This window comes from Endothiovibrio diazotrophicus (assembly GCF_054657215.1).
The window spans coordinates 1-48,317 of the sequence record NZ_BAAHXB010000037.1 but is presented as its reverse complement, the minus strand read 5'-3'; the positions used below and the strand labels follow the sequence as shown (position 1 = coordinate 48,317).

Below are 48,317 nucleotides of genomic sequence, written 5' to 3'. Positions count from 1 at the left end.
TGGAGCTCACCCTCATTAGCGGCGAGGCGGTGGAGCAGGGCGTCATCTACCCCGCCCGCTACGGCTCGCCCAACCCGCTCGACGACGGCCTCTACTGGAGCGCCACGGTGAATCCGGCGATGCGCGGCGAGTTCCGCTATACCATGCACTTCACCCTCTTCCCGCCGGTCACTGGCGACGACCCGGCGGGTGAGTCGGTGGTCCTCACCCATGATGCGCGCATCGACCTTGTCGAGGAGCGGATCCGCGACGGTTTCGCCGCGCTCCGCCGGCAGTCGCCATGAAGACCATCGCCATCGTCTCCCTCCTCGACGTGGTCGGCGTGCTGAGTAACGGCCGGTTGGCGGGCAACCTCTACCTGATGGACGACAATCGGCTGCACGGCTCGCTGGACCAGGGCAGCGAGATCCTCAAGACCAGGGTGGAGCGGGGCGATCGCCTGGTCTGGGTGGTCCAGTTGCTGGAGTGCGAGGCCTACGCCGCCATCTCGGCGATCGAGATCGACCCGGCCATCGAGATCGACCCGGCGATCTGCGAGCCGCAGCCCCACCGCTCCCCCGATGGCGACGTTGCCTACTGGGTAGGGGTGGTGAAGCGGGATATCACCGGACCGGAGCCGGTGCCCTATCGCCTGAGCTACCGCGTGGCGGGACAATCGGCACCGTTCTCGATGGCCTCGGGAACCAATCCCCGCGACCGCCCCGCGCTGGTCGGCGCGGACTACTCGCCGGTGTAGCGCCATGCCCACCCGGCCCAACGCCCCCCAGGTGAACATCGTCTCCGTGGTCGACGTGAGGAAGGCCCTCGATCGGGGCACCCTGCAGGGTGCCATCTACATGACGGACAACAGCGTCGGCAGCGCCCACAAGGGCACCGACCGCTTGAGTACCGCCTGCCTCGGCGGGCAGGTGGTCAACTGGGTGATCTACCCGTTGGAGGCCCCGTTGGACTCCGTTCGGGTGACGCGCATCGCCTTCGCCGAGCGTGCGGTGTGCGGCAAGCTGAAGGCCTACGGTGAGGCGATCGCCCCCTTCGGTCCCTATCCCGAACGCACCCCCAGCTACGACTACTGGGCCGGTCTGGTCCTGCCCGAGGCGCCACCGGGCATCCATCGCTACCACTTCGAAATCGAGCTGAGGGGGGAGGGGGGCCCTCGTCGGTTCCTGTTGAACTCTCCCTCGTTACGGGTTGTCCCAACTTCCCGGTATCTTGTTGATTCGAATGGTGATTCCGTCCGCAGCTTGTTGGCCGGACGGGGTGATGGGTGAAACTACGGATGGCGACCCAGGCGGGCTCTACCACACTTTGTGCACGTGGTGCGCAGGGGCCTTCCCGAGCCGCACAGGGACGTTCCACAGGGGCTCGTCGCGGTGAAGTTGAACACATGGCTGGTCGGGGCCGTCACCCTGCTTTTCACCGTTGCCTTCGGGGTGATGGAGCGGGCGGCCTACCGGGATGCCGAGGCGGAGGCGCGTACCGAGCTGCTCCACGTCGGCGACCACCTCTACCACCTGCTGATGGCCACCCGGCAGGTCTACCAGCACAGCTTCATCGACAGCGGGCTGCCGGTCAACGACAAGACCCTCGGCCTGCTCCCCGCCCATGCCATGGCGCGGATCTCCGAGGTGTTCCGCGAGAAGGAGCGCTCCGGGGTGCGCTTCTCCAACGTCTCCGACCGTCCGCGCAACCTGCTGTTGCGGGCCGATGCCGTCGAAATGAAGGCGATCGACTGGTTCCGCGAACATCCGGAGGAGACCGTCCGCTTCACCCCCTTTCGCAGCCCGCAGGGCGCGGAGTACTTCCTCTACGCCCGCCCCATCCGTGTCGAGCCCTACTGTCTGCGTTGTCACGGCGAGAAGGCGTCGGCCCCGCCCTCCATCCGTGAGCGCTACGACGCCGGTTACGGCTACGGGGTGGGGGAGCTGCGGGGAATTCTCAGCATCAAGCTTCCCGCCGCCCATCTGGCAGAGCGGGTCGGTGCCCGCTATTGGCAGCGCTTCGCGTTCCACCTGACGGCCCTCGGGGCCACCCTGGCCGTGCTGCTGTTGCTGCTGCGCCATACTGTCCACGAGCCTCTGAGCCGTCTCGCCGCGGCGTTGAGCACCTTCGGCGAGCGCGGCGAGGTGCGCCTGCCGGGGCGACTGCCGGGGGCGGAGTTCCAGGCGGTCGGCGCGGCTTTCGAGGGGATGGCCCGTTCGATCCGCGAGCAGCAGCGGGCGCTCGCCCGCCGTGAGGCGGAGGTGCGGCTGCTCCTCGACTGCTCCGGCGAGGGGATCTACGCGGTGGACCGCGATGGGGTTTGCGTGCGCTGCAATCCGCGGGCGGCCGAGCTGCTTGGCTACTCCGATCCCGCGCTCCTGCTCGGTCGCCCCTCCCACACGCTGTTTCATCATCACCATGCCGACGGCACCGAGTTTTCACCGGATGACTGCCCCACCGCCGAGGTGATCCGCGACGGCCGGCCGTTGCGCGTGGACGACGAGGTGTTCTGGCGTGCCGACGGCACCCCGCTGCCGGTGGAGTACCTGATCCGGCCGATCGTGGAGGAGGGGGAGATCGTCGGTGCGGTGGTCAGTTTTCATGACACCACCGAACGCCTGCGTGTCGAGCAGCGGCTGCGCGAGGCGAAGGAGGCGGCGGAGGCGGGCAACCGGGCCAAGGGCGAGTTCCTGAACATGGTCAGCCACGAGATCCGCACCCCGCTGAACGCCGTCATCGGCATGGCCGATCTGCTGGTGGAGAGCCCGCTCGACGCCGAACAGCGGCGCTACGTGGAGCTCTCCCAGCGCGCCGGCGAGGTGCTGCTGGTCCTGATCGACGAGATCCTCGACTTCTCCCGGGTGGAGTCCGGGGAGCAGGCGCTGGAGCTGGCGCCGCTGGAGTTGGCCGCGCTGGTCGAGGGGGCCCTCGCGGTGGTCTCTCCGCAGGGGCGGGAGAAGGGGCTTCTGATGACGCTGGAGATCGCCCCCGGGTTGCCGCGGCGGGTGGTGGGAGACGCGCGGCGGCTGCGCCAGATCCTGGTCAACCTGCTCGACAACGCGGTCAAGTTCACCGAACGGGGCGCGGTATGGTTGAACGTGGAGCGGCCGAAGTCGGGGGGCGAGGGGGCGCTGCGCTTCGCCGTCGGTGACACCGGTATCGGCATCGCCGCGGAGCAACGGGTGCTGGTCTTTCAGCCGTTCACCCAGGCGGACGGCTACGTTACCCGCCGGCACGGTGGTTGTGGGTTGGGTCTGGCGCTGGTCGACCGTTTGGTAAGCCGCATGGGCGGTGAAATCGATCTGGAGAGCACCCCCGGCGAGGGGACCCGCGTCGCCTTCACCGTGCGTCTTCCGGAGGCCCCGGAAACATCCGCTTGACGGGGCCCGGAGGGGCTGGAATACTCCCGCGCAACCGATTGGATTTCCTGACCTTTTTGCATGGTTTGCGGTGTCTCGCCGCGGGCATCCATCGGGGGGGCGGGCGCTTCGAGGTGGGGTGCCGGGCCCGAGGGAACAACGCAACGATCATGAACAGGGACCGCCCCATGTCTGCCACCAATCCCCCCGCCCCCCCTTTCGTGGTCGTCGACGACACCACCCTGCGCGACGGCGAACAGTCCGCCGGCGTCGCCTTCAGCCTGGAGGAGAAGCTCTCCATCGCCCGCGGTCTCGACCGCCTGGGGGTCCCCGAGCTGGAGGTGGGGATTCCCGCCATGGGCGACGAGGAGCGGACCGACATCGCGGCCATCGCCGATCTCGGCCTGAATGCCCGGCTGTTGGTGTGGAGTCGCATGCGCGACGACGATCTGGCCTGCTGCCGTGGGCTCGGGGTGGGGATGGTGGACCTCTCCATTGCGGTCTCCGACCAGCAGATCCACCACAAGCTGGGCAAGGATCGGGCGTGGGTGCTGGCAGCGGTGGCGCGGCACGTGGCGGCGGCCCGCGATCACGGGCTGGAGGTGGGCGTCGGCGGCGAGGACGCCTCCCGCGCCGATCCCGACTTCCTGCTCCGGGTGGCCGAATGCGCCCAGCGCGCCGGGGCGCGGCGCATCCGCTTCGCCGACACCGTGGGGATCATGGAGCCGTTCGCGCTGCGCGAGCGGATCGCCCGGCTGCGCGCGGCGATCGACCTGGAGATCGAGATGCACGCCCACGACGACTTCGGGCTGGCCACCGCCAACACCCTGGCGGCGGTGCTGGGCGGGGCGAGCCACGTCAACACCACCGTCAACGGCCTCGGCGAGCGCGCCGGCAACGCCGCCCTGGAGGAGGTGGTGCTGGGGCTGAGGCGCCTCCACGGCATCGAGACCGGGGTGGAGCTGCGCGACTTCCCGCAGCTCTCCGACGAGGTGGCCGCCGCCGCCGGCCGGCCGGTGGGGTGGCACAAGAGCCTGGTGGGCGAGGGGGTGTTCACCCATGAGGCGGGGATCCACGTCGACGGCCTGCTCAAGGACCCGCGCAACTACCAGGGGGTGGACCCCGGCGAGGTGGGGCGCGTCCACCGCCTGGTGCTCGGCAAGCACTCCGGCGGCCGCGGGGTGATCCAGGCCTACGCCGAGCTGGGGATCACCCTCGACCGGGAGCGGGCGCTGCTGCTGCTCGGGCGGGTGCGGCGTTTCGTCACCGTTGCCAAGCGCCCGCCGCAGGCCGATGAGCTGCTCGCCTTCCTGGCGGAGATCGAACCGACACCGGCGGCCGCGGCGGCCGTGGCCGCGGCGGTTGCCGACGAGGTGCTGCTCGAAGGAGGTGCGGCATGAGCGGCTGGCGCCTCGACGGGCTTTTGGAAGGGGTGGTGGAGGCGGAGCGGCTGGCCGATCCGGGGATCGCTGCGGTCACCGTCGGCGGACTCGCCTGCGACAGCCGCCAGGTGGCGCCCGGCGACCTCTTCATCGCCCGTGGAGGCCGCCACCACCACGGCAGCCGCTTCATCGGCGATGCCCTGGCCCGCGGTGCCGCGGCGGTGCTGTATGAGCCGGAGGGGGCACTGCCGCTGCCGACGGTGGAGGCCGGCGGGGCGCCGCTGCTGGCGGTGCCGGGGCTGGCCCGCCAGATGGGCCGGGTGGCCGATCGTTTCCATGGGCAGCTCTCCCGCGCGCTGTTCACCGTCGCCATCACCGGCACCAACGGCAAGACCACCACCAGTTGGTTGACTGCCCACGCCCTGCACGCCGGCGGCCGCCGCTGCGGGCTGATCGGTACCCTCGGCAACGGCCTGGCCGACGCGGTGGTGCAGGGCGACCACACCACGCCGCACTCGTGCGAGATCCACCGCCTGATGGCCCGGTTCCGTGACCAGGGGGCGCGGGCGATGGTGATGGAGGCCTCCTCCCACGGCATCCACCAGGGGCGGCTCAACCACCTCGATCTCGACGTGGCGGTGTTCACCAACCTGACCCGCGACCACCTCGACTACCACGGCAGCATGGAGCACTACGGCGAGACCAAGCGTCGCCTGTTTCGCCACCCGGAGTTGCGCGCGGCGGTGGTCAACGCCGACGACCCGGAGGGCCGGGAGATCCTCGCCACTCTGCCCGCCGGGACCCTCGCCTGGGCCTACGCCCTCGATCCGGAAGTCGCCGTGGAGCGCCCCGGCGGTGCGCTCCACTGGGTGCGGGCGCGGCGGGTGGCGGCCACCGCCGGTGGGCTCACCGTGGAGGTGGCGACCCCTCACGGCGAGGGACGGATCGACAGCCCCATGCTCGGGCGCTTCAACGCCGCCAATCTGCTCGCCGCGCTGGCGGTGCTGGAGCTGGCCGGGCTGTCCACGGAAGAGGCGTGCCGCCGTCTCGGCGAGGTGCCGCCGGTGCCGGGAAGGATGGGGCGGATCGAGGTGGCGGGCGGTGCCGGGGGGCGGCCGACGGTGGTGGTGGACTACGCCCACACCCCCGATGCGTTGGAGAAGGCGCTGGCCGCCCTGCGCCCCCACTGCGAAGGCCGGCTGATCTGCGTCTTCGGTTGCGGCGGCGGGCGCGACGCCGGCAAGCGACCGCAGATGGGGGCGGTCGCCGCCGGTCTGGCCGACCAGGTGTGGCTCACCGACGACAACCCGCGCCACGAGGATGGGGCGGCGATCGTCGCCGCCATTCGTGACGGCATGCCGGCGGGCTTCGAACCGCAGGTGGAACGCGACCGCGCCGCGGCGATCGCTGCCGCGGTGGCCGAGGCGGGTCCCGGCGACGTGGTGCTGGTGGCCGGCAAGGGACACGAGGAGTACCAGCAGATCGGCGATGAGCGGCGCTACTTCAACGACACCGAGGAGGCGCGCGGGGCGCTGGCGCGGTGGGGCGTGGACGACGGCCGCGGCGCGGCGTAGGTCGGCGCTACTGCGCCGACGTGAACGGGGGCAATGTGCGTTGGATATCCTCTGCGCTTGCCGAATGGGGCCTTCCGTTCGGGAAGGTCTTCGTCGCCGAGCGTCCGCTGCTTCCGTTCGCGTCGGCGCGGTAGCGCCGACCTACGGGGGGAGCGGGTGCCCGCAGCGGGAGCGTCGCCGTTCGCCATGGTACGTCGATTTTCCGTGCCGCCGCCCCTCAAGCCGAGCGGGGTGACTCCCGCATCATCCGCTCCATCAACCGCGGAAAACCGGTCATCCCCTGGCCGGCGGCCACCGCCATCACCCCGCCCATCATCGCCCCGGCGATGCCGTGGGCGGCGGCGTCGGTACCGGCGAGGTAGCAGCCGCGCACCGGGGTGTGGGGGCCGATGATCGGTGAGCGGTAGCGGGCCGGCGTTCCCGGCAGGCCGTAGAAGCCGCCATGGTGGTGGCCGGTGAAGTCGGCGAGGGTGAGCGGGGTGGAGAGTTCACGATAGGCCACCAGCCGGCGGAAGCCCGGGAAGTGGCGCTCCACCAGGTCGAGCAGCCCCTCGGCGATGCGCTCCTTGAGCGCCTGGTACGCCTCGCCGCGGTGGCGCCACGGGTGCTCGGCCCAGCGGGCGAAGGGCTGCCACGGGCAGATCGCCACCACCTCGGCGGTGGGTGCGCCGGCCTCCGGGTCCTTCACGGAGGGGAAGGAGAGGAAGCCGTAGGCGGCCTCGCCGCGCAGCAGGGCGTCGCCGTCGGCGAAGGCGCGGTCGTGGTCGAGGCCGGAGTAGAGCCAGTGGTTCTCGCCGCTGAAGCCGTGGCGGGCGGGGTCATCGTTGAGACCGAGATAGAGGGTGACGGCGCTGCCGGCATCGGCGGCCAGCGCCTCCGCCTCGCGCCGCTCCCGTTCCAGGGGCTGGTCGGCGAGCAGCCGGTGATAGGTGGCGTGGGCGCCCGCCGCGCTGATCACCCGCGGCGCCTGCCACCGCTCTTCCAGCGCGCCACTGCGGCGGAAGCGCCATGCCTCGACCCCGCGCACCGTGCCCCCCTCGACCACGATCCGCTCCACCGCAGTGTGGGTCTGCAGCCGACCGCCGGCGGCCTCGATCAGCGGGACGATCGCCTGCGCCAGCCGACCGGCGCCGCCCACCGGGTACCAGGCGCCGTGGAGGAAGTGGCTGGCGATCTGCGCATGGGTGAGAAAGGCGCTGCGCGCCGGCGGCAGGCCGTAGTCGCCCCACTGGGAGACCAGCAGGGCGCGCAGCGCGGGGTCGTCGATGTGGCGCTCCAGCCACGCCCCGGTGGTGCCCAGCAGATCGCCGTAACGGCACCGTTTCCATCCGGCCATGGCGATGGCCAGCGGTCGCGGCATCAGCGCCGCGGCCCAGTGCAGGCGGGCCGCCCGGCCGGCGCGCTCCAGATCGGCGAAATAGCGGGCGATCCCCGCCCGCTCGCCGGGGAAGGCCGCCTCCAGTTCCGCCCGGTAGTGGTCGGCGCCCTCGCCGGTGCGCAGGGTCCGCCCCGGGTAGTGGAAGCGGTCGACGCCGCCGGGCTGGCGTTGCCACCGGACCTGACCGTCGGTGACGTAGTCCATCACCGCGCGCAGCTCGCTGCCGGGCGCCAGGTCGCCCACGTAGTGCAGCCCCACGTCCCAGCGGTAGCCGCCGCGGCGCCTGAAGACGTGGGTCTGTCCGCCGGCCAGCCAGTGCCGCTCCAGCACCAGCACCCGTTGGCCCTCGCCGCGGGCGAGCAGGGCGGCGGCGGTCAGCCCACCGATGCCGGAACCGATGACGATGGTGTCGTAGCGCGCTTCCGCGGACATCGGAATACTCCTTGAAGAGGGCTTCTCACGGGACTAATCTCGGCGAGGTCGAGGCCTTATGTTAACGTCGTCAACATAAGGCTAGGGTACAATGTAACGAGTGTCAACATTCCATGGGCGAGCGTGATTCGAAATCGGGCTATCACCACGGCAACCTGCGTCAGGCGCTGCTCGACGAGGCGCGGAAACTGATTCGTGAGGAGGGGGCGGGGGCCCTCACGCTGCGCGATCTGGGCCAGCGCCTGGGGGTGTCGCGAACCGCCCCCTACCGCCACTTCAAGGACCGCAAGGCACTGCTCTCGGCGGTGGCGGAGGAGCGCGCGCGGGTCTTCGGCGCGACGCTGCGGGAGGCGCGCGAGGGGGAGGGCAACGCCCTGGCGCGGTTGCGCGTGATGGGCCGGGCCTATCTCGGCTTCGCCCGTCAGGACCCTAGCGGTTACCGCCTGATGTTCCAGGAGCAGCAACTGCTGGACGATCCCGATCCGGCGTTGAAGGAGGCGATGAACGCCGCCTTCGATGAGTTGCGGGAACTGGTGCTGGAGTGTCAGGGGGCGGGGGTGCTGAAGGCGGGTGATCCGGAGCTGACCGCCACCTACATCTGGTCGATCAGCCACGGCATGGCCAGCCTGCTGATCGACCGGCGCCTGCCGCCGGAGGTGGACGTGGAGGCGCTGGGTGGCTTCGTCGAGCGCGGGTTGTTCGATGGGGTCGGCCGCCACTCCCTCGACACCCTCTGGCAGCGGCTGCGGGACCGTTGAACGCAGCGGGCGCGGCCCGCCCTATCGGGCGGCGGCGCGGATCGGCAAGCCGTCGTGGATCAGCCGTCGTCGCCCTCGGCCACCTCGCGCAGGTGGCGGAACAGCGCCCGCCCGGCACCCGCCGGCTTGCCGCCGGCGCGCTCCTTCACCGCGTTGCGCACCAATTGGCGCAGGTGTTGGCGGTCGCTCCCCGGGTAGGCGTCGAACCACTCCGCCAGCGCCCCGTCCCCCTCCTCGATCAGGCGGTCGCGCCACCGTTCCAGTTGATGGAAGCGGGCGGCGGCGGCGCGGTCGCGGTTGAGCAGGCGGTCGAGGGCCTCGCGGATCGGCTCGGCCTCCACCCCGCGCATCACCTTGCCGACGAACTGCATCTGGCGGCGCAGCGCGCCGTGGCTCTTGATCCGGCGCGCCTCCAGCACCGCTTCGCGCAGCCGTTCGGGCAGCGGGATGGCGTCGAGCTGGGCGGCCTTCAGCTGCACCAGCTCCGCGCCCAGGTCCTGCAACGCCTCCGCCTCCCGCTTGAGCTGGCTGCGGCTCGGGCCGAGGGGCTCCTCTTCATGGTCGAAATCGAGTGGATCGTTCATCGGCGAAACCCTACCGCCGCGGCCGCTTTCCGGCAAGCGCCGTGATTTATCCCATGCACCTCCCCTATACTCGGGAGAAACGATAAAACCACGGAGAATCCTATGGAAATCTTCGGCTACACGCTGCTCGCCGTGCTCCTGGTCGCGGTGCTCTACGTGATCCTAACCTACAACCGCCTGGTCTCCATCAAACACAACGTCGACAAGGCGTGGGCCAACATCGACGTGCTGCTGAAACAACGCCACGACGAGCTGCCCAAGCTGGTGGAGGCGTGCAGGCAGTACATGAAACACGAGCGCGAGACCCTGCAACGGGTCACCGAGGCGCGCGGCCGGGTGGCCGAGGCGCGGGCGGCGGGGGACGTGGCCGCCCTGGGCGCCGCCGAGGGGATGCTGCGGATGGGGCTCGGCCAGCTCTTCGCGGTGGTCGAGAACTATCCGGAGCTGAAGGCCGACCAGAGCTTCGGCCACCTGCAGGGGCGGATCACCGGCCTGGAGAACCAGATCGCCGACCGCCGCGAGTACTACAACGAGACGGTCAACATCAACAACGTCGCCATCGAGGTCTTCCCCGATCTGTTCGTCGCCAACTGGTTCCGTTTCGGGTCCCGCGAGCTGTTGGAGTTCAGTGAGGCGGAGAAGGCCGACGTCGACCTGAAATCCCTCTTTCAATGAAATTTTTCGGTGAAAAATTTCATCATGTTTTTGTGGATTGGCGCGGGGTATGCCCGGGGGCGAGGCGCACCGCTCCCTCGCCGGTGCCCCTTTGGGCGTCGGCACGCCCTGCGCGACTGCGGTGAGGTCGTGGGTCGGGGCGGACCCGCAGCGGGGGTGGCACGGGGTATTGGACGGTGACGTTTACCCGGCTATCGGTGATCTTCAACAGCTTCGCCGGGGCCGGCCATCTGGTGTTGTTGCTGTTCGCCTGGGTCTCCCACGACCTGCGGGTGTGGGCCGCGGTGCTGTGGGCGATGGCGCTCATCTCCATCGTCTCGTGGATCGCCACCTACCGCCGCGCCCGCCTGATCCGCGACACCCCCACCGCGCGCATCGCCTCCGCCGGCCAGGGGTTCACCGAGCTGGTGGGGATGGGCGAGGCCCACCCCGGGGGTGATCTGGCCGCCGGGCCGATGTGGATCCCCCCTTCGCTCTGGTACCGCTACCACGTCCGCTGCGAGGACTCCAACGGCCGCTCCCGCGGCCGCTCCAGCCGCACCAGCGACGACACCTTCCTGCTGCGCGACGACAGCGGCGTCTGCGTCATCGACCCCGACCACGCCGAGGTGGTCACCACCCACAAGCGCACCCGGCGCGAGGGGGATTGCGTCTACGAGATCGAGTACCTGCGTCCCGGCGACACCCTCTACGCGCTGGGCGAGTTCGTCACCGTCCGCGCAGGCGACACCCCGCTGGACCCCAACGCCGACACCGCCGCGCTGCTGCGTGAGTGGAAGGGGCAGTCGGAGACCATGAAGCGCTTCGATACCAACGGCGATGGGAAGATCGACGAGGCGGAGTGGGCGGCGGCCCGCCACCAAGCCCGCGCCGAGGTGGCCAAGCAGCACATGACGCACCGCCTCGCCCCCGGCGTCCACATGCTCCGCGTCCCCACCCACGGCCGTCTCTTCCTGCTCTCCAACATCGACCCCGACCACCTCGCACAACGTTTCCTCTACTGGTCCTGGTTCCACCTCGCCCTGTTCCTGGTCTCCGCCGTCGCCGCGCCGGTGCTCACCGGTAGGCTCCTGCTGGCGGGCTAGCAGTCTGTCGGGCGATGGGGGGCGAGGCTCGTTGGGTTGAGCGTAGAGAGAAGCCCAACAGGCGTGCACGAGGACTGCGGCGCAGTGAATCGGCGGCGGCGTGTTGGGCTTCGCTACCGCTCAACCCAACCTACGGGTTCCTCTAGTAGCCTGTTGGACTACCAATCCCGACAGGCTGCTAGTGTCGATTCCCTCGCAGGTCCTTCAGCAACAGGAACAGGTGCAGCGGATCGGTGGGACTCGGTTCGAAATCGAACTGCTCGTACCAGCGGTGGGCGCGCTCATCCTTGGCGTGGGTGATGATGGCGCGGATGCCGGCGATCTCCGCCGCCTGGAGGATGCGCAGCAGGGCGTCCTTGAGCAGCGCCCGGCCTAGCCCCCTTCCCTGTTCTTGACGATCGACCGCCAGTCGGGCCAGCAGCATTACCGGCACCGGGTGACGGGCCAGCCCCTTGGTGAGGCGCGACGGCGCGGTGGCGTGTTCGACGGATCCCACAGCGAGGCTGTAGTAGCCGACCACTTGCTGGTCGCCCCGGCAGACGACGAAGGTCTGGGCGCCGTCGGCGCGCTGGTTGGCCAGGGCGAAGCGGTGGAGGAAGCGGTCGAGGGGCGGGGAGCCGCAGTCGAAGCGGCCGGTGTCGTGGTTCGGGGCGAGTTTGACCACCGGACCGAGGGAGAGAGAGGACACGTCTACTCCAGGACGCTGGGCTCGTCGAGCAGTCTGGCAAGGTGGGGTTTGACCTGGACTGGGCGTTCAAGGGCCCGCTGAAAGGCGTGCCAGCGTTCGTCATCCAACTGGAAGAGGCGGCGATCGGCGAGCGCATCGTCGGCCGCGGAGAGCGCCGCGTCGAGGAGGAACTCGCTCACGTTCTTGTGCGATGCCGCCGCCGCCCGTTGCAGGATCTCCTTCACGCCTCGGGTCGTGCGGATGTCGATGCGCTCGGTCTTGGCTTCGGCTGTGGGTGTGGTCATGGTGCGGCCTCCTTGCAATGGAGCCTAGCATCCGGACAATGTCGTGACAACGGATGAGACGTTCCCCTCCGGTACAATGAGCTTTTTTCCGTCACGAAGCCCCAAGGACCCCGCATGGAGTCTCTGAACCTCCCGATCGACCCCAACGTGCTCCCCGCCCTCGCCCTGCTGCTCGGCCTGTTGCTGGGCGGCGCGCTCCTCTATTGGATCGCGCGCAGCCGGGCGAAGGCCGAGGCGAGCGCCGTCGAGGCGCTCTGGAACGAGCGGTTCGACGCCGAGCGGGCGCTGAACGAGGAGCGGTTGGAGGGGACGCGGCGGGAGTTGGCGGTCTCCACGGTCGAGCGCGATCGGTTGCGCGGCGCGCTGGACGAGCAGCGGGCGAGCGGGGCGGTGCTGAGCGAGGAGCGGGCGCGCTACGAGCAGGTGGTGGAGGAGAAGAACCACCTGATCGCCCGCCTGGAGGTGGCGCTGCGCGAGCAGCATGAGGAGCGCAGCCGCCTGCAAGGGGTGCTCACCGAGCGGGAGAAGGCGCTCTCCACCGCCACCACCCGGCTGGAGGAGCAGGAGAAGCAGAACGCCGAGCGGCTCCTGCAGTTGGAGGAGGCGAAGCGCAAGATGGCCGCCGAGTTCGAGAACCTGGCCAACCGCATCCTGGAAGAGAAGGGCAAGAAGTTCGCCGAGCAGAGCCACGCCGATCTCGCCCACACCCTCAACCCGCTGCGCGAGCAGCTCGAAGGGTTCCGCACCAAGGTCGAGGAGATCCACCGCAACGACACCCGCGAGCGCGGCGCGCTGGTCGAGCAGTTGCGCAACCTGCACGAGCTGAACCGCAGGATCACCGCCGAGGCGGCCAATCTGACCAAGGCGCTGAAGGGCGACAAGAAGGCCCAGGGCAACTGGGGCGAGCTGATCCTGGAGCGGGTGCTGGAGGAGTCGGGGCTGCGCAAGGACCACGAGTACGAGGTGCAGGGGAGCTTCCGTGACGAGGAGGGGCGGTTGCGCTACCCCGACGTGATCATCCACCTGCCGGACAACAAACAACTGGTGGTGGACTCCAAGGTCTCGCTGCTCGCCTACACCGAACTGGTCGCCGCCGAAGAGGAGGCCGATCGCGCGGTCGCCCTGAAGGCCCACGTCGAGGCGGTGCGCAACCACATCAAGGGGCTCTCGGAGAAGGACTACAGCGCGCTCCCCGGTCTCCACTCGCTCGACTTCGTGCTCATGTTCATGCCCATCGAAGCGGCCTTCATGGCCGCCTTCGAGGCCGATCAGAAGCTCTTCTCCGACGCCTTCGAGCGCAAGATCGCGGTGGTCACCCCGACCACCCTGCTGGCCACCGTACGCACCATCGAGAGCATCTGGCGCTACGAGCGGCAGAACGAGAACGCCAAGCGGATCGCCGACCGCGCCGGCGCGGTCTACGACAAGCTGCGCGGCTTCGTCGAGGACATGGAGAAGCTGGGCAACCAGATCAACACCCTCAACGGCACCTACGACGCGGCGATGAACAAGCTCACCGAGGGGCGCGGCAACCTGATCCGCCAGGCGGAGCGCTTCGTCGAGCTGGGGGTGAAGGTGAAGAAGTCGCTGCCCGCGGCGCTGATCGAGAAGGCCGGCGCCGAGCACGAGGTGGCCGAGGCGGTGTTCGATGGCGATGTGGCGGGGGGCGAAGAGGACGAGTGAGCGTCGCCGGGCTCGGCGACGGATGTTTTCACCATGAAGGGAAGGCGAAGGGGAACGAAGGGCATGAAGGGGGAATCCGTTCGCCCATTCAACCACCCTCCGATGTAGGAGCGGCCCCTAGGCCGCGATGGCGCCCGTTCCGCCGACCTCCGCAAGTCGCGTAAAGTTCGGCACTTCGAACCATCGCGGCCTAGGAGCCTGTCGGACTATGGGGGATCGAGCAGCGGGAGTGGGAGGGCGGCCCCACTTTTTCGAAAATCTGAGGAGAATAGCGAGCTATTTGACGAGGATTTTCGGAAAAGTGGGGCCGTCATCCCGCTTTCGCGGCCGATTCATCCATAGTCCGACAGGCTCCTAGGGGCCGCTCCTACATCGGGCGGCCATTGAACGGCAAACGGATTCCCTCTTCATGCCCTTCGTTCCCCTTCGCCTTCCCTTCATGGTCGAAATCATCGAGCGCCGAGGTGGTCGTACGGCGGTAGGGTTTCCAGCCTAGCGTCGTGCAGGGCCCCACCGACGGTGAAGTGGTAGAGCACCTGCAAGCGCTCCCCTTCGATCCCCAGCGTCTCGTGGACCGGATCGTCGTAGAAACAGCCGATGCCGGTCCCCTGCACCCCCGCCGCCTCCGCCTCCAGATAGAGGGTGTGGCCGATCATCCCGGCCTCCCACAGCAGTTCCCGGTAGCCGTAGGCCCCCCGCTCCAGCGCCCGCTCCAGTTCGCCCACCACCGCCACCGCGAAGGCGCTGTCGCCGGCGATGGACTGTTGGCAGGAGAGGGTCGCCGCGGCGCGCATGGCGTTGGCCTGCACCAGCCGAAACAGCGGCAACTGCTCCGGGCATCCGTCGGGGCGCTCCCAGGCGAAGCTGTCGCGCAGCTCGGGACGGATACGCTCCATCGCCGCCGGGTCCCGCAACAGGGCGTAGAGCCCCCGCGGCAGCCCCTCCACCCGATGGACGAAGAACACCGGATGCACCTCCGGCGGGTGGAGCGCGACGCGCCACGGTAGTTGCTCGCGGCGCGGGAGGAGGGCATCGAGGATCCGGTAGAACGCCTCGGCGGTGATTGTCGTGCGCCCGTCGAACGCCTGGGCGCTGCGCCGCCGCCGGATCAGCGTCGCCGCCGGGGTCTCGCAGCCCGAGGGGAGCGATGGCGGAAGGCGTGGCCACACCGCCGCATCCCGCCCCGATGCCGGCCGCGGCGTCGCCGCCGCCGCCGCCTCCACCAGCCGCCACTCCTCCCGCGGCCCCACCGTCAGCCGGTTGGCCCGCCCCTGCCACTCTTTCAACGGCTCCAACCACTGTGGTAGCTCGACCTCGGTCTCTCCGCTTACCCCCGGTCCCACCGCCAACATCAGATCGGGCACCTCCCTTTCCGCCCCCGCAAAACTTTCCTCATCGCCCAATCCCAACAATTTTGCGATGGCGGCATCCGAGAAGTTCGGTAAGGCGAGGGCGTGCCAGCCCAGCACCGCCGCGGAATAGCCAACCGCCGCCATCGCATGGCCGAGGTCCAGTTGGCAGTAGCGGAAGGCACGCTCGCCGTACTTCCACGCCTCCCGCCAGTGGATCGAGCTGAACCCCACCAGCGCCACTCCCGCCGGCAGGAACGGTGCCGGCAGGTCGTGGCGCCGCTCCAGCCGATGCTCCCGGCTCAGATAGTGGTAGATCCCCGCCGCCAGCCCAGGCAGCTCGCCGCACACCAGATACCCCTCGGTGGGGTGGAGGTTGCCGCTGGAGGGGTTGCAGCGCAGCGCCCAGCGGTCGCCGCCGTAGCGCTTCCAGGCGGCCAGCCCCAACGCCAGCTCGAACAGCGCGGCGATCCCCTCCCGATCCAGCGGCGCCGGTTCGCCGGGTGATCCCAATTCGCGCCACGTTCGCCCGATGCCGTCGGCGACCAGCGGCAGGTCGACCGACGGCGCGCCGTCGAACCAGCGGAACGGCTCCGGCTGGAGATCCCAGTCGAGTCCATTGGGGCCGTCGGCGTAGCGCTCGAAGGCGTGCTTGGTGCGCAGGTGATATTCGAGGATGCGGGCGCGGTCGTCGTCGCCGTGGAACGGGGAGGGTGGGTTCATGAGGTGTTGCCTGAGGGTCGAATAGAGGGCATGAAGCGCGGACATCGGATCAGGAGGAGCAGCTCACCACGATCCCCCGCTCGTTCTCCAGCGGGGGTGCGGCGTAGCGCTGGTGCTCCGGCTGCTCGTCGAAGGGGTGGGCGAGCAGCGTCAGCAGCCGCTCGATCTCGCCGTAGTCCCGCGCCTCGGCCCGCTCGATGGCCCGCTGGGCGAGGTGGTTGCGCAGCACGTATTTGGGGTTGGCCCGGTTCATCCGCACCCGGCGCGCCGTGTCAGTCTCCCCGTCGCAACGCAGCCGGGCGCGGTACCCGTCGGCCCAACGATCGAAGGCGGCACGGTCGAGGAACTGGTCGCGGGCCGCGCGATCGCCGCCGGCATCCGCACTGCGCACCTCGCCCAGCGCCCGGAAAAGATTGGTGTAGTCGACCCGCTGCTCCGCCATGATCTCCAGCAGCCCCTCGGCCAGCCCCATATCCTCCTTGCCCATCTCCCGCAGCCCCAGCTTCCCGGCCATGCCGGTGCGGTAGGCGTCGCGGAAGACACGCCGGTAGCCGCCGAGGATCGCCTGGGCGCGCTCGGCCGCCGCCTCGCCGTCCTCGGGGTCGATCAGCGGTAGCAGCGCCTGGGCCAGGCAGGAGAGGTTCCACAGCCCGATCTCCGGCTGGCGGTCGAAGGCGTAGCGCCCCTCGTGGTCGGAGTGGTTGCAGACGAAGCCGGGATCGTAGTCGTCCAGGAAGCCGAATGGGCCATAGTCGAGGGTGATGCCGAGGATCGACATGTTGTCGGTGTTGAGCACGCCGTGGGCAAAGCCGACCAGTTGCCACCGGGCGACCAGCCGCGCGGTGCGGGCGGTCGCCTCCTTGAGCAGCGCCGCGTACGGGTTCTCCGCTTCGCGCAGCGCCGGGAAGTGCTCGTCGATGACGTGGTCGGCGAGCAGCTTGAGGCTGCGGAATTTGCGGCGGTAGTAGAAGAACTCGAAGGAGCCGAAGCGTACGTGGGAGGGGGCGAGGCGCAGCAGCGCCGCGCCGCGCTCGATCCGCTCGCGGCGCACCGGCTCCTCGCTGCCCACCATCCCGAGGGAGCGGGAGGTGGGGATGCCGAGCCCGGCCATCGCCTCCGAGCAGAGGTATTCGCGCACCGTCGAGCGCAGCACCGCGCGGCCGTCGCCGTCGCGGGAGTAGGGGGTGCGCCCCGCCCCCTTCAGGTGGAGGTCCCACAGCTCGCCCTGGCGGTTGCGCACTTGGCCAAGGAGCAGCGCCCGGCCGTCGCCCAGTTGCGGCACCCAGTAGCCGAACTGATGGCCGGCGTAGCCCATGGCCAGCGGTCGGCTGCCCGGCAGGGAGGTGTTTCCGCCGAGGAGATGGACGAAGGCGTCGCGTCGCCCCTCGTCGGGGTGCAGGTCGATCAGTTCGGCGGCCCGCGGGTTGAAACTGACCAGATGGGGATCGCTCAACGGCGTCGGATCGAGGTGGGCGTGGAAGCCCTCGGGGAGCGCCGCGTAGCGGTTGTCGAAGGTTAGGGTTTCGAGGGTGTTCATGCCCGAGGATGTTTAGGCGTGGGGGTGGGGTTATCAACCCCGCGAAAGTGGGGGAGTGGAGTGGCTGATTGGAATCATCAACAATCGAGCCAGATTGACTTCTTAAATAAATCAGTCGGTTGAACGCGAAGTGGTGGTGTGTGGAGCGGCTTCGTTGTCGCGGTTGCTACAGCGGACAGCGGACGTGAGCCGGGTGGCCGGTAGGTGTCGAGGCCGTTTCCGTGTATTTTTCTCGTTTGTTAGAACGGGTGAAAGGGCGTAAAGGTTTCCCGACGACGCCAATCGCAGACTACAGAGGGCTACCATCGTGATGAGACAATTGACGGCAATCATCGAGCGGGAAGGAGACGGCTACGTGGCGCTCTGTCCGGAGGTCGATGTCGCGAGCCAGGGCGATACCATTTCGGAAGCGCGTTCCAACCTCAAAGAGGCGTTGGAGCTGTTTTTCGAGACGGCCTCTCAGCAGGAGATCGATGCCCGGCTCCATGATGAAGTCTACGTGACCCATCTGGAGGCGATCGAAAAGGCCGTGCAGCACTGAATATTTCCCTGCGGCGATCCCGTCGTCGCGGACCAACCTCCGGAATAGGAGTTCGTCATGAACTGGAGATTCACCCCCCTTCTCGTCGTCCTGCTGTTCGCCGGCAACGGTTTCGCCGCGCCGCCTCTGCGGGAAAAGGCGCTGGTCGAACCGGCCGTGGTCACCGCCGCGATCCAGTTGGAGAAGGAGCTGAACGGTCGCGAAGGGGTCGATGTCCCGCCGGGGGAGAGCTGGTTCCGGGTGATCCGCGGCACGGCGCCGGTGGTGATCACCGCCCCTCACGCCACCCGCCCGTGGCGCGAGGGCGAGCGCCGCTTCTCCGACGGCGGCGGTACCGCCGCGCTGGCGGTGGCGCTGGCCGAGCACACCGGCGCGTGGGTGATTCACACCACCTACGAGGGTCCCTCCGACCCCAACTACTACGACGACAACGCCTTCAAGATGGCGCTCGCCAAGGTGATCGAGGAGGTCCATCCGAAGCTGCTTCTCGACCTCCACGGCAGCCACCCCTACCGCTCCTACGACGTCGACTTCGGCATCATGGGCGGCGAGTCGCTGCTCGGGCACAAGAAGCTGTTGGAGGGACTGGAAACCCGCCTGCGCAACGACGGGCTCCTCAGCCTCTCCTACGACCGCTTCCCCGCCGCCAAGCACCAGACCCTCACCAAGTTCGCCGCCGCTCACGGCGTGCCGGCGATCCAGCTGGAGATCAACGCCACCTGGGTCACGCCCTCGGCCGGCAATCTCGAGGCGCAGCGCTTCTCCCGGCTGTTGCAGGCGTTGGAGCGCTATGTGGACGGGGTGGTGAAGCCGTAAACACGAAGGACGCGGAGGACGAGGCGCGAAGGGGATGGCGTAGGTCGCGGCTACCGCCGCGACGCAAACGGAAGCAGCGGAGTGAGCGGCGCCATTTCCTTCCCGACGGCCACCTTCCGCTCGGCACGATTGCCCGGAGATTTGACGTCGCTGCTTCCGTTTGCGTCGGCGCGGTAGCGCCAACCTACGTGAGGAGCGGGCGCGGCAGGTGGCGGATATGCCGAGGAGGAATGGGGCGCACCGCGCTTCGGGTCCCTGTCCCTGCCCGGGACTGGCCGCTATTCTATACACATGAAAAATTGAATCAGGTGTATCTCATGATGTCGAGCAAAGCGCAGCGCACCAATATCGTCCTCGATACCGAACTGGTGGCGCGGGGGCTGGAGGTCACCGGACTGAAGACCCGTCGCGAGCTGGTCGACTTCGCCCTGCGCGAATTGCTGCGCCGGGAGGGTCAGAAGCGGCTGCTGGAGCTGAAGGGGGCCGTCCGTTGGGAGGGTGATCTGGAGGAGATGCGCAAGGGCCGGGTGGCGTGATCCTGGTCGATACCAGCGTTTGGATCGATTTTTTCCTCGACCGGGATACACCCGCCGCTGCCGCCCTGGAAGCGATGATCCACGACGGCGAGCACCTCGCCCTGTGTGGCGTGGTGCTGACCGAGATCCTCCAGGGGATTCGCGACGAGCGCGCCTATGGGTTGACCCGCGAACGACTCGAACCGCTGATCCGGTTGCCGATGCCCGAGCCCGTCTTCCTGCGTGCTGCCGATATTTATCGCAGCCTGCGCAAACGGGGTATCACCATCCGCAGATCGCCGCGGTCGCCATCGAGAACGACGTGCGCCTGCTGCACAACGACCGCGATTTCGAGCCGATTGCGCAGTGGTGTGGTCTGAAGGTCGTGTCGTTCAATCACTAACGCGAGCGCTTGGATGAACTTTCGCTGGTAGGGCGGATTGGCGATAGCGTAACCCGCCGAAATGAAGCGACCTCCGGCGGAGGAACTCCGGTTCGTGGCGGATTACGTTGTCGCTAATCCGCCCTACGAGCTGGAAAATCGCCTGCGCAACGACGGGCTCCTCAGCCTCTCCTACGACCGCTTTCCCGCCGCCAAGCACCAGACCCTCACCAAGTTCGCCGCCCACCACGGCGTGCCGGCGATCCAACTGGAGATCAACGCTACCTGGGTCACACCCTCGGCCGGCAATCTCGAGGCGCAGCGCGTCTCGCGGCTGTTGCAGGCGTTGGAGCGGTTCGTGGATGGGGTGTTGAAGCGTTGATGCGAAGACCGCGGAGGAAGGCGCACGAAGGAGGAAAAGGGGAAGGGGCGTAGGTCGCGGGTACCGCTCCCCCGTTCAGGGGGAGTGCCCAGAGGTGTCGCGTTGCCGCCGCCGTGCTCAATCCGCGTCTTGTTTGAAGGTGTGGCCCCGCGTATCCGACCATTCGACGGTGACGCCTTTGCCGGCCAGGCTGGAGTTCATGTCGATCGCCAGGAATGGGTTGTTGGATATAGCCGGGGTTGGGTGGACCGTAGCGAACACCTCGCTCCCGCCCAATACCCGGATCCGGTTGACGTAGTAGTCGGTCTCCCCGTTCAGGGCGGGAAACATCGGGTGATAGATCATCGTGTTGATCCGCCGGTGGCCCGCTCCGAAGGAGATGGAGCGGCTCTTCACGATGCGCTGCCCGATCTCCGTGGTGGGGAACTGGAATGTGCCTTTGAAGATACGGGTCAACCGTTCGGGGTCGCTGAAGTCGGTGGGGTTGTCGACGATCGTTGTCAACCGCTTGACCGTGCTCTTGCCGGAGAGCGTGGTGAGGGTGACCACTACCGATGACGCGCCGCGGCTCTCCATGCGAACACGTGAACTCACGTACACATGGCTATGGGGCTGGGCGTAGTCGACGTCGAATGCGTGTCTCATCGACTCGGGGTTGTCGGGAAGGTCGACCGAGATTCGCGTGACCTTGTCGTCAAAGCGGTTCCCCTCGATGATGATGGGGACCAGATTGCCTTCAGTGATCCGGTCGGGAATCTGGCCCTTCAGTTCCGGCCCGAAGTCGTCGAAGAAACCGTCGGCCCTCGCCGTCGCTGTGAATGCCAGCAGTAATGCCACACAGGCGATAGGTTTGTGCAAAGGCTTCATTGTTGGGGCTCTCCCATTTGACTTACTTTTCCTGTTTGGGTTCGGTGTAGACGGCGTTCCCGTACAACCGCGCATCGGGACCCTGGTTACGAGAGGCTCGCCTGGATTCGAGCTTGGCGGGTGCGGTGGTGCGGGACTCCCGGTTGCCTTTCGCCTGGGCGTAGACCTCTTTCAGCTCCACCGCCGCTTGGCGTAGCGCCTCTTCCCTGTTCTCGGGGCTGGGGTGGGTGCTGAGTAGCTCCACCGGCCCCGCACCGGCGACCTGCGCCATCTTCCGCCACAGCGACGCACCGGCGGCGGGATCGTAACCCGCCATTGCGGCCAACTTGATGCCGATCTGGTCGGCCTCGGACTCCGCCTGACGGCTGTTGGGCAGGGTCAGTGCCACCTGGATGGCGGTATCGACCATCGCTGCGTTCAGGCGACCCTTACGCCCCGCGTTGGATGAGAGTATCGCGGCGCCAAGAGCCCCTCCGGCCAGTGCGATGGAGAGCTTTTCCTGGGAATGGTTGGAGAGGGCGTGGGCGATTTCGTGGGCGATCACCTGGGCCAGCTCGTCGTCGGTCGGTTGCAGCCGGTCGATCAGTCCACTGTAGACGGCGATCTTTCCACCCGCCATGCAGAAGGCGTTGACCTGATCGCTGTCGATCAGGTTGACCTCCCAATCCCAGTCGGCGGTTTCGGGGCGGAATTGGATTGTCTGGGGAATGATCCGAAAGGTGATATCACGGATTCTGGAAACGCCGGCTTCGTCGGAGTTCAGTCGATTGGATGCACCCTCGCTGCTGATTAAATTGGCGTAGCTCGCGTAGGAGCGGGCTACCACCAGATCTTCCGGGATCAGCATGAGTTGCGAGCGGTGGGTGACGGGGTTCACCGCGCAGGCCGACAGGCACAGGTACAGCAACCCGGCCAAGAGCTTTTTTGTTCTCACGGCTAGTATCAGATGTTCGTTGTTTTGGCACCGAATTGAAAAGCGATATTAGCACTTTCCCTGCGCGCGAGGTCGGCGCTATGGCGGGGGCCGAGTTCTCCGGGCGGTAGCGTCAACGTGTCGGGAGGCACCTGAACGTACGGAGGGCGAAGCGGACGGTCACTCCTGACTGTCCGCTTCGCCCTCCGGTTTGCGCGGGAGGCTTAGAGGGCGATCACTCGGCCTTGCTCCCGCTCGCCTGCGGGAAGGTCGCCGGCATCACCTTCTTCGGCTCCTCCTTCACCTCCACTTCCTCCTCCGCCGCCTCGGCGTGGTGGTCCCCGCCATCAGCTGATAGAAGGCCGGCTGCACGAACAGCGTGAACAGCGTGCCGATGCCGAGCCCGGCGGCGATGGTCAGGCCGATGCCGAAACGGCTCACCGCGCCCGGTCCGGTGGCGGTGAGTAGCGGGACCATCGCCACCACCAGGGAGACCGAGGTCATCAGGATCGGCCGCAGGCGGATGGTGGCGGCCTTGATCACCGCGTCGTGGCGGTTCAACCCCTCCTGCATCTGTAGCTTGTTGGCGAACTCGACGATCAGGATGCCGTTCTTCGCCACCACGCCGATCAGGGTGATCAATCCCACCTGCGTATAGATGTTGAGGGAGGCGAAGCCCAGCGTGATGAAGGCGAGCGCGCCGGCCAGCGACATCGGCACCGAGACCAGGATGATCAGCGGGTCGCGCCAGCTCTCGTACTGGGCGGCGAGCACCAGGTAGATCACCACCAGGGCGAGGATGAAGGTGCTCTGCAGCGCCGAGCCCTCGTGGGTGAACTGGCGCGACTCGCCGGTGTAGTCCCAGCCGTAGCCGGGCGGGAAGAGGGTGTGCGCCTCGCCTTCGAGGAAGGCCACCGCGTCGCCCATGGAGACGCCGGGCTTCATCAGCCCGGAGACGGTCACCGCGTTCATCTGCTGGAACTGGGCGCGGGTCGAGGGCTCGACTCCGCGCTCGATGGTGAGCAGCGAGGAGAGCGGCACCAGGGTGCCGTCGGCGGCGCGCACCCGGTAGCGGTCGAGGGCCTCCTCGTTGAGACGGAACTCGCGGCCGAGCTGGGGGATCACCTTGTAGCTGCGCCCGTCCATGTTGAAGCGGTTGACCTCCGCCTCGGCCAGCAGGCCGCCCAGGTTGCGGCCGATGTCGGCCATCGAGATGCCCAGATCGCCGGCGCGGTCACGGTCGATGCGCAGGGTGACCACCGGCCGGTCCATCTCCACGTCCTTGGTCAGGAACATGAATTTGCCGCTGGCCATCGCCTTGCCGATCAAGGCGTCGGCGTTGGCGGTGAGCTCCTCGTAGTCCTGGTCGCTGGTGATCACGAACTGCAGCGGCAGGCCGCGCGCGGCGCCGGGTAGCGCCGCCTTGGGGAAGAGCACGGTGTTGAAGCCGGCCACCTGGCCCACCGCCCCCTGGAGCAGCGGCTGGATCGCCATCTGCGAGCGTTCATCCGGGCCGCGCTCCTTGTAGGGGCGCATCTTGAAGCCGCCGAACACGGTGTTGCTCTGCATCCCGAGGATGAAGAAGGCCATCGACTTCTCCGGGAACTGGTTGAAGACCTCTTCGAGCTGCTTGGCGTAGGCCTCGTGGTAGTCGAGGGTGGCGGTGCGCGGCGCGGTGGCCATGAAGAAGAGGATCCCCTGGTCCTCGGTGGGGGCCAGCTCGTGCTTGCTGGTGATGAACATCAGCCAGCTGGAGCCGAGCACGCAGGCGGCGAAGATCACCGTCAGCCAGGGGGTCTTGAGGGTCGCGGTGAGCGCCCGCCGGTAGCCGTTGGCCAGCCCGGTGAAGAAGCGCTCCACCAGGTGTTCGAACCACCCCTCCTTGGCCTGATCGTGGAGCGACTTGGAGCAGAGCATCGGCGACAGGGTCAGCGCGACCACGCCGGAGATCAGTACCGCGGCGGCGAGGGTGAAGGCGAACTCGGTGAACAGCGTCCCCACCAGCCCGTCCATGAAGCCGATCGGGGCGTAGACCGCGAGCAGCGTGGTGGTCATGGCGATGATCGGCATGGCCAGCTCGCGGGCGCCGCGGATCGCCGCCTCGCGCCGCTTCATCCCCTCCTCGATGTGGCGGTGGACGTTCTCCACCACGACGATGGCGTCGTCCACCACCAGGCCGATGGCGAGCACCATCGAGAGCAGGGTGAGCAGGTTGATGGAGAAGCCGAGCAGGTACATCACGAACAGCCCGCCGATCAGCGACAGCGGCACCGCCACCGCCGGGATCAGCGAGGCGCGCAGGGAGCCGAGCGAGAGGAAGACCACGGTGAGCACGATCAGCAGCGCCTCGCCGAGGGTGCGGAACACCTCGTCGATGGAATCCGCGATGTACTGGCTGCCGTCGTAGGGGATGAACACGTTGAGCCCCTCGGGCAGCGCCTCGCGCAGCTTGGGGATCAGGTCGGTGACCCGCCGCGCGACGTTCAGCGGGTTGGCGCCGGGGGCCGATTCGATGGCGATGAAGGCGGCGGTGACGCCGTCGCGCCAGGCGGTGGAGTCGTAGCGCTCGCCGCCCAGCTCGATCTTCGCCACCTCGTGCAGGCGCACCAGGGAGTCGCCGTCCTTGCGCACGATCAGGTTGCGGAAGGTGTCCGGGTCGGCGGCGTCGGTGGTCACCAGCAGCGATTCGGTGACGTACTTGCCCTTGGTGCTGCCGGCGCCGCTCAGGTAGTTGTTGGCCTGCAGTGCCGCGCCCACCTCCTCGGCGGTGACGTTGAGCGCGGCCATCCGTTCCGGGTCGAGCCACACGCGCATGGCGAAGGGCTGGCCGTAGACGTTGGCCCGGCCGACGCCTTCGAGCGCCTGCAATTGCGGTTGCACCACGCGGGTGAGGTAGTCGGTGATCTGCGGGCGGCTCATCTCCTTGCTGTCGAAGGCGATGTACATCAGCGCGGTGGTGTCGCCGGTGGTGGCGGTGATCACCGGGTCCTCGGCCTCCGCCGGGAGCTGGTTGCGCTTGCTCGCCACCTTCGCCTGGATGTTGGAGACCGCGGTGCCGGCGTCCACGTTGAGCTTCATGTTGGCCTTGATGGTGGAGCTGCCCTGGATGCTGGTGGACTCCAGGTAGTCGATCCCCTCCACCTCGGCGATGGCCTGCTGCAGCGGCGTGGTGATGAACCCCTTGATCGTCTCCGAGCCGGCGCCGGGGTAGGCGGTGGTGACGGTGACCACGGTGTTCTCGGTCTCCGGGTACTGGCGCACGTCGAGCATGCCCATGGCGCGCAGCCCCACCAGCAGGATCATCAGGTTGATCACGGTGGCCAGCACCGGGCGCTGGACGAAGATATCGGTGAAGGTGCGTCGGCCCTGTTCCAGCCGTTCTTTGGCGGTACTCATGGCAGGGTCACCCCGGCGTCATCGAGCTGGACGCTGTTGTCGATGGTCACCGGCTGGCCGGGGCGCAGCTTGTTCTGGCCGGTGCGCACCACCTCTTCGCCCTCCTTGAGGCCGTCGACGATCTCGATCCGGCCTTCACGTACCGCGCCGCTCTTCACCGTGCGGCGAGCGATGGTCAGCCCCTTGCCGTCCTTGCCCCCGTCCTTGCTTGGCGTGACCACCAGCACGTAGTCGCCGTAGGTGTTGTAGCTGACCGCGGTGCGCGGCACGGTGACCACCGGCCGGGGTGCCCCCTCGACGGTCTCCACCCGCGCGAACATGCCGGGGCGCAGCCGCCCGTCGGCGTTGGCCAGGGTCGCCTGCAGGCCGATGCTGCGGCTCCCCTCGGCCACCTTCGCCTCGATCGCGGTGAGCGTTCCTTCGAAGGTTTCTCCGGGGAAGGCGTCCAGCTCCACCCGCACGGTCTGGCCGGTGGCGAGCTTGCCGAACTCGCGTTCCGGCAGGGTGTAGTCGACGTGGATCGGGTCGAGCGCCTCCAGGGCGACGATCGCATCGCCCGACTGCAGGTACTGGCCGAGGTCCGCCTGGCGGATGCCGAGCAGGCCGTCGAAGGGGGCGACGATGGTCTTGCGCGCGACCACCGCCTGCTGCTCGGCGACCCGCGCCTCGGCGGCGCGATACTGCGCCTCGGCGCTGTCGAATTCGGAGCGCGACAGCGCCTTTTTCTTCAACAGATCCTTGGCGCGCTGGAACTCCACCTCGGCGAGTCGTTGCTCGGCGCGCAGGGCGGTCAGCGCGGCGCGGTCCACATTGGCGTCGAGGCGCAGCAGCGGGGTGCCCGCCCGCACCGTCTGGCCCGACTCGAAGAGCAGCTCGGAGACGATGCCGTTGACCTCCGGGCTCACCTCGATGCCGTTGACCGCGGAGAGGCCGCCCACCGAGCGCAGGGTCGGCTGCCACGGCTCGACCACCGCCTTGGCGGTGGCGATCACCGCCGGCGGTCGCGGGTGGGCGAGCATTGCCGCGGACTGCTTCATCTGCTCGGTCTTGAAGTAGTAGAGCGTGCCGAACAGGCCGCCGAGGAGGAGGATCAGGAGGAGGATGCGTTTGAACATGGGGGGATCCCGCGGGGAAGTGCAAAGGAGTATTTTGGCTGACTGTCGCGGTGGGATAAACCCGCCATTGGGTGGTTTCTTTAGGTTTTATTAACGGTATCCCGGTCGGTTGATCAATCGGGGCGGGCGAGGGGGAGGAGGGGGGCTCCGATTCGTTACGTCGGGGACCGGGGAGGGCGGCCGACGTAGCGAGTCGGGGCGCTTCGCGGAACGGTCGGTGCGAACCCGCGGCAAAGCGGGCTTCGGTCACCACGGCGCGCGCGGCGCGCCCTATAGGGCGGCCTGCGGCCGCCGTGCTGAACGAAGGCACGGCGCAGAGGGATCGACACGAGCGGCCAACGAGGCGGGCTTCGATCTCTCTTCTCCGCGTCTCCTTCCAGGGGGTCAGGAGAGGGCGGCGCCCCGCGGCAGGGTGACCGAGATCGCCGCCGCGGCGAGCAGGAAGCCCGCCGACATCCACAGGCAGCCGGTGAGCCCCCAGCTCTGGTAGGCGGCGCCGGAGAGCACCGTGCCGGCGAGCCGCCCGCCGGCGTTGGCCATGTAGTAGAAGCCGACGTTCATCGCCACCTTGTCCTGGTCCGACCAGGCGAGGATCAGGTAGGAGTGGAGCGTCGAGTTGACCGCGAAGATCGCGCCGAAGAGGATCAGCCCGACGGTCAGCACCGTCGCCGCCGGCCACCCCTGCCCCAGCGCCAGGGCGATTCCCGCCGGCGAGAGGGTGAGCAGCGCGACCCAGGCGAGCGCGCTGCCGCCCCCCGGATGGTGGCCGCGGAGCATCTTCGGCGCTGCCGCCTGCACCACCCCGTAGCCGATCACCCACGCCGCGAGGAAGCCGCCCACCTCCATGAACGACCAGCCCAGCGTCTCGTAGAGGAACACCGGCAGCCCGACCACGAACCAGACGTCACGGGCGCCGAAGAGGAAGAAGCGGGCCGCCGCCAGGCGGTTGATCGCCGGGATGGCGGAGAAGACCTGGGTGAACTTGGGCTTCGACTTCATCCGCCCGACGCCTGCCGGCAGCAGCACGACGGTGGCGATCAGCACCGCGAACAGCAGCGCCGAGAGCAGCGCCAGGGCACCGCGGAATTCGAGCCACTCCATCAACGCCGCGCCGGCGAAGAAGCCGAACCCCTTGAGCGCGTTCTTCGAGCCGGTGAGCAGCGCCACCCATTTGAACAGCTTGCCCTCGCCGCTGCCGGCGATGCTCTTCACCGAGGCCTTGGCCGACATCTTGTTGAGGTCCTTGGCGATGCCGGAGATCGCCTGGGCGGCCATCACGTAGGGGACGGAGAGCCAGGCGTCGGGGACGGTCAGCGCGGCCAGCGCGAGCACCTGCATGCCCATGCCGATCTGCATGGTCAGGTTGAGCCCGATGCGCGCCCCCAGCCAGCCGCCCACCAGGTTGGTGACCACGCCGAAGAACTCGTAGAAGAGAAACAGCATCGCCACCTCGAAGGGCGAATAGCCGAGCAGGTGGAAATAGAGCACCACCAGCATGCGGATCGCCCCGTCGGTGATGGTGAAGGCCCAGTAGCCGCCGGTGACGACGAGGTAGTTTCTGAGGTTGGTGTCCATGGTCTCTTTGCGCTCTGGAAGAAAACGCGGAGGACGCAGAGACGCAGAGAACGCAGAGATTGCTTGGTTTGTTTCCCGCTTCGGTGGCGATCGAGGGTTGGGTTGAGCGCCCGCGGTCATGTTCGTGGCGGAATCGAAAAAGCCTTCTTCCTCTTCTCTGCGATCTCTGCGTCTCTGCGTCCTCCGCGTCGAACATCTGCCGCCGATCAGAGCGAGCGGGCCACCTTGCGAGCCAGGTCCATCAGCCGGTTCACGTAGCCCCACTCGTTGTCGTACCAGGCGTAGATCTTCACTTGGGTGCCGTCGATCACCATGGTGGAGAGGGCGTCGACGATCGAGGAGCGGGGGTCGTTGAGGTAGTCCACCGAGACCAGCGGGCGCTCCTCATAGCCGAGGATGCCCTTCAGTTCCCCCTCCGCCGCTTCGCGGAAGTAGTCGTTGACCTCCTCCACCGTCACCGGACGGGCCGCCTCGAAGACGAAGTCGGTGAGCGAGGCGTTGGCCAGCGGGATGCGCACCGCATGGCCGTTCAGCTTGCCGGCGAGTTCCGGGAAGATCTTGGTGATCGCCTTGGCCGAGCCGGTGGTGGTGGGGATCAGCGACTGCCCGCAGGCGCGCGCCCGGCGCAGGTCCTTGTGACCGCGGTCGAGGATGGTCTGGGTGTTGGTGATGTCGTGGATGGTGGTCATCGAGCCGTGGACGATGCCGATTCTCTCATGCACCACTTTGACCACCGGGGCGAGGCAGTTGGTGGTGCAGGAGGCGGCGGTGAGCAGGTGGTGCTCGGCTGGTTCGTAGAGGTGGTCGTTGATGCCGTAGACCACGTTCAGCGCCCCCTCGGTGGGGGCGGCGACGATCACCTTCTTCACCCCCTGGTCGAAGTAGGCCTGCAGCCTCTCCGGCTTCTTGTGGTGCTTGCCGGTGGCCTCGATGACGATGTCGCAGCCGGACCAGTCGCTCTCCTCGATGGTCGCATTGGAGGTGTGGGCGATGGAGCGGCCGTCGACCAGCATGGTCTCGCCCTCGGCCGCGCAGGGGCGGTCCCAGGTGCCGTGGACCGAGTCGAACTGGAGCAGGTGGGCCGAGCCCGCCGCACCGCAGGCGATCTCGTTGACCTGCACCACCGCCAGCTCTTCACTGCCCCAGCCCGCCCGCAGGCCGAGCCGCCCCATGCGGCCGAAGCCGTTGATACCGATACGTGCCGTCATGCCGATGTACCTCGTTGTTTGAATGTTTCGCTACTGAATTCGATAACCATGAAGGGCATGAAGGGAAGAACATGAAGGGCATGAAGAGGGTAGGGGGAGGGGATTTCGCCCGGTGTGATGTCGTTTACTAAAGACCACGGTGCCCCGTAGGGCGGATTAGCGCTAGCGTAATCCGCCAGATCGGAGCTGATTCCGGCGTAGGTGCCTTCGTTCCTGGCGGATTACGCTGGCGCCAATCCGCCCCACGTTCAGAGACCTTTTCCTACCTCAATGACATTGCCGCCGGGGTGCATCGAAACCCTTCATGCCCTTCATGTTCCTCCTTCATGCCCTTCATGGTTTCTCTTCGATTCACGGTTTTCCTTCGCCGCCCTACCCGTTGACCCACGCGCGCACCTGGTCCGGCCCCGGCAGGCCGCCGGCGTGGACCAACTGGCCGTCGACCACCACCCCCGGCGTCGACATCACCCCGTAGCCCATGATCTCGGCGAGGTCGGTCACCTTCTCCAGTTCGATCTCCACCCCCGCCTGTTCGGCGGCGAGGCGGATCAGGTTGTAGGTGGTCTCGCAGTTCTTGCAGCCGGTGCCGAGCACCTTGATCTGTTTCATGACGGCTCCTTATAGCCCATGGAAATGACGGTTCAGGTGATCGCGTTGAAGCCCCACCCCACCAGGGTGAAGGCCACCGCCAGCACCCCGCAGTAGAGGGCCAGGGCGGGCCAGCGGATCACCTTGCGCAGGATCAGCATCTCCGGCAGGGAGAGGGTGGCGATGCTCATCATCAGCGCCAGGGTGGTGCCCACCGCCACCCCCTTGCCGAGCATCGCCTCGGCCACCGGGATCACCCCGGTGGCGTTGGAGTAGAGCGGCACGCCGAGCACCACCGCCGCCGGTACCGAGTACCACTGGCCGCCGGCCAGGTGGGCGGCCACCCACGCCGCGGGGACGAAGCCGTGGAACAGCGCCCCCACCGCGATGCCGGCCACCACCCACTTCCAGATGCGGCCGACGATCTCGCGCACCTCGCCCAGGGCGTAGCGGTGGCGGCCGGCCAGGGAGCGGTCGGGGGCGGGCAGGCTCATCTCTCCCATGCGGATCTTCCAGACGTACGCCTCCACCCACCGCTCGGGGCGGAAGCGCTCCATCGCCAATCCGCCGAACCACGCCACCGCGAGGCCCGCGGCGACGTAGAGGGCGGCCAGTTGCCAGCCGAGCAGGCCGATCAGGATCACCACCGCCACCTCGTTGATCATCGGGCTGGCGATGAGGAAGGAGAAGGTGACCCCCAGCGGGATCCCCGCCTCGACGAAGCCGATAAAGAGCGGCACCGAGGAGCAGGAGCAGAATGGGGTCACCGCGCCGAGCAGGATCGCCAGGGTGCGCGCCAGCCAGCGCGGGCGACCGCGCACGTAGTCGCGCACCCGCTCCGGCGAGAGCAGCGCGCGCAGCAGTCCCATGACGTAGATCACCGCCACCAGCAGGACGAAGATCTTGGCCAGGTCGGTGATGAAAAAGTGGAGCGCCGCCACCGCCCGGCTGCCCGGCGCGAGGCCGAGGAGGTCGAACAGCAGCCAATTGGCGAGGGTCTCGAACACAAAGACTCCGCGGTGTGGGTTGAAGGAGACGGTACGTTCATCCTAAATATACGATATTTCGTATATATGACATACCGTATATTTTGCTTGGCACCTCCCCCTGGTTACGACGCTCTGCGTCGTAACCCACAACCTCGACGCTCTGCGTCCTGCCTTGACCGCGGTGGCGTCGGATGGGGCATCGACGCGGAGCGTCAGGGTTGAAAGCCGCGGTCGGCGTGGTCACCAGTCATTCGTAGGTCGGTGCTACTGCACCGACGCGACCGGGGGCACCGATTTTTCCGCGATTCCACCGGACTTGCCGAACGGGGTGTTCCGCTTGGGACGAGCGTCGTGGCGGAAACTCCGCTGCTTCCGTTTACGTCGGCGCGGTAGCGCCGACCTACGGTGGTGCTGTTTCCGCGGCGGCGTTGGGCGGTCAGGGGGTGCAGCGGTCGGCGGGGACGTCGAGCAGCCGGCGGTCGTCGTGGAACGGGGATTGGCCGGCCAGCTCCCGATGGCTTGCCTCCAGCAGGTGGACCGCCCACTCCGGCAGCCCCTCGCTCACCCGGTAGTGGACCCACACCCCCTGGCGGCGGTCCTGGAGCAGGCCGCCGTCGCGCAGCAGCGCCAGGTGGCGGGAGACCTTCGGCTGGGATTCGCCGATCGCCCGGGTCAGCTCGCAGACGCACAGTTCGCCCGCCCCCACCACTAGCATCACCAGGCGCAGGCGGGTGGGGTTGGCGAGGGCCTGGAAGAGCTGGTCGGGGGTCATCGGCAGTTGGAGGTCAAGGGGTGACGGCCAAGGATCGCGGGTCAAAGGTCAAAGGTCAAAGGTCAAAGGTCAAAGGTGAAAGGTGAAAGGTGAAAGGTGAAAGGACCTTCGTTCAGCGCCACCCGAGATTCGGTAGCTTCGTGACCGGAGAGCAAAAGGCGGGATTGGCACGGCCTCTCTTCCCCTTTGACCTTTCACCTTTCACCTTTCACCTTTCACCTGACAAACCACCCCCGCCCGTGTCCGCTTGCGGGATTATCGTCGCTCCACTTCGCCGCTGTCACCTCGTCGCGGGCCTACACTGAAATGGAGAGGGTACCAACGATCGACAAGGGGGACCGGATCATGGATCTGTTGCATGCACAGGCGGAGTTCGGCGCCGGCCGTCTCCAGGAGGCGGTGATCGAGCCGTCGCCGGACGGCAACGGCTGGCGGGTCTGTTTCGTCGCCACCGACGGCGGGCGCGTGACGCTCACCGACCATACCGGCACCGAGCGGCTTTACCACTCCCTCGACCACGCCGACGAGGCGGCGCGGGAAGTCGGCTTCGGCGAGGCGCGGATCGAGGAGCGCTTCTGAGTGGCGCGGAGAGCACCGTTCTCCGGTCGCCACGTCCCGCGCCCCGCTGCGGTAGCCGCGGCGGAATTGGCGCGGGGCAAGCCGGGGGAGTCCCTCGCCTCCTCCTCTTTTTGCTACGTAATATTACGTGGCAATTTAAGCAATTTCGTTACATTGATATCGCTGTTTTCTTACGATACTGTAGGCGCCCTGCGTATCGGGGGCTAACGGGATCACTTCGTCCGTGCTCGTGTTCGCGGCGGCATCCTGCGCCGCGGTCTCCCTGCGTGTCCGAATTCCGATCCCCACCGACCCTTTGGTGCCCCGATGAAATTCCTCCGTTTCGTCCGCGTCCGTCTCCTTCTGCATAGCGCGGTGGCGCTGTTGGCGCTGGTCCTGCTCAGCTCCGCCTCCTGGCAGGTGTTCGTCGAATACCTGCCGGCGGAGCGCAAGGCGGAGGCGCTCGGCGCCGCCAACCGGCTCACCGACCAACTGCTCATCGCCGCCGCCGAACAGGCCAAGGAGCGCGGCTTCACCGCCGCCCGGCTGGCCGGCGGCGGGGGCGCGCGGGGGCGCATCGACGCGGCGCGGGCGGCGGGCGACGAGGCCTATGAGCGCGCCCTGGCCGAGGCGCGGGGGCTGGTCGACAGAGGCTGGGGCGGCGTCTTCCTGCGCGACTCGGCGGCGGCGGTGGAGCAGGCGCGCCGGGCCCAGCTCGCCGCCCGCGGCGGGGTGGACGGCGGCGGCGCGCCGACGGTGGCGGAGTGGATCGCCACCCTGACCCGGCTGATCGAGGCCGAAGGGCGCTTGCGCGCCGCGGCGGTCTCGCCGACCAGCGACTCCGAAGGGGTGGTGTTCAACAACCTGGCGGTGAAGCAGGCGATCTGGCTGGCCAGCGAATACGCCGGCCTGGAGCGCGCCGTGGTCGCCACCGCCATCTCCGCCCACCGCCCGTTCAGCGGGCAGGAGCGGCTGCGGCTGGCCGCCTACCGCTCCCACGTCGAGCGCCAGATCGACTTCCTGCGCGAGGTGGGCACGCCGCTGCTGACCAACGAGGCCCATCGCGTCACCGCCGGCACCTATCGGGACGGGTGGGCGGCGGTGGAGCGGCTCTTCCTCGGCTCCTACCAGCAACTGCGCGAGGCGGTGTGGCGCGCCGGCGACGACGGCCGCTACCCGGTGGACAGCGAGCGCTGGCTCACCGACTCCACCGCCGCCATCGACACCTTGCTCGGTCTCTCCCGCGCGGTCAGCGTGGATGCCGCAGACCACGCCGAGCGGGACTACGGCGAGGCACGCTTCTCCGCCTGGTTCGCCATCGCGCTGTTCGTCGGTGGCGCGCTGCTGGCGCTGGTGGCCACCGGTACGGTCGAGCACGTGGCGGGCCGGGTCGGCCACCTCGACGAGGTGATCCGTCGCGCCGCGGAGAACGACGACCTGACCCTGCGCGCCGAGGCCGACGGCAGCAACGAGCTGGCGCGGCTCGCCGAGTCGTTCAACCGCATGCAGCGGCGTTACGACGGGATGGTGGCGGAGATCGCACACGTCGCCGCCGATACCGCGGTCGCGCTGACCCAGATCCAGGCCGGGGCGGAATCCACCAGTGGGGCGGTGCAGCGCCAGGACGTGGAGCTGGAGCGGCTCGCCGTGGCGATGGGCGAGATGGCCTCCACCATCCAGGACGTGGCGCGCAGCGCCAGCCACGCCGCGGAGGCGGCGGAGAGCTCCGACGGCGAGGCGCGCGCCGGCGAGCAGGTGGTGGGCCAAGTGGTGGGGGCCGTGGAGGCGGCGGCCAGCCAGGTGGAGGCCTCCGCCGCGGTGCTCGCCCAGTTGGAGGGGGAGACCCGCACCGTCGGCCAGGTGCTGGATGTGATCAACGACATCGCCGAGCAGACCAACCTGCTCTCGCTCAACGCCGCCATCGAGGCGGCGCGCGCCGGCGAGCAGGGGCGCGGCTTCGCGGTGGTCGCCGACGAGGTGCGCACCCTGGCCAACCGCACCCAGGAGTCGACCCGCGAGATCCGCGCCATGACCGAGCGCCTGCAGGGGCGCTCCCGCGAATCGGTGGCGACCATGCAGCAGGTGGCCGAGGAGATCCGCACCGGGGTGGCGCGGGCCGGCGAGGCGCGCGGGGCGCTGGCGCGGATCGTCCAGTCGGGTGGCGCGATCAGCGGCCAGAGCCACCAGATCGCGGCCGCCGCCGAGCAGCAGGGGCTCACCGCCGAGGAGATCAATCGCGGCATCACCGGGGTCTCCGCCGGCGCCGAGATCACCGCGCGCACCGCCGCCGAGACGGTGGAAGCGATCCGCGAAATCGGCGAGCGCCTCGACCGCCTCGGCGGGCTGGCCAAGACCTTCCGCACCTCCGCCTCCGGACTCGACCTCTCCGCCGCCAAGCAGGCCCACTTGGCGTGGCGCCGGCGGCTGCGCGCCTACCTCGACGGCCAGGGCGGGCTGACCGCCGAACAGGCGGTTTCCCACCGCGACTGCGCGCTCGGCCAGTGGTACTACGGCAGCGGTTCCGGCGACTACGGCCACCTGCCGCCGATGCGCGCCCTGGAGGGCCCCCACCAGGAGCTGCACCAGCTGATCCGCACCATCGTCGAACACAAGGAGGCGGGCCGGCTGGACGAGGCCGAGCGTGCCTTCGGTCGGGTCGACGGCCTCTCCCGGGAGATCGTCCGCCTGCTCGGCGAGGTGGAGCGGGAAGCGGCTGCCGCCGCGGCCTGACGGGGCGGACGGTCGCCGCGCCGCGGTCCCGGTTTTGGTGCCTTCGTCCGACGTTGTAGTTGCAACACGAAGGGCACGAATTCGCCGCACCTGCCCAAAAAAGGGCTGCGTCCCCGTTGGCCGTTGCGAATCCCCTCTGGGTAGGAGCGGCCCCCAGGCCGCGATGGCGCCGTGTCCGCACCCACCGCCAATTGAACCGATGCGTCCCACTCCGATCCGATCGCGGCCTAAGGGCCGCTCCTACGGGGAATCGGGAGCGGGCGAACGACTGCACCCGATGACAGTGGCCGAGACCGGATCGTTCCCGTTGGCCGTTGCGAATCCCCTCTGGGTAGGAGCGGCCCTCAGGCCGCGATGGCGCCGTGTCCGCACCCACCGCCAATCGAACCGATGCGTCCTACTCCGATCCGATCGCGGCCTAAGGGCCGCTCCTACGGGGAATCGGGAGCGGGCGATCGACTGCACCCGATGACAGTGGCCGAGATTGAATCGTTCCCGTTGGCCGTTGCGAATCCCCGCTGGGTAGGAGCGGCCCCCAGGCCGCGATGGCGCCGTGTCCGCACCCACCGCCAATCGAACCGATGCGTCCCACTTCGATCCGATCGCGGCCTAAGGGCCGCTCCTACAGGGAATCGGGAGCGGGTGATCGACTGCACCCGATGACAGTGGCCGAGACCGGATCGTTCCCGTTGGCCGTTGCGAATCCCCGCTGGGTAGGAGCGGCCCCCAGGCCGCGATGGCGCCGTGTCCGCACCCACCGCCAATCGAACCGATGCGCCCCACTCCGATCCGATCGCGGCCTAAGGGCCGCTCCTACGGGGGATCGGGAGCGCGCGATCGACTGCACCCGATGACAGTGGCCGAGATTGAATCGTTCCCGTTGGCCGTTGCGAATCCCCTCTGGGTAGGAGCGGCCCCCAGGCCGCGATGGCGCCGTGTCCGCACCCACCACCAATCGAACCGATGCGTCCCACTCCGATCCGATCGCGGCCTAAGGGCCGCTCCTACGGGGAGTTGGGAGCGGGCGAACGACTGCACCCGATGACAGTGGCCGAGACTGGATCGTTCCCGTTGGCCGTTGCGAATCCCCGCTGGGTAGGGGATGAGGTGGCGAAGGTGGTGCCCACGCTGTCGCGGCTTCAATGAGGCCCCGGCAAAAAGCCGGGGAATAGGAGCTGCGATGATGGCTGTAGCCGAGATAGCCGGCGCCGCTTCAATGAGGCCCCGGCAAAAAGCCGGGGAATAGCCTCGTTGGTTCTTGATTCGCCGGAGATCACATCCCGCTTCAATGAGGCCCCGGCAAAAAGCCGGGGAATAGCGCGCACCAGGTCAGAGATGTGCCCCAAGACACTAGGCTTCAATGAGGCCCCGGCAAAAAGCCGGGGAATAGGGTGGTGTGCAGGGGCTCAACATGGGCAACGAGGCGCGGCTTCAATGAGGCCCCGGCAAAAAGCCGGGGAATAGGACCCGCACCGGTGAATGCGTGCATCTTGAAACTGTGGCTTCAATGAGGCCCCGGCAAAAAAGCCGGGGAATAGGGGACTAATTGCCCGCAGGCTGGGCATGGATGTCGAGCTTCAATGAGGCCCCGGCAAAAAGCCGGGGAATAGGCGGGGTAGATCGTCCCCACCCAGCGCTCGCCGATCCGCTTCAATGAGGCCCCGGCAAAAAGCCGGGGAATAGCGGAGCGGACATTGCGTCGACCCTGGCCGGTCTACGGGCTTCAATGAGGCCCCGGCAAAAAGCCGGGGAATAGAGGATCGGCCCCGACGCCGGATCGGCTTCACAGCCGCTTCAATGAGGCCCCGGCAAAAAGCCGGGGAATAGATCGGGCATGCCGTCGGCGACCCAGCGGGCGGCGTCGCTTCAATGAGGCCCCGGCAAAAAGCCGGGGAATAGCGCCAGGCCGGGCAGATCCCCGGCCTCGCCGAGCAGCTTCAATGAGGCCCCGGCAAAAAGCCGGGGAATAGTCTAACCCTCAGGGAGGGGCAAAACCTTTCCGGAATGCTTCAATGAGGCCCCGGCAAAAAGCCGGGGAATAGGGCGGAGAAGCGGTTGGCGATGCGGCAGCAGGAGCTGCTTCAATGAGGCCCCGGCAAAAAGCCGGGGAATAGTTGTCGATACCGGCCGCGTCGGCGACGTCGGACTCGACGCTTCAATGAGGCCCCGGCAAAAAGCCGGGGAATAGCAAATGGGTAATGCCGCCCAGGCGGTCGCCGGCATCAAGCTTCAATGAGGCCCCGGCAAAAAGCCGGGGAATAGGGTTCCTGCTGCGGATGATTGCGCCCCCTGTCTCCTTGCTTCAATGAGGCCCCGGCAAAAAGCCGGGGAATAGGGTATCACCTTCGGCTTCTCCGTGCGCCGCGGCAAACGGCTTCAATGAGGCCCCGGCAAAAAGCCGGGGAATAGTCTGCTCGACGCCGTGGTTAGGCGACAACGGAGGCACGCTTCAATGAGGCCCCGGCAAAAAGCCGGGGAATAGCCAACGGTAGGGCGGTGATCTACGGAGAGGTCGATGAGCTTCAATGAGGCCCCGGCAAAAAGCCGGGGAATAGGTGGTCGCCATCGGAGACGAGAGCGACGTTACGGAGGCTTCAATGAGGCCCCGGCAAAAAGCCGGGGAATAGGGGCGTGACCCCGGAGGAGCGTAGGGTGTTCCACATGGCTTCAATGAGGCCCCGGCAAAAAGCCGGGGAATAGAAAGCAAACAAACACCTCCCCCCCTGCGTTTACGAGCTTCAATGAGGCCCCGGCAAAAAGCCGGGGAATAGTTCTTGGCGACTCCGCCCTGTATTCCGGGGGTCGGGCTTCAATGAGGCCCCGGCAAAAAGCCGGGGAATAGCGGGGGCGGGCGCCACCGCACTACGCGGAAATCGCGCCGCTTCAATGAGGCCCCGGCAAAAAGCCGGGGAATAGCAGGTCGGTGGCGTCGCGAGCAGCAGCGAATCCGTCTGGCTTCAATGAGGCCCCGGCAAAAAGCCGGGGAATAGGGCACGGCGGAAGTGCGGGCGTTCTTCGATGCCAGGCTTCAATGAGGCCCCGGCAAAAAGCCGGGGAATAGACGGCTCGCGAGCTGGAGCGCAGTGCGCAGGCGCTGCTTCAATGAGGCCCCGGCAAAAAGCCGGGGAATAGACCCTCAGTAGGAGCAGCCTTTAACACTTCGTCTCGGCTTCAATGAGGCCCCGGCAAAAAGCCGGGGAATAGGAACCGCCGCGTACCTCGCCACCCCATTCAGCGCAGGCTTCAATGAGGCCCCGGCAAAAAGCCGGGGAATAGCCGGCATATCAACCCGAGCAAGATCCTCTGGCGAGGCTTCAATGAGGCCCCGGCAAAAAGCCGGGGAATAGGCATATCACTATGCAAAAACACAACTTGGTGTGGAAGGCTTCAATGAGGCCCCGGCAAAAAGCCGGGGAATAGGATCAACAATCGGAGAAACAACCATGACCTTCGCCACCGCTTCAATGAGGCCCCGGCAAAAAGCCGGGGAATAGCACATCAGCAGCGACGGAATCCACGTCATCCGATCGCTTCAATGAGGCCCCGGCAAAAAGCCGGGGAATAGGGTGGGGTAATGGCCTCCCTGGTGCAGCAGGTCGAGCTTCAATGAGGCCCCGGCAAAAAGCCGGGGAATAGGGTGTCGAGCTTGGGTGCGGATTCGGTGGATCACGGCGGGCTTCAATGAGGCCCCGGCAAAAAGCCGGGGAATAGCCAATATCAATCAATGGTTTATCCGTCGTTTCATGGGCTTCAATGAGGCCCCGGCAAAAAGCCGGGGAATAGGGCCCTTTCCCGGCACCACCCGCCGCGCGGTGCGGAGGCGGGCTTCAATGAGGCCCCGGCAAAAAGCCGGGGAATAGGCGGTGGCCGCGCAGCTGCGGGATGCCGTTTCCCGGGCTTCAATGAGGCCCCGGCAAAAAGCCGGGGAATAGGGACCCGTTTGAAACCCTTGCAGCGCAAGGGTTTCAGGCCCATTTTGCGAGCGGTCCCTGTTCGCCGAAAAGTTATCCACAGAAAACACCCCTTCCAACCGTTTGGCGGCACCCGTTTTCATCTTATTTTTCAAAGAGCTGGCGTTTTGCGAGCGGTCCCCCCGGGATTCGGTCATCACCGGACCGCTCGCAAACGGGCGGCGAGCGGGTCGCCGTCCACCGGAGATGGTCAATCGCTGACCATCTCCCTCGCGCCACACCGCGACGTTGCACGGTGTCGACCCCGGACCGTTTCGACGGACGGGGCCGGCCATTCCATGGTGGCTGAACCGGGCAACGGTGGCAAGGGTGTTGGGAGTTCTGTGGGGGGGGGCGATAGCGAAAGGTGAAAGGGGCGTCGGCGCCATGAGGGTTGACTGGCCGGTCGGTGAGCACCTGATGATTGAGCGGCGTTGAACGAAGGTCCTTTGACCTTTGACCTTCCCCCACGCCCCACCGCCTCCGTCCCCGATTTGCCTTCCACCCACGGAACCGGGACAATAGTTAGCTGGCTAACTAATAGCTGGGAACCAAACGCCGCGATGCTATCGACCATCGACCAATTGGGCCCGCTCATCGGTGAGCTCAGCCACCTGTGGCGCGCCCGGCTCGACGAGCGGCTGCGACCGCTGGGGTTGAGCCAGTCGCGCTGGCGGGTGCTGGTGTTCCTCGCGCGGCGCGGCGACGGGGTGGTGCAGAAGACCCTGGCGCAGTGGTTGGGGATCGAGGGGCCGTCGCTGGCCCGGCTGCTCGACCGGATGGCCGCCGACGGCTGGGTCGAGCGGCGCGAGTCGCCCACCGACCGGCGGGCGAAGACGGTCCACCTGACCGCACGGGCCCACGCCACCATCGAGGAGATCCGCGCCATCGCCGCCGCGCTGCGCGACGAGCTGCTCGCCACCATCCCGCACGACGAACTGGTGGTTTGCGTGCAGGTGCTGGACACCATCAAACGGCGGGCCGAGGGGCCGGAGCGCCCCGCGGAGAACCCCGCGGAGAACCCCCTGGAGAAGCGTCATGCGTAGAAAGATCGCTCTGTTGGCGGCCGTCGTGGGCGTCGGTGTGGCGGCGATCTGGGGCTACCAGGCCTACGGCGCCCGCTACCCGAGCACCGACGACGCCTACATCGGCGCCGACGTGGTGCGGGTGGCGGCGCGGGTGGCCGGCCGGGTGGAGGCGGTGCAGGTGGTGGACCAGCAGCGGGTCCGGCGCGGTGAGCTGCTCTTCGCGATCAGCCCCGATACCTTCCGCTTCGCCGTGCGCGAGGCCGAGGCGCAGCTCGCCCTGGCTCGCCGCGAGGTGGCCCAGGCGCAGGCGGCGGTGGTCTCGGCCGGGGCCGAGGTGCACCACCGCGAGGTGCTGCGGGAGAACGCGCGGGCGAAGGCGGAGCGCGCCCGCCACCTGGTCAAGCAGGACTACCTGTCGCACCAGGGGGTGGAGGACGCGGAGGCGGAGTTCAACAGTGTCGAGGCCAACCTGGAGGTGGCGCGGGCCGGCCTCGACGAGGCGCGCCGTCGCCTCGGCGCCGCCGGCGACGACAACGACCGGGTGGTGGCGGCCAAAGCGGCGCTGGACCGCGCCCGCTGGCAGCTCGACAACACCCGGGTGAGCGCCGCCTGCGACGGTCAGGTCTCCCAGGTGAAACTGCGCCCGGGGGACGTGGTGGGGGCCGACGACAACGTCTTCGTGCTGATCTGCGCGGAGCGCCACTGGGTGGAGGCCAACTTCAAGGAGACCCAGCTGGCGCGGATCGCGCCGGGCCAGCCGGTGGACGTGGTGGTGGACATGTATCCCGGCCACCACTTCGCGGGCCGGGTGGAGAGCGTCAGCGGCGCCGCCGGGGCGGTCTTCTCGCTGCTGCCGCCGCAGAACGCCAGCGGCAACTGGGTCAAGGTGACCCAGCGGGTGCCGGTGCGCATCCGCCTGGAGGCCCCCGATCCGGCCTTCCCGCTGCGCGTCGGGACCAGCACCGAGGTGACCGTCGACACCACGGTGAAGAAGGCCTTCGTCGCCGGGCGTGAAACGCCGCCGCGCACATGAGCCGGGAGGTCAACCGCCTGCTGGTGACCGTCGCGGTGATGTCGGCGACGGTGATGCAGGCCCTCGACACCACCATCGTCAACGTCGCCCTGCCGCACATCCAGGGCGAGATGGGCGCCACCCCGGATCAGGTGAGCTGGGTGCTGACCAGCTATCTGGTCGCCTCCGGGGTGTTCATGCCGCTCACCGGCTACTTCACCGACCGCTTCGGGCAGCGCCGCTTCCTGATCGTCAGCATCGGCGGCTTCGTCCTCTCCTCGCTGCTCTGCGGCATCGCCGGCGGGCTCGGCGAGGTGGTGCTGTTCCGCCTCTTCCAGGGGATCGCCGGTGCCGCCCTGGTGCCGCTCTCCCAGTCGATCATGGTCGCCACCTACCCCGCCGGGGAGCGCGGGCGGGCGATGGCGATCTGGGGCATGGGGGTGATGGTCGGGCCGATCCTCGGCCCGACCCTCGGCGGCTGGCTCACCGAGGCGTTGTCGTGGCGCTGGACCTTCTTCATCAACCTGCCGGTGGGCATCCTGTCGATCCTGCTGACGCTGGCCTACGTGCCGGAGGGCGAGCGGCGCGAACGGGCGATGGACTGGATGGGGCTCGGCCTGCTGACGCTGGGCATCGGCGCGCTGCAGTGGCTGCTCGACCGCGGCAACCAGGACGACTGGTTCACCGCCCCGTCGATCCAGTTCGCCGCCTACCTGGCGGCGGTCGGCTTCGTCGGCTACTTCCTGCACGCGCGCGGCTACCGCGGCCACACCCTGTTCCACCCGGCGATCTTCGCCGACCGCAACTTCGCCACCGCCAGCCTGCTGATGGCCTTCCTCGGCCTCGGCCTGTTCGGCTCGATGCTGCTCCAGCCGCTGATGCTGGAGGGGCTGATGGGCTATCCCACCCTCACCACCGGGCTGATGCTGGCACCCCGCGGACTCGCCTCGATGTTCTCCATGATGCTGGTCGGCCGGCTGATCGGGCGGGTCGATCCGCGGGCGTTGATCGTCAGCGGCATCATGATCTTCACCCTCGGCGGGTGGATGACCACCCGCTACAGCCTGGTGATGGGCTACGCCTGGATCATCGTGCCGATGGCGCTGCAGGGGATGGGGCTGGGGATGGTCTTCGTGCCGCTGTCGACGCTCGCCTTCTCCACCCTGCCGAAGCGCTTCGCCGCCGAGGCAGCCGGTGTCTACAGCCTGCTGCGCACCATCGGCTCGGGCATCGGCATCTCCCTGGTGGCCACCGTGCTGACCCGCCACACCGCGGTCGCCTGGCATAACGTCGGCGGTCACATCGACCCGTTCAACCCGGCGGTGGCCGACTACCTCCACGGCCTCGGCCTGTCGGCGGGCTCGCCGCGGGGTGCCGGGGTGCTCGCCGCCGAGCTGGGGCGGCAGGCGCAGATGATCGCCTTCCTCGACGCCTACACCTTCGTCGCGGTGGCCTTCGCGGCGATGATCCCGCTGGTTTTCGTCATGCGGCACCAGCGCCCGGCATAGGGCGCCCCGCGGGCGCCGTGCCGAACGAAACGGCCGGGGCTGGAATTTCCCCCCGGCGGGTCCGAGTGGTTGGATACACCGTGGCGGCGTACCGCGTGGCGGAGTCGCCGCGCACAGCGCCCGCGGGGCGCCCTATAAGGGGGGCGCTTGATATCCTATCGATCTCCTCCCCCCATGAGCCACTGGAAACGCCGGGATGCGCAACGAGGATGTGATGACGATCCGGCCGGTGCGACCGCTTGGACAGCGGTCGCCGCCGGGGTGGCTGGCGCTGATCCCGGCGCTGCCCATGATCTTCATCGGTGTGGGGGCGCTATCCGCCGGGATGTGGTCGTTCTCCCTGTTCTTTCTCCCCGGTGGAGTGGGGTTCCTCCTGCTGTTTCTGCTCGGGCTGTTTCGTTCGCGTGAGGCGGGGGTCATCCACATCGATCGGTGCGAGCGGCAGCTGTCGCTGGTCGAGGCAACGGGCGCCGAGGTGACGGTGACGATCGACGCGCCGCGGCACGTGTTGGTCGAGGAGATATCCGTGTTCCGCTTCGGCTGTTATTGGCGGGCGATCCTGGTGACCGACGGGGCGATGGTCGATCTCGGCCTGCGCGCCCGTTTCCGCCGGAAGATGGTCCGCCTGGCGACGCCGGCCGCACGCTTCCTCCGCGTGCCGATCTACTGCCTTCGGCACACCGCGGAGCCCCCGGCCAGCGGTTATCGGGTCATCGACGACGTCGCCTGTCGCTTCGATCCCTATGAAGGGGCGCCGCCCCCCGATGTGGCGCGGCAGTGGGGCTCCCGCCTGGACTACCCGGCCTATCGCGAGGTGACGAGACCCGCGGAGGGGCCGCCGCGCAGGCACTGGTGGGCGATGTCCTTGCGGGAGCTGGCGGCGCAGGCCCGGGCCAACCGCTGGACGATCGTCGGCCGGTCGTTTCTCCTCGTCCTGTGCGTCGCCGGGCTGATGACGCCCGCCTTCTACAATATGAACCTCGTTATCCCGCCCGTCGGCCGCTCGGAGGTCTCCACCGGGCCGCTGCATTTCACCAGCACCGGACCGTTCAGTTACGCCTTGAGCATCGTGGAGGCGGGTGGCTCCGTCCGCCTGGACTGCGGGCCGATGAGCGGGAGAATTGATTCCTGCGTTGCGAAGAAGCGGTGGCGTGAGCTGAACGGGAAATCCGCCCGTGTCGAGTGGTACCGCCGGCACGCAGGTCCCGGAATTTGGCGGAACCGGGTCCTCAGCGTGTCGGTGGACGGGGCGGTGGTAGTGACCCGCGAAAGGACAACCCGATGGCTGGAGCGGCAGCGGGATGAGGGCGAGGTCCTGTTCTACACCTCGGTGGTCCTGGTGTTGCTCCTGCTCGGGTACGATCTCGTGCCGTGGCGGCGGTGGCGGGATTGAGCGCCGAGGCACTTCGGCCGACGGGGGAGGAGAGGTTGGGTACGCCGCGACGCGGGGGATGGTTGGCAGATCCTTCAAACACGGCGCCCGCGGGGCGCCCTATAGGGCGCCCCGCGGGCGCCGTGTCAGGTGGAACGGCGCAAGTTCGAATTCCCTCAGCGTCCCCGAGCGACCGGATGCCTCGTGGCGAAAGAGGTGCGCCGCTCACCGCTCGCGGATGCTCTCCTGGCGATAGCGTAGCAGCGGCGCGAGGAAGAACTCGATCAGCCGCCGCCGGCCGGTCTTCACCTCCACGGTGACGGTCATTCCGGGGCTCAGGTTGACCCGCTTGCCCTCGACGTCCATCACCGTGCGGGCCAGCGCCACCCGCGCGGCGTAGACCAGCCCGCGCTGCTCGTCGGCCACCGCGTCGTCGGAGAGCTTGACCAGCTCGGCGTCGAGCATGCCGTACTTGGTGAAGGGGAAGGCGTCCACCTTCACCTCGGCGCGCTGCCCCTCGCGGACGAAGCCGATGTCCCGGTTCGCCACCCACGCCTCCACTTCCAGCGCGGCGTCGCGGGGGACGATGCGCATCAGCTCCTGGGCCGGGGTGACCACCCCGCCGACGGTATGCACCGCCAGCTGCTGCACCACCCCGTCCACCGGCGCCACCAGGGTCTGCTGGCCGGCGCGCAGCCGCGCCTTGGCGTACTCCTCGCGCAACCCCGCCACCTTGCGCTCCGCCTCCGCCCGCCGCGACAGCAGGTCGCTGCGGAACTGGGCGCGGTAGCCGTCGAGGCGATGGCCGCTCTCGGCGATCGCCGCCCGCGACTCCTTCAAGCGGCTGCGCAATACCACCAGCTCCTGGCGGCGGTCGATGCGCTGCTCCTCCAGCTCCAGGTACTGCTGCTCGGCGGCCATCCGCTTGCCGGCCAGCGCCTTCAGCGCGGTGGCCCGTTTGGTGATCAGCGGCAGGGTCGCCTCGATCCGCGCCACGTCGGCCTCCATCGCCGCGATCTCCGCCTCGCCTTTCTCCCGCGCGCTCTCCAGTTCTCCCACCTTGGCGCGGAACTCCTCCAGCCGCCGTTGGAGCAGGGCGTTCTGCACCGCGATGCGCGCCTCGTCCTGCACGCCGGGGACGGCCTCGATCTGCGGGGTGCTGCCGCGCTCGATCCCCTCCAGCATCGCGCGCAGCCGCGCCGCCTCCAGACGGGCGGCGGCCAGCTCCTGCTCCAACCGCTTGCGGTCGGCCTCGCTGGCGGTGGCGTCCAGCTCGATCAGGGTGTCACCGGCGCGCACCGCCTGCCCCTCCTCCACCCGGATCGCGCCGATGGTGCCGATCTCCAGCGGCTGGATCACCTTCACCCGCTCGCCGGGGATGATCTTGCCGCCGGCCACCGCGATGATGTCCACCTTGCCGAAGGTGGCCCAGGCCAGCGCGCAGAGGAAGAACAGGATCACCGTCCACAGGATCGCCCGGCCGGCGGGGGCCGGCGGGGTCTGCTGGATCTCCAGGGCGGCGGGCAGGAAATCGGTCTCTCCGCGCGGGCGGCCGTCGGCCGGGCCGAGCCGCTCGCGATTCCGCCACACCTCGGCGAACACCCGCAGGTGGTGGCGCAGCCCGGCCAGCGCGCTCACGCCGCCGCCTCCCGCCCCGACTGGTGGTGGAACAGCCGGGCGTAGTAGCCGCCGCGGGCGAGCAGTTGCTCGTGGCTCCCGTCCTCGGCGATGCGCCCCTGCTCCACCACCACGATGCGCTGGGCGCTGCGCAGCGCGGAGAGGCGGTGGGCGATGATCAGCACCGTGCGCCCGTTGCAGATGCGCGCCATGTTCTCCTGGATCACCCGCTCCGACTCGTAGTCCAGCGCGCTGGTCGCCTCGTCGAAGATCAGCACCTTGGGATCGGTGAGCAGCGCGCGGGCGATGGCCAGGCGCTGGCGCTGGCCGCCGGAGAGGTTGCAGCCGTGCTCGCCGACCCGCGAATCGTAGCCGTGGGGCAGCTCCAGGATGAATTCGTGGGCGCCGGCCAGTTGCGCGGCGCGCACCACTCGCTCGATCGGCGCGCCGGGATCGGTCAGAGAGATGTTCTCCGCCACCGTGGCGTCGAACAGGAAGCTCTCCTGCAGCACCACCCCCACTTGGCGGCGCAGCCACGCCGGGTCGGCCATCGCCAAATCGACCCCATCCACCAGCACACGCCCCGCCTCCGGCACGTAGAGCCGCTGCACCAGCTTGGCCAGTGTGCTCTTGCCCGAGCCGCTGCGGCCGACGATGCCCAGCACCTGGCCGCGGGGGATGGCGAGCGACACTTGGCTGAGCACCGCCGGGCGGTCGGGCGCGTAGCGAAAGGTGACCCGTTCGAAGGACAGTTTGCCGGCGATCGGCGGCAGCGCGGCGCGGCGCCGGTTGGCCGCCGGCTCCGGCTGGGAGTTGAGGATGTCGCCCAGGCGCTGCACCGAGATCCCCGCCTGCTGGAACTCCTGCCACAGCTGCACCAGGCGCAGGATCGGCCCGCTGACCCGGCCGGCGAGCATGTTGAAGGCGACCAGCTGGCCCACCGTCAGATCGCCGTCCATCACCGCGTGGGCGCCGACCCACAGCAGCAGCACGGTGGTCGCCTTGTTGATGAAGCCCGCCGACTGGCCGGCGACGTTGCCCAGGTTGGCGGCGCGGAACGAGGCGCGCACGTAGCCCGCCAACTGATCCTCCCAGCGCCGCTGCATCTGCGGCTCCACCGCCATCGCCTTGACCGTCTCCATGCCGCTGACCGACTCCACCAGGAACGCCTGGTTCTCTGCGCCGCGGTTGAACTTCTCGTGCAGCCGCCCGCGCAGCACCGGGGTGACCAGGATCGAGAGCACGATGTAGAAGGGGATGCTGCCGAGCACCACCGCGGTGAGCAGCGGGCTGTAGTAGTACATCACCGCGAGGAAGACCACGGTGAAGAAGAGATCGATCACCACCGTCACCGAGGAGCCGGTGAGGAAGTTGCGGATGTTCTCCAGCTCACGCACCCGCGCCACCGAATCGCCCACCCGGCGCGATTCGAACCACGCCAGCGGCAGGCTCATCAGGTGGTGGAACAGCCGCGCGCCCAGCTCCACATCGACCCGGTTGGTGGTGTGGGCGAAGACGTAGGCGCGCAGCCCGCCGAGCACCACCTCGAACAGCGAGACGGCGAGCATCCCGAGGGCGAGCACGTCCAGCGTGGTGAGCCCGTGGTGGACCAGCACCTTGTCGATCACCACCTGGAAGAAGAGCGGCGAGATCAGCGCGAAGAGCTGGAGGAAGAAGGAGGCCACCAGCACCTCGCCGAACAGCCGGCGGTACTTGACGATGGCGGGGATGAACCAGGTGAAGTCGAAGCGGCGATCGGCGGCGGCGGCGCCGTCGCGGCGGGTCATCGGTAGCAGTTCGCCGCTCCAGCGCGCCTCCAACGCCTCCCGCGCGAGCTTCTCCGGTCGGCCGAGGCGCGGGTCGTGGATCAGCGCCTGATCGCCGTCGAGGGCGGCGAGGATGAAGAACGCCCCGTCGCGCCCGCGGGCGATGGCCGGAAGCGGCAGCTTGGCGAGTGCCGCCCAGTCGCGCGACTCGCTGCGCGCCTTCAGCCCGAGGCGGCCGGCGAGCCGCAGCAGATCCTGCGTATCCGCCGCCTCGCCGCGCCGGCCCAACTGGTGGGCGAGCTGGGCCGGGTCCACGGCCATTCCCTGTACCCGGCAGATCATCGCCAGGCAGATCAGCCCCGTGTCGAGGGCGGTCGCCCCCGGCGTCTCTTCATCCCTGATTTGATCGGACAAACGGTCCTCCCACGATCACTGGGGCGTAGTGTTCTGACATGAACAATCCGCCACGACATTTTTTCGGCTATGTCTGAATTACGTGTTGCGATCGATTGATAGCACCGCGGTTCACTGTAGGAGCGGCCCCTAGGCCGCGATCACGACGGAGTGAGGCGCCTCGATTTGGCAAGTGGCAGGAACGGACATGGCGCCATCGCGGCTCCTAGAGGGGCCGCTCCTACATTCAAGGAATGTCGCAACAGCCAACTTCAGACATAGCCTTTTTTACATTCTGCCTATCGATGTGAATGTTGTATGTAGGAAAAGCAAGAGAGATTGTGGGAAATAGCTTACAGCGTTGGGACGGATTGATGTGGGCGCCAGGAAGTTGCGGGTGTGCAACTAAGAATATTCCTTGGTTAAGAAAGGGGTTTTCCCGATACCTGCTGTGCAGGGCCTACTCGTGATTTGACCGGCGGATCGGTAAGTTGACATGGGCTAATCAGCGCCAGTGAGATGATTGAATAGTCCCGTTGGGTTTTGGAATGGTGAATATGTAAGAAAACGGATTATAGGGCGTGTGGAAAATGGGTGTCTTGTAACGAATTTCATCACGATGGGCAGGAGGAAAAATCCAATGCATTTCAGAAATCTCCTATATTCAGGGAATGCAATGGTGTGTAAGCATGAAAAGGTCGTTACGTGTCGCTTGGCGGAGCGCTCGGGTGGCTGGCGGGTAGGGGGTAAGAATGGGGGTAGGATCGCTTGATCGAAAACAGCGACGAGTATCCCTGGCTTTGCTGGTTTTTTCATCCCTGAGTTCGTCAGCCGCATTATTAGACGAATGGGAT

At 67.9% G+C, this 48,317-nt stretch carries 38 protein-coding genes and 1 CRISPR repeat array; of the genes, 21 read left to right on the top strand and 17 right to left on the bottom strand.

Annotated features, from left to right (window positions below; translation table 11 throughout):
• The 6 genes from ACYQ2W_RS11300 to ACYQ2W_RS11275 all read left to right on the top strand — a co-directional run.
• Positions 1-284: hypothetical protein (locus ACYQ2W_RS11300; RefSeq protein WP_459866608.1), on the top strand; the 284-nt coding region annotated here is incomplete at its 5' end.
• Positions 281-736, top strand: coding sequence for a hypothetical protein (locus ACYQ2W_RS11295; RefSeq protein WP_459866605.1), 456 nt, complete (start codon positions 281-283; stop codon positions 734-736). The genes ACYQ2W_RS11300 and ACYQ2W_RS11295, both read left to right, overlap by 4 nt.
• 4 nt (positions 737-740) lie before the next feature.
• Entirely contained in the window at positions 741-1,268 is a 528-nt protein-coding gene (locus ACYQ2W_RS11290) for a hypothetical protein (protein WP_459866602.1), read from the top strand.
• Positions 1,269-1,370: 102 nt separating this feature from the next.
• Entirely contained in the window at positions 1,371-3,359 is a 1,989-nt protein-coding gene (locus ACYQ2W_RS11285) for a c-type heme family protein (RefSeq protein WP_459866599.1), read from the top strand.
• Between the two features lie 167 nt (positions 3,360-3,526).
• Positions 3,527-4,738, top strand: coding sequence for a homocitrate synthase (gene nifV, locus ACYQ2W_RS11280; RefSeq protein WP_459866596.1), 1,212 nt, complete (start codon positions 3,527-3,529; stop codon positions 4,736-4,738).
• Entirely contained in the window at positions 4,735-6,294 is a 1,560-nt protein-coding gene (locus ACYQ2W_RS11275; RefSeq protein ID WP_459866593.1) for a UDP-N-acetylmuramoyl-L-alanyl-D-glutamate--2,6-diaminopimelate ligase, read from the top strand. The genes nifV and ACYQ2W_RS11275 overlap by 4 nt, the downstream gene beginning before the upstream one ends.
• A gap of 217 nt (positions 6,295-6,511) precedes the next feature.
• On the opposite strand, the gene ACYQ2W_RS11270 is transcribed toward ACYQ2W_RS11275, so the two are convergent.
• Positions 6,512-8,104, bottom strand: a complete 1,593-nt coding sequence (locus tag ACYQ2W_RS11270; protein WP_459866590.1) for a phytoene desaturase family protein — start codon at positions 8,102-8,104, stop codon at positions 6,512-6,514.
• Positions 8,105-8,217: 113 nt separating this feature from the next.
• Between ACYQ2W_RS11270 and ACYQ2W_RS11265 the strand changes: the two genes are divergently transcribed.
• Positions 8,218-8,862, top strand: a complete 645-nt coding sequence (locus tag ACYQ2W_RS11265; protein WP_459866587.1) for a TetR/AcrR family transcriptional regulator — start codon at positions 8,218-8,220, stop codon at positions 8,860-8,862.
• A 59-nt stretch (positions 8,863-8,921) separates the two neighbouring features.
• Here the strand turns inward: ACYQ2W_RS11265 and yjgA are convergent, their stop codons facing one another.
• Positions 8,922-9,446: a ribosome biogenesis factor YjgA gene (yjgA, locus tag ACYQ2W_RS11260; protein ID WP_459866584.1), complete on the bottom strand. Its 525-nt coding sequence runs from the start codon at positions 9,444-9,446 to the stop codon at positions 8,922-8,924.
• Positions 9,447-9,548: 102 nt separating this feature from the next.
• Between yjgA and ACYQ2W_RS11255 the strand changes: the two genes are divergently transcribed.
• Entirely contained in the window at positions 9,549-10,121 is a 573-nt protein-coding gene (locus ACYQ2W_RS11255) for a LemA family protein (protein ID WP_459866581.1), read from the top strand.
• Positions 10,122-10,297: 176 nt separating this feature from the next.
• Positions 10,298-11,206, top strand: coding sequence for an EF-hand domain-containing protein (locus ACYQ2W_RS11250; RefSeq protein WP_459866578.1), 909 nt, complete (start codon positions 10,298-10,300; stop codon positions 11,204-11,206).
• Between the two features lie 178 nt (positions 11,207-11,384).
• Here the strand turns inward: ACYQ2W_RS11250 and ACYQ2W_RS11245 are convergent, their stop codons facing one another.
• Together ACYQ2W_RS11245 and ACYQ2W_RS11240 are read right to left on the bottom strand one after the other, a co-directional pair.
• On the bottom strand, positions 11,385-11,894 hold the full coding sequence (locus ACYQ2W_RS11245; RefSeq protein WP_459866575.1) for a GNAT family N-acetyltransferase: 510 nt from the start codon (positions 11,892-11,894) through the stop codon (positions 11,385-11,387).
• A gap of 2 nt (positions 11,895-11,896) precedes the next feature.
• Positions 11,897-12,178, bottom strand: coding sequence for a type II toxin-antitoxin system TacA family antitoxin (locus ACYQ2W_RS11240; RefSeq protein ID WP_459866572.1), 282 nt, complete (start codon positions 12,176-12,178; stop codon positions 11,897-11,899).
• Positions 12,179-12,292: 114 nt separating this feature from the next.
• Here ACYQ2W_RS11240 and ACYQ2W_RS11235 point away from each other — a divergent pair, with 114 nt between their 5' ends.
• Entirely contained in the window at positions 12,293-13,861 is a 1,569-nt protein-coding gene (locus tag ACYQ2W_RS11235) for a DNA recombination protein RmuC (RefSeq protein ID WP_459866569.1), read from the top strand.
• 449 nt (positions 13,862-14,310) lie between these two features.
• On the opposite strand, the gene ACYQ2W_RS11230 is transcribed toward ACYQ2W_RS11235, so the two are convergent.
• Both ACYQ2W_RS11230 and ACYQ2W_RS11225 read right to left on the bottom strand, forming a co-directional pair.
• Positions 14,311-15,933: a SagB/ThcOx family dehydrogenase gene (locus ACYQ2W_RS11230; protein WP_459866566.1), complete on the bottom strand. Its 1,623-nt coding sequence runs from the start codon at positions 15,931-15,933 to the stop codon at positions 14,311-14,313.
• Positions 15,934-15,982: 49 nt separating this feature from the next.
• Entirely contained in the window at positions 15,983-17,470 is a 1,488-nt protein-coding gene (locus ACYQ2W_RS11225) for a protein adenylyltransferase SelO (RefSeq protein ID WP_459866563.1), read from the bottom strand.
• A gap of 307 nt (positions 17,471-17,777) precedes the next feature.
• Here ACYQ2W_RS11225 and ACYQ2W_RS11220 point away from each other — a divergent pair, with 307 nt between their 5' ends.
• From ACYQ2W_RS11220 to ACYQ2W_RS11200, 5 genes are all read left to right on the top strand, one after another.
• Positions 17,778-18,011 carry a type II toxin-antitoxin system HicB family antitoxin gene (locus tag ACYQ2W_RS11220; RefSeq protein WP_459866560.1) on the top strand — a complete coding sequence of 78 codons (234 nt, stop codon included), beginning with the start codon at positions 17,778-17,780 and terminating at the stop codon, positions 18,009-18,011.
• A 57-nt stretch (positions 18,012-18,068) separates the two neighbouring features.
• Positions 18,069-18,827: a hypothetical protein gene (locus tag ACYQ2W_RS11215; protein ID WP_459866557.1), complete on the top strand. Its 759-nt coding sequence runs from the start codon at positions 18,069-18,071 to the stop codon at positions 18,825-18,827.
• Between the two features lie 317 nt (positions 18,828-19,144).
• A complete protein-coding gene (locus ACYQ2W_RS11210; RefSeq protein ID WP_459866554.1) occupies positions 19,145-19,363 on the top strand; it encodes a type II toxin-antitoxin system VapB family antitoxin in 219 nt (72 codons plus the stop codon).
• Entirely contained in the window at positions 19,360-19,722 is a 363-nt protein-coding gene (vapC, locus tag ACYQ2W_RS11205; RefSeq protein ID WP_459866551.1) for a type II toxin-antitoxin system VapC family toxin, read from the top strand. The genes ACYQ2W_RS11210 and vapC overlap by 4 nt, the downstream gene beginning before the upstream one ends.
• A gap of 117 nt (positions 19,723-19,839) precedes the next feature.
• Positions 19,840-20,106, top strand: coding sequence for a hypothetical protein (locus ACYQ2W_RS11200; protein ID WP_459866548.1), 267 nt, complete (start codon positions 19,840-19,842; stop codon positions 20,104-20,106).
• A 117-nt stretch (positions 20,107-20,223) separates the two neighbouring features.
• Here the strand turns inward: ACYQ2W_RS11200 and ACYQ2W_RS11195 are convergent, their stop codons facing one another.
• The 9 genes from ACYQ2W_RS11195 to ACYQ2W_RS11155 all read right to left on the bottom strand — a co-directional run bounded on the left by ACYQ2W_RS11195 (position 20,224) and on the right by ACYQ2W_RS11155 (position 31,574).
• Complete coding sequence (locus ACYQ2W_RS11195) at positions 20,224-20,973, bottom strand: thiosulfate oxidation carrier complex protein SoxZ (protein WP_459866545.1); 750 nt, start codon at positions 20,971-20,973, stop codon at positions 20,224-20,226.
• Positions 20,974-20,995: 22 nt separating this feature from the next.
• Positions 20,996-21,889, bottom strand: coding sequence for a M48 family metallopeptidase (locus tag ACYQ2W_RS11190; protein WP_459866542.1), 894 nt, complete (start codon positions 21,887-21,889; stop codon positions 20,996-20,998).
• 297 nt (positions 21,890-22,186) lie between these two features.
• Entirely contained in the window at positions 22,187-25,282 is a 3,096-nt protein-coding gene (locus ACYQ2W_RS11185) for an efflux RND transporter permease subunit (RefSeq protein ID WP_459866539.1), read from the bottom strand.
• A complete protein-coding gene (locus ACYQ2W_RS11180; protein ID WP_459866536.1) occupies positions 25,279-26,397 on the bottom strand; it encodes an efflux RND transporter periplasmic adaptor subunit in 1,119 nt (372 codons plus the stop codon). Before ACYQ2W_RS11180 ends, ACYQ2W_RS11185 begins: the two co-directional genes overlap by 4 nt.
• Before the next feature lie 384 nt (positions 26,398-26,781).
• Positions 26,782-27,972: an organoarsenical effux MFS transporter ArsJ gene (arsJ, locus tag ACYQ2W_RS11175; RefSeq protein ID WP_459866533.1), complete on the bottom strand. Its 1,191-nt coding sequence runs from the start codon at positions 27,970-27,972 to the stop codon at positions 26,782-26,784.
• A gap of 206 nt (positions 27,973-28,178) precedes the next feature.
• Positions 28,179-29,180: an ArsJ-associated glyceraldehyde-3-phosphate dehydrogenase gene (locus tag ACYQ2W_RS11170; protein ID WP_459866530.1), complete on the bottom strand. Its 1,002-nt coding sequence runs from the start codon at positions 29,178-29,180 to the stop codon at positions 28,179-28,181.
• Between the two features lie 372 nt (positions 29,181-29,552).
• The gene (locus ACYQ2W_RS11165; protein ID WP_459866527.1) at positions 29,553-29,789 is read right to left on the bottom strand and encodes a thioredoxin family protein; all 237 of its coding nucleotides are present in this window, start codon (positions 29,787-29,789) and stop codon (positions 29,553-29,555) included.
• Between the two features lie 32 nt (positions 29,790-29,821).
• On the bottom strand, positions 29,822-30,775 hold the full coding sequence (locus tag ACYQ2W_RS11160; RefSeq protein ID WP_459866524.1) for a permease: 954 nt from the start codon (positions 30,773-30,775) through the stop codon (positions 29,822-29,824).
• A gap of 418 nt (positions 30,776-31,193) precedes the next feature.
• A complete protein-coding gene (locus ACYQ2W_RS11155; RefSeq protein WP_459866521.1) occupies positions 31,194-31,574 on the bottom strand; it encodes a metalloregulator ArsR/SmtB family transcription factor in 381 nt (126 codons plus the stop codon).
• 300 nt (positions 31,575-31,874) lie between these two features.
• Between ACYQ2W_RS11155 and ACYQ2W_RS11150 the strand changes: the two genes are divergently transcribed.
• From ACYQ2W_RS11150 to ACYQ2W_RS11125, 6 genes are all read left to right on the top strand, one after another.
• Complete coding sequence (locus tag ACYQ2W_RS11150) at positions 31,875-32,108, top strand: hypothetical protein (protein ID WP_459866518.1); 234 nt, start codon at positions 31,875-31,877, stop codon at positions 32,106-32,108.
• 306 nt (positions 32,109-32,414) lie between these two features.
• Complete coding sequence (locus tag ACYQ2W_RS11145) at positions 32,415-34,817, top strand: methyl-accepting chemotaxis protein (RefSeq protein ID WP_459866515.1); 2,403 nt, start codon at positions 32,415-32,417, stop codon at positions 34,815-34,817.
• A gap of 1,136 nt (positions 34,818-35,953) precedes the next feature.
• Positions 35,954-38,749: direct repeats of the CRISPR family, unit length 36 nt; unit sequence GCTTCAATGAGGCCCCGGCAAAAAGCCGGGGAATAG.
• Between the two features lie 581 nt (positions 38,750-39,330).
• The gene (locus tag ACYQ2W_RS11140; RefSeq protein WP_459866512.1) at positions 39,331-39,813 is read left to right on the top strand and encodes a MarR family winged helix-turn-helix transcriptional regulator; all 483 of its coding nucleotides are present in this window, start codon (positions 39,331-39,333) and stop codon (positions 39,811-39,813) included.
• Positions 39,806-40,828, top strand: coding sequence for an efflux RND transporter periplasmic adaptor subunit (locus ACYQ2W_RS11135; RefSeq protein ID WP_459866509.1), 1,023 nt, complete (start codon positions 39,806-39,808; stop codon positions 40,826-40,828). Before ACYQ2W_RS11140 ends, ACYQ2W_RS11135 begins: the two co-directional genes overlap by 8 nt.
• On the top strand, positions 40,825-42,315 hold the full coding sequence (locus ACYQ2W_RS11130; RefSeq protein WP_459866506.1) for a DHA2 family efflux MFS transporter permease subunit: 1,491 nt from the start codon (positions 40,825-40,827) through the stop codon (positions 42,313-42,315). The genes ACYQ2W_RS11135 and ACYQ2W_RS11130 overlap by 4 nt, the downstream gene beginning before the upstream one ends.
• 196 nt (positions 42,316-42,511) lie before the next feature.
• Positions 42,512-43,708 carry a hypothetical protein gene (locus ACYQ2W_RS11125; RefSeq protein ID WP_459866503.1) on the top strand — a complete coding sequence of 399 codons (1,197 nt, stop codon included), beginning with the start codon at positions 42,512-42,514 and terminating at the stop codon, positions 43,706-43,708.
• Between the two features lie 204 nt (positions 43,709-43,912).
• Here ACYQ2W_RS11125 and ACYQ2W_RS11120 read toward each other — a convergent pair whose 3' ends face one another.
• Both ACYQ2W_RS11120 and ACYQ2W_RS11115 read right to left on the bottom strand, forming a co-directional pair.
• Positions 43,913-45,325, bottom strand: a complete 1,413-nt coding sequence (locus tag ACYQ2W_RS11120) for an HlyD family type I secretion periplasmic adaptor subunit (protein WP_459866500.1) — start codon at positions 45,323-45,325, stop codon at positions 43,913-43,915.
• On the bottom strand, positions 45,322-47,484 hold the full coding sequence (locus ACYQ2W_RS11115; protein ID WP_459866497.1) for a type I secretion system permease/ATPase: 2,163 nt from the start codon (positions 47,482-47,484) through the stop codon (positions 45,322-45,324). Before ACYQ2W_RS11115 ends, ACYQ2W_RS11120 begins: the two co-directional genes overlap by 4 nt.
• Positions 47,485-48,317: the final 833 nt, after the last annotated feature.

Excerpts from the sequence above, each read along its gene's own strand:
- ACYQ2W_RS11145 (WP_459866515.1), top strand. The coding sequence starts at position 32,415 with ATGAAATTCCTCCGTTTCGTCCGCGTCCGTCTCCTTCTGCATAGCGCG.
- ACYQ2W_RS11140 (WP_459866512.1), top strand. The coding sequence starts at position 39,331 with ATGCTATCGACCATCGACCAATTGGGCCCGCTCATCGGTGAGCTCAGC.
- ACYQ2W_RS11230 (WP_459866566.1), bottom strand. The coding sequence starts at position 15,933 with ATGAACCCACCCTCCCCGTTCCACGGCGACGACGACCGCGCCCGCATC.
- ACYQ2W_RS11130 (WP_459866506.1), top strand. The coding sequence starts at position 40,825 with ATGAGCCGGGAGGTCAACCGCCTGCTGGTGACCGTCGCGGTGATGTCG.
- ACYQ2W_RS11210 (WP_459866554.1), top strand. The coding sequence starts at position 19,145 with ATGATGTCGAGCAAAGCGCAGCGCACCAATATCGTCCTCGATACCGAA.
- ACYQ2W_RS11180 (WP_459866536.1), bottom strand. The coding sequence starts at position 26,397 with ATGTTCAAACGCATCCTCCTCCTGATCCTCCTCCTCGGCGGCCTGTTC.
- ACYQ2W_RS11275 (WP_459866593.1), top strand. The coding sequence starts at position 4,735 with ATGAGCGGCTGGCGCCTCGACGGGCTTTTGGAAGGGGTGGTGGAGGCG.
- ACYQ2W_RS11235 (WP_459866569.1), top strand. The coding sequence starts at position 12,293 with ATGGAGTCTCTGAACCTCCCGATCGACCCCAACGTGCTCCCCGCCCTC.
- ACYQ2W_RS11125 (WP_459866503.1), top strand. The coding sequence starts at position 42,512 with ATGCGCAACGAGGATGTGATGACGATCCGGCCGGTGCGACCGCTTGGA.
- ACYQ2W_RS11170 (WP_459866530.1), bottom strand. The coding sequence starts at position 29,180 with ATGACGGCACGTATCGGTATCAACGGCTTCGGCCGCATGGGGCGGCTC.
- nifV (WP_459866596.1), top strand. The coding sequence starts at position 3,527 with ATGTCTGCCACCAATCCCCCCGCCCCCCCTTTCGTGGTCGTCGACGAC.
- arsJ (WP_459866533.1), bottom strand. The coding sequence starts at position 27,972 with ATGGACACCAACCTCAGAAACTACCTCGTCGTCACCGGCGGCTACTGG.
- ACYQ2W_RS11290 (WP_459866602.1), top strand. The coding sequence starts at position 741 with ATGCCCACCCGGCCCAACGCCCCCCAGGTGAACATCGTCTCCGTGGTC.
- ACYQ2W_RS11185 (WP_459866539.1), bottom strand. The coding sequence starts at position 25,282 with ATGAGTACCGCCAAAGAACGGCTGGAACAGGGCCGACGCACCTTCACC.
- ACYQ2W_RS11225 (WP_459866563.1), bottom strand. The coding sequence starts at position 17,470 with ATGAACACCCTCGAAACCCTAACCTTCGACAACCGCTACGCGGCGCTC.
- ACYQ2W_RS11135 (WP_459866509.1), top strand. The coding sequence starts at position 39,806 with ATGCGTAGAAAGATCGCTCTGTTGGCGGCCGTCGTGGGCGTCGGTGTG.
- yjgA (WP_459866584.1), bottom strand. The coding sequence starts at position 9,446 with ATGAACGATCCACTCGATTTCGACCATGAAGAGGAGCCCCTCGGCCCG.
- ACYQ2W_RS11265 (WP_459866587.1), top strand. The coding sequence starts at position 8,218 with ATGGGCGAGCGTGATTCGAAATCGGGCTATCACCACGGCAACCTGCGT.
- ACYQ2W_RS11215 (WP_459866557.1), top strand. The coding sequence starts at position 18,069 with ATGAACTGGAGATTCACCCCCCTTCTCGTCGTCCTGCTGTTCGCCGGC.
- ACYQ2W_RS11195 (WP_459866545.1), bottom strand. The coding sequence starts at position 20,973 with ATGAAGCCTTTGCACAAACCTATCGCCTGTGTGGCATTACTGCTGGCA.
- ACYQ2W_RS11165 (WP_459866527.1), bottom strand. The coding sequence starts at position 29,789 with ATGAAACAGATCAAGGTGCTCGGCACCGGCTGCAAGAACTGCGAGACC.
- ACYQ2W_RS11295 (WP_459866605.1), top strand. The coding sequence starts at position 281 with ATGAAGACCATCGCCATCGTCTCCCTCCTCGACGTGGTCGGCGTGCTG.
- ACYQ2W_RS11270 (WP_459866590.1), bottom strand. The coding sequence starts at position 8,104 with ATGTCCGCGGAAGCGCGCTACGACACCATCGTCATCGGTTCCGGCATC.
- ACYQ2W_RS11240 (WP_459866572.1), bottom strand. The coding sequence starts at position 12,178 with ATGACCACACCCACAGCCGAAGCCAAGACCGAGCGCATCGACATCCGC.
- ACYQ2W_RS11150 (WP_459866518.1), top strand. The coding sequence starts at position 31,875 with ATGGATCTGTTGCATGCACAGGCGGAGTTCGGCGCCGGCCGTCTCCAG.
- ACYQ2W_RS11255 (WP_459866581.1), top strand. The coding sequence starts at position 9,549 with ATGGAAATCTTCGGCTACACGCTGCTCGCCGTGCTCCTGGTCGCGGTG.